Here is a 55,685-nt window from a genome sequence, read left to right on the forward strand (position 1 = left end):
GAAGTAAATAGACGTCAACCGACATCTTTTTTTATGCCTGAAATTCAGCAAGTTGGCTGTTTTTAGCGCGTCGAAATTCTCTCTAAGTCTACCTACATCAACCAGCATCTGTTGGTATATGTGATGGTACATCCCCGTTCAATAAAATCTTGTACCAACAGCCAGCAACGGAGGGCCTCAAATGGCATTAACCGATGTGAAGGTAAGAAGTGCAAAGCCTACGGACAAGCCTTACAAGCTCACCGATGGCGAAGGGATGCATTTAATGGTTCATCCCAATGGATCTAAATACTGGCGTTTACAGTACCGCTTCGACGGCAAGCAAAAGATGTTGGCTTTAGGTATCTATCCAGAGATTTCTTTATCTGAAGCCAGGCAACGGAGAGATGAAGCTAAACGGCAAGTCGCTAACGCCATTGATCCTAGTGAACAGAAAAAGGTCGAGAAACAAGCCCGTAAGGCTATGGTAGAAAATACCTTCAAAGCTATCGCGCTGGAATGGCATGAGTACAAACGCCCTAACTGGTCGAAGGGCTACGCTGAAGACATTATGGAAGCGTTTGAAAACGATATCTTCCCTGATATTGGTAAGCGCCCGATTGCAGAAATAAAGCCTCTGGAGATTCTCAGCTCACTTCGTAAACTCGAAAAGCGTGGTGTCCTCGACAAGCTGCGCAAAATCCGCCAGGCATGCAACCAGGTATTTCGTTACGTCATTGTCACGGGTCGCGCTGAAACTAACCCCGCCTCAGAACTAGCAAGTGCGTTAACCCCACCAAAGTCTGTCCATTACCCTTACCTCTTAGCAGATGAGCTTCCGGTTTTCTTGCAAGCTCTAGCAACTTATTCAGGTAGTCCAATTGTTTTATGTGAATAAAATTGCGTTCGATAAAATTTATACCAACAGATAAAGTTGTTTGGAAATACAGACCATTACCGCTGGGCTAGCATGTTCGGATAATGTCTGGCAATGATATCATTCATTTGCTCAATCAGCTCCAGACGCTTGAACGTCAGATGGGCTGTTCCCTTTTGAAAGTAACGAATGCTGAAGAACTCATCTTCGTATCTTTCTTTAGACGGGTTATCCCGAATATGCTCCATCAACCGGGTAGTGATGTCGCCACGGTTGTCAGGAATGGCCTTACCATCTAACAGAAACAGCATTCGCTCCAGGTCTGCCAACTGATCCCGCCGCCAGCCCCAGTTCAGACTGAATCCCCAGCGGTCATGGCTCACCAGATTGTTGATAATGATCTTCTTACCAAAGCTGCAGGGACTATTGGTTTTGTAATCCCATGACAATCCTTTGAAGACATTGATGATCCCGCGCTCAAATACATCTATTTTGTTCAGATGTAACTGCTCAAAGGTACTGAGGATATTCGCCTCGCTGATTGCAGGAAGATCACCATCTTCCAGGTTCTTATGCCACTGATCTCTGGCCTGCGCATCCATCAATGCCATCATGCCAGACTTCAACATCAGGTCTTGCCAGATACTGCGGTCAATATTGCGAGTGACAACAGGCATCGCTTTATCCACCTTTTCTGTCAGCCAGCTATCGTAGCGGTGTCCGGACTTCATTGCCCAGTCTTGCGCTATACCACCGCCGATTTCCGAGGTTAGCCGGGAAACTGCATCAAGCTGCTGGATGAGTTGCTCAATCTGCACCAGTGCTGCATTATGCCCTGTGACAACACGTTCGATACTGGTCGAACAGATGAGTTCATTGTGTTCCGTTAACACGTCGGGTTCTGTTTGCATCGTTAATCGTCCATAAAAGCAAACACGCCTGCTGGGAGTGGCAAGCGCATTATGCGATGAATAAAAAGAGAGGGGAGTTCAGAGGTAAAAATCAGGAATGAGGCTCGAAGAATTTAAGTATTCATTAGCCCAGTAGCTCGTCTGGCTCTGAGAATATCGGTAGCAGTCAAAAATGGTGTCTGCTCCTGCCATGTGAATCCCTTGCGGTCAGTGCGTACCAGTTCATAGCGTTCCACCAGGAAATTCACTGCATCGGCAAGCGTTATTCCCGCTTCGATATGCTCCTGGATGGCCGCGTCGTCATGGAATGGTGTGTCGTTGAGCGTGAGACCGTTAATGGTGCTCTAAAAGATGTTAACAGTTGCTGCCACACCTGAACGGGTGGCAGCCGTGACGAAACCGGCACCATAGCCGGTACAGTTGAAATTTGCATGAGTTAAGTCTTGATAAAAGAAGAAGAGAGAAGGTGTTACTGCGCTACAGATACCTGAGGATAAATAGCGATGTAAACGTAGCCGCAACTGGCCCGGGTGTCGGCTATACAGGTTAATCCGGCAAGGTGGATGGTCATCTGATGTTGCTGACGTGGATTTAGCTCGCTTGAACGCAGTTGTTCTATAAACAGCGGGAAAGCCTGATCCAGTCTCTGTAGTTGTTTTGGCGTAAAGCTTCTATTCAGACCTGCCCTGTCAGCCAGGTAATGCAGCCGGTTACCTTCCTGAACCAGCCTTGCGCCAAAGCGTGGAGTGATATCGCTTTGTAGTCCCCACTCATGGGGTGTATTTAATGGCATGAAAGCCTCTCTGGTTGGTCGTTAGCCCAGTTCACAGCAAACCTCGCTCGGCAAAAGAAACAACATCTCTTCCCCCGACAACAAGATGATCCAACACTCGTACTTCTACCAGTGCCAGCGCGGTTACTATCCGCTGGGTAATGTGTTTATCCTGCTGGCTGATTCCTGTCGTACCGGACGGATGGTTATGGGCAAGAATTACCGCAGCGGCGTTGTGCCTCAGGGCCGATTTCACCAGCTCACGGGGATGTACTTCGGTATGGCTTATGGAGCCCGCAAACAATGCTTCGTGCTCAAGCAGGCAATGCTGGTTATCAAGGTACATCACCAGAAAGACCTCCCGCTCCTGGCGAGCCAACTGTAATTGCACCCAGTTTTTAGCAAAGCTGGTGGCGGTAAACTGCTCACCCGGATGACGCTGGTAAGTGGTCCACAGATCGTTGCTCTCATCCTGCCAGCGGCGTGGGGAAAGGATTTGCGATTCCGTCACCGGCTGATGCTTTTCACCAAAGCGATAGGTTAATGCAGCTTTCGCCATCGCCTGTTGAGCGGGTATCGGTAACATCAGCGACTGCATGGCATCGCGCTTCTCTTCCACTCGATCAAATACCCCCAGTACTTCGTAAGCCCCTTCAATGACTTTCTCCACTACATTGCCTTTATGCGGCACACGCACCTCACCAAATACTCTCACCACAAATCAGTCCATTTTGGCAAACCGATCTGAATAGCCCCGGCAGCATCTGGTATGAACTGGAGCCGTCGTGGCTGTTAAGCAGGATGATTTCTGGCACCTGCTTGCCGGTAATCTGTCCTTCGCGGCGCAGGCACAGCATGTGTTTGGTATGCTCTCTCTTGCTCTGGTCACGCACACGGGTCTGGCAGGTAAAGAAAGGCTGGAAACCTTCCCGCTGGAGGTTATCAAGCAGAGTGATGGTCGGGATGTAGATGTATCGTTCACTGCGGGATTCATGCTTTTCCTCACTGAACACACTTGGCACATAATGCGCCAGTTCATCACGGGTTAAGGGGCAGTCGCGGCGTACAAGATTGACCGCACCAAAGCGGCTGGCTAAACGGGTCATCGATATTTCCTTAGATATAAATGAAAAGACCATGCCTCCTTAGGGGCTGTTGACGTTTTGTGTTCATCATTTATTCAGTCCACATTGGCAACCAGACAATAATAAATGCCAGTGCCAACATGCTGGCGTAATTCCGTTCAAGTTTGTCGTATCTTGTGGCTATCGCACGAAAATGTTTGATTCTGGCAAAAGCATTTTCCACCCAATGTCGGTAACGATATAAACATTTGTCAATTTCTTGACCTAATTTTCGGCTATTTTTGCGATAAGGGAGCACCGGAACTGACTTTTGTTCTTCGATTACACTTCTCAAACGCTGACTGTCATATCCCTTATTTGCAACGACAAAATCGGATAAAGGTGACTGAGATATAAGACTTTCCGCATGAACAATGTCATTGACCTGACCACCAGACAGTTCGAAATGTACAGGTAAACCGTAACTGTCTACAGCCAAATGGATTTTGGTTGAACGTCCTCCACGACTTTGACCCATGGCTTCATCCGCTTCAGAAGTTGCTCCGGCACTATGTTGATGGGCTCGAACAATACTCCCGTCAATAAACAACCACTCTGTATCAGAGTATCCAGATAACCAATTGAAAATTAAATCCAAAACACCCTTTTTTGACCAAGTATTAAAACGTTGAAAGACGCTATTCCATTTTCCGAATTCGGCAGGCAGGTCGCGCCACGGAATGCCTGTTCTCATACGATAAAGAATGCCTTCAAGTGCCTGACGATGTTTTGTTTTGTGGTAAATAAATCCGGTATGGTACATGAATGCAGATAGCTTATTCCATTGTGTATCTGTTAACATAGTTCGCAGCATGATGGTGAGGTCTGGTTATTTTTTGGCGAAAACGATTATACCAAATCATCATGCTGTTCAATAATCCCTCACAAAACGTCAACAGCCCCTAGGCGACAATACTGGCAAGCGCTTTGCAGCTTAGCTTTTTCCCAATACATAAGGGCATAATGGTAGTAATCCACTACGGCTTATCCTATCTTTTATTGCCTTTTTTGGGATTGAACAACCCAAAAGTGTAGTGCCGATATAGTGCAGCCATTTTATTGGGACTCAACGTACATTTTCATAAAACGGTGCTCTTCTTGGCATAACGCTGTCCAATGTGCTTATGCAGAGGCGAAATGGCGCTCTCGGTATTACCGATGATATGTACCATAGCTTGGGTCACCACTTTAGTATTGAGCTCTGCGACAGTGGCCTCATCAACCTTATTCTTGCCTGGTATAAACCGTTCGGAATCGCAGATGATGTAGGCGATGCGCGGTGAAATTGGGTAGTAGAAATCAGCGAGTTCAGGTGCGGTGAACTCTGTCTCTGAGACACACGAGTGCACATTGACAACCGGCTGGTCGGACGCGATGAAAGGGAACTCCGTATCATTTACCAGCAATGCATGCCTGGCGTCGTGACGACTTGAGTATAGGCTGAACCCGATATTCATCCCGAATATGTAGCTTAAGAACCACCATGCGTGAGCCATTGCGTCGGCTACTTCAATTTCTACGATATTGCGGCGGGGTTGATTCCGGAGCACACCATCCCGGAAAGGCTTCGTACGGACCAAAGAACATCATGAACTCTATCATGTGCTGCTTATCTTGCAGTAGATCAAGCTGCTCATCAGCGAGCGCAGATAACACCGGTAGTGCCATTTTTTCGTGAGAGGCATGGAGATTTTCCATTAGGTTGCACTTCGTTGCATGTAAAGAGCCTCGGTTTTCTGATCTTGAATGCCAGACTCACTGTAGATGACCTCCAGGCGCTGCATCTTAAGAAAGTCGTTAAGATAAGACATGTGCTGCTGTTGAAGATGGGCGGGGCTTTGTCGGGAAGAAGCCTTCTATCACTTCGACATGCTTACGTGTTAGCACTGTGGTCTTGTAGAAATAGTTGTCAGCAGCTATGGCACGCACGCTGTCATGGGCAATCTTACCGGTCTTCGTAGTGTAGAAAACATTGTTCGTCCCGTTACCCCAGCGGGTGAGGTACTTCGCCCATACGTAATGGTGTCGCTTCTTAGCCTTGAGATCTTTGTGTGTCATGAGAATCTGTTCCGTAGAGTCTTAGGCTGAAAACTTCTCAGTTCACTGGCCTGCTGTCAACCTAGAGAGTTGTTTTCCATTGAGTAACATAACATTTCTGCGATGTTAGCAGTTTCCGCTCTTGGTACATAAACGCCCGTAGCGATAGCGGCATTCTAATCTGTCAAGGTTGTCAGGTCATAACGAAGGCATTAGTAAGTTCATAAGGGTAACATCATGGCTAAAAATCACGTCCAGTTTCAAAAAGGCATTTCTATTCATCAATTTATGAAAATGTATGGAACTGAAGAGCAATGCCAAAAACGATTGTTCGAGATGCGTTGGCCAACGGGTTACCGCTGCCCTAACTGCCTCCATGATAAATATTGTCAGTTGCAATCCCGCGCTTTATTTCAGTGTAATCGGTGTCACCATCAAGCTTCATTGATATCAGGTACGCTATTTGCCCACGCTAAACTGCCTTTAACAATGTTGGTGGCAGTACTTCCATCCAGTGGGTTACATGAGTGCTGTTTTCTTCGAAATCCTAAACCAATCACAGGTAACAAATCTCTGAGCATCAGTTATTAGGAGGATATATGTTCTCAATTCTTTCACTTGGTCGTTCATCCTCAACCGATATCCACTCGGGGGTAACTCTATCACCCACTGAAATAATTACCGGTATTTAAGCTAAATGAGTTAGCGTGTATTGCGTTAACAACATTACCATCCTGAAGGTAAGTGTGGTCAGCGGTGTGGTAAGGTCTAGTCGATCAAGGGGATAACCGCTGACAAAACCAGTCAGTATGTTGTCAATATGACCAATCATCCTCTATTTTTCTGCATTGGAACGGACATGACTTTGAGATCGTGTGCGACGCTGAATTTTGCTTCGGTTTTTTCCTGTAGAGTTTCTAGTGTGATACCTGGCGCATGTTCTTTCAGGATTAACTGCCCCTGTTCAAAGTAGAAGACGGCCAGTTCGGTGACGATCATCTTGACTTTGTTGACGGCGGTTAGCGGCAGGGTACATTGCTTGAGGATCTTTGCGGATCCGTCTTTGGTGCAGTGTTCCATTGCAATAATCACTTTGCGGGCACCCGTAACGAGATCCATCGCCCCACCCATACCGAGCACCATTTTTCCCGGTATCATCCAACTGGCTAAGTTGGCATGTTGGTCAACTTGCAGAGCTCCTAGCACACAAGCATCTATGTGACCACCGCGAATTAAAGCAAAAGAGAATGCACTGTCAAACATGGCGGCACCAGGCAGGATGCCACAGGGTTTTCCACCGGCATTGACCAGATTCGGATGAGGTTCTGTAACGGGGCCAAGGCCCAGAAAACCATTTTCTGACTGTAGGGTAATATGAATGTTATCGGGCAGATAGTTCGCGACTAGCGTGGGAATACCGATGCCGAGGTTAACAACGTCGCCATCTTGTAGTTCAAGCGCGATACGATGGGCAATAAGTTGTTTGGCGTTCATTATGAATTTCCTCTCGGGTAAACGATGTAGTCGATCAGTGCGCCAGGTGTCATAACGCAGTCCGGTGCAATCTCACCCACTTCAACCAATGCATCCGGCTCGGCAATCGTGCTATCCGCAGCCAGAGCGATCACAGGGTTAAAATTACGGGCGCTTAACTGATAAGTCAGGTTGCCCTGATGATCGGAAAGATGGGCCTGAATCAACGCCAGATCAGCACGTAGTGGGAGTTCCAGCAGGTAGTCTGTTCCGTTGAGGGTTATTTTTTGTTTTCCGGCTTCTACAAAAGTACCCACGCCAGTAGGAGTCAGGAATCCGCCCAAACCTGCTCCGCCGCAGCGAATGCGTTCAATCAACGTGCCTAGAGGAACCAGTTCCACCTCTATTTCTCCAGCAATCATTTGGCGTCCAGTTTCCAGATTAGTGCCAATATGCGAGGTGATAACTTTTTTCACTCTGTTATTAACGATAAGAGGGCCGATGCCAAAGTCGACACGGCTGGTATCGTTGGCAATCAGGGTCAGATCTTTTACACCCGCCTTTAGTAATGCCGTGATTAAATTAGGGGGAGTACCTACTCCCATAAAACCACCTACCATGATGGTCATTCCATCATAAAAATGCTCGGCGGTTTGTTGTATGCTAATGAGTTTATTTTTCATCAGTTAGCCTCTGGAAAATCCTGTCTTTTAGGGTGAGGAGAAGACGGCTTTCCTACTAAAACGATTAATTTTTTCATTTTTACATTTTCCTATGTAGTGTGTGATGTTGAGCAACGAGCATACTAATATCGGTTTTACTCAACTTAACACTGATGTTCAGTGATATCTTCGGTGGTGAGGTTAATATCGTGACGCCACTATGGATATCGACGGAAATGGTTCCATCGTCGGCGTTTTCTACCATAGATTCATTAAACGTTTTAACTTCGCACAATGCTCTGGATAGTGTGTTTACGCTGTCAGCGATCTTGCTAGTTTCCCGTTTAGGGCATCCCTTCCTTCGATCTCGAACAGATAGATAATGATAAGTATATCTAAAGATATTATTAATATGATCACTTTTCCGTACAGAGTGCGTAGCGAAAATGTTGTTAATATATTGTGAAAAATAGGTAAGACTGAGAGCATGGAAACCAGAATATTAGTGATAACAGGTTCTATGTGACAGAAATACCGTAATTGGGAGTATAAATTGTTACAGAGTGAGAACAAGAGGAAAAATAGAAAAATGTGAATAAATTCTAATGTGTGTAACTTACTTTAGTCTTATAGGTGTATAGCGTAAGAATGATTTGTTAATACCGACAGGTATGGCATCGTATTTAATGTCGTACCTTAATTTGGCGAGAATCCATTTAGACTTTTATACATCTATTTCTTGAGATAATTGCAGATTAAAGTTTATTGAGAGATATAGTTATAGTTTCAGTGCCATAACTAAAATTGAAATATTTCATCTGGTCTCTGGTATTCAGTCGTTCTCCATTGCGGGTGATAAGATTTTGATGAAGTATTAAGGCCATATGTATTAGCGTCTTGTGGTGCAACTCCAATCGCAACCTTATCCTGTATTCTTAGCTTCTTTGGTCATCAAATTGATATTTCAGCAATTTTGGAAAAGGAAAATTCAAATAGAAAAAATAAATGAAATTAAAATTTGCTAAATGTCAGTAAATGTGATTTAATAGCATCACTGGTTTGGAAGTACAGACCTACTTTATGAAAAGCAAGTTAAAGCAGTTCACCATTTAGCGTTATCCCCGATACCACTTCATTGCGAATTCCTTCTAATTAGTACCCATAAGTAAAACTGAAAAACAGACCTAAACATGCCTTATGGCAACTTAAATAAATTTAAAGGAAAATTCTATGTCTAATGCAATGACTGGTTCAGTAAAATGGTTCAATAACGATAAAGGTTTTGGATTTATTTCTCCGAAAGATGGTAGCAAAGACGTTTTTGTTCATTATTCTGCAATTCAGAGCAATAATTTCAAAACGCTGGAAGAAGGACAGGAAGTTTCATTCTCTATTGAGAATGGTGCTAAAGGTCCATCAGCGGTAAATGTTATCGTATTATCTTGATTTAACTTAACTGCTTAAATCCATTAACGACTTTACGATAGCGATGAAGGTGAAAGCCTGAGCAGTTAAAGTTGTTAATAGTAAAAACCCGCTTAATTGCGGGTTTTTTGCATGTGTATTCACCAAAATGTTACATACTATTCCTTGCCTATATAGAAAAAATCCGGCACAAGAAATGTATACCGGATTATCCTATAAAGGGCTAAAGGGCGCTAAATCTTGAGGCCTCCATTGAGCTTATAGCTCGATAGTCGTCTCTTTTTTTCAGACCCGCATCAGGGAAGGAGGAGGAAGATCTTTGGGCTGGTGAGTAGCAGGTGCAAGGCGTTGTTCAATGTCGTCAATGAAACGCTCTAACCAAGCCTGTAGTTCGACCACATCCACCTCGGGTAAAGGGCGTTGTGACCACAGGATTGTTTGTCCATCCAGATCACCCTGGACATGGGCGGGCCAGTGTTGTCCAAAAAGGTTGTTAGAGCGGCTAACTTCGGAGCCTAATTCGCAGAACAGCTGTAACCAATTATCGTGATGGCAGCCAATCAGTACCTGAAAACGTCCGTTGACCTCCAAAGTGTAGATGCCATCGTCGGTAGGGGACGCAGGGAGGCTGAGTTTGGAGAACAGGGTTTCTACTAGTTGGTGGTAGTCGTGTGTCATTGTGTTTTAGGCTCGTAGTTAAGAACTTGGAAATGTTGTCCCAGACCGATTTCCTTGTTATACATGGACTTGGACCAGAAATCCTGAGTAAACCAGTTGGAGAATGAAGTTTTATCCGGGAAATTGAACTCGCCGAAGTTAGGATCGAAGAAGGTGACCCCTTTTTGGTCATCGACATAGGCTGCTACTGTGTGACCAGACATCTGCCCTGAAAAACCGATCTTCTTGTAGCTAGAACCCTGATCGCCTGTATCCAGGATGGCGTTTAGCAGGTCTTTTGTGCCATTGCTGCCGGTCTGACCATTGACTTCGATTGGACGCTTGTAATCAATTGGCCCGTTGGCGCTTTGATAGGTTATCGTCTTCATGCGCGGTTGGATGCCGTTTTCACTGAGCCAGGATTCGGTCATGGTATCTTGATCGGCATCCTGGGCTATGCCATCCATCTGTAATTGTTTGATGGAAACCAGAGAGTCGATATGGAACTGACCTTTCTGACCCCCAACATAGAGTTGGTCAAAGACGCTCTCACCTTTGGCATGGGCGCTTATCCAGTGGGCGGATATGGATTCACAGACGCCGCCAGCGGTGTCTTGGTGTTTCATGATTTGGTCTAGAAAGGCACCTTTGGTTTGGGCAAATTTGAAGGTGACTTCGCCGCCATGCTTATCCGCAGAATCCCGAACGCTCCCCAGTTTAGTGCTGACCGCAAAGTGAATGATTCGGTCCATTATCATGCTGAAAGAGAAGCGGCTCTCCTGGTTTTTCTTGCCGTCGGTTGTCAGCTGGTGATCGAGCATAGAGTGGCCCGGCAGGTTGCGTTGGATCGTGGCCGAGAGACGTTCCAGCAATCCAGGTCTGGGGGAAGAGACTTTCAGTGATCGGCCAGAGAGTTCCCCCTGAGGCTGGTTAACGGCTGTGGTGTCGAGTTGTTGGGTAGGAAATATTCTTTGGTGATTAATACTTGAGATAGGAGATAATGGTCACTCCTTGAACGTTTTTTGTGGGATTATTCCAGGGAATATGAGCCTGGATATCAGATAGAGTGAATCATAATGTTTTGTCGAAATAGAGAATATTAATAATGGCAGAAGAAATTTTCATTTTCCGTCGAAAACAAGTTGTGTCTCTGGAATGTTGTAAAACTCTCATTCCAGAAAGATCCCAACTCTCTTTTTTTATGGATGTTTCAGAAATAACGAATTCCTTAGTTATTACGCCAAGAATGTCTTTTTTTTCATCCGTTTAGGTGGCGAAATAGTCAACTCTGCCATTGATTATTAATAGCGGACATGAGTGCGTCGAGTTGGCTATCTAAGCTGGCATCAATGATCCCGACTTCTGTTTCCAGAATGCAGCCGCCCTGATCGAGGCGATCATCCGCCGTGACTTCTAAGTAGCCGATCTCAGGAAAGTCTTTATGTACCCGGGATATTTGTTCCCGTACTGTTGTGGCCTGTTCAGGATTAACCCGCAGGATGACCTGTTTTTGGTTGCTGACTAATGAAAGAGCTTCACGAACCACCTGTAAGGTAAGGGAGACCTGGTCATAATTCTTTAGGATTTTACGAACTGCTTGCAATACTACATTGCTCATTTGCTGCTCGACCTGTCGGTAATATTGCTGACACTGGAGCTGAGTCTGGTGAATCAAATTGGCTTGTTCTGCACGGGCGGCATCAATACCGGCCTGCCAGCCTAACTCTTTTTGTTGCTCATAAACGGTCTGGGCTTCTCGTTCAATTTCTTGAGCCTGGACTCGGGCTTCATCAAGCAGAGACTGGGCGCTGAGACAGGTTTGATAGTCTGTTTTACGTAGTATCAGAAGTTCAGGAGAAAGTTGAAGATGCTCTTTTGTTATTTTAATAAAAGGTAACATTCTGTATTCACTTGTTTAGCCAATTTGAGACACAATGCTTGTGCCAGTGGTCGTTCTGCCTGGCTGATAGGCCAAGCCGGGGGATTGTCATGAGGGGGAAGCCGCAAGCTAAGGCGTTTGGCGAAATCGGTAGGAAGTGGCTCCATAGCCATTAGCCAGAACTGTAAGGCACTGATACGAAAATAGTTCGCATTGATTGTGGTTGGCAACGAACGTTGCCAACCAGCCGGCCAGTTGCCGATGATGATGTCGAGATACTTTAAGCAAAAGTGATGCCCCTCTCTCCCAAGCGCGTCATGTAAATGGCGAAGCTCTGCTGCCAGCAGGCAATGGCGAATAGCTTGCCCGTGCAGTAAGGCTCCCAGCCAAGTCAGAAGCTGTTCTAAGTATGATTGCTCTAGCAGAGCAATGTTTCCCAAGCCGGCTGGCAACTCATAATCTACATTCAGGTCAAATTGAGTCAACAGTAGGCCATTGATCTTGGGAGAGCTACGCCATTCAGGAAGGGAGGACAAGACTGAAAGCCAATCTGGTGATAGATGGTCCGCATGAATATAACTGGCAGGGCAAAACCGAAATTGGTAGGGTGTTAATGCTGTTACCATTATTGCATCCTGCTTCGGTGCCACAGGAACTGAGCCAGATTGCTGATGAATAACAAGGCTAACAATAAAACCAGAATTCCGATCAGGCGGCCTTGTGATTCTTCAGTAACCTGGATAGAAAATAGTGTGGAATAGCGCGGTGCTAACGGTACCTGCCGCACGCCCGCCGCAGGAACTAATACGACGCTGATGCGGTCATAACTCAGTCCTTCGATGCTGTTATTGACCAGTTGCTTTATCTGAGGAATATAAGTATCGAGTTGAACGTCAGCTGCGTGTTTGATAAACACAGAAGAAGAGGCCGGCGATAACTTTTTCCCCAGTCTATCTTGTTCCTCCGGTAAGACCACATGTACCCGTGCGACGAGTACACCGTCGATCTCCGAAAGCGTTCGGGCAATCTCCTGCGCTTTGGCGAAGTTGAGCCGTGCCCGTTCTTCTACCGGCGAGGAGATAAGGCCGTCTTTAGGGAAGACATCTTGTAAAGAGGAGAAGTTCTCCCGTGGATATCCTTTACGCTTGAGTACCTCGACAGCTTGTGCAACATCGGATTCTTCCACTAATAGCTTGATATTGTCATCTTTATCTGGCTGCTTATCAGAGGAAATTCCTGCTTCCCTGAGTAAGGCCAGCATTTCGTTGCCTTCTTTTTGGCTAACTCCAGTATAGAGTTCGATTTTACATCCTGTTAGCATGAAGACAGCTAACAGGATGCAGATTATAGGATGTTTCTTCACGGCTCCTCACTGGGCTTTCATTAGGGTTTCAACGTTTTGATTCAATCGTCCTACTGTTTTGGCAATCAGCTCTTCTTGTAGGGTGATCCGCATTAGAGACCACTGCATTTGCATCAGGCTGTTGGGATCACTGCCGGGGACGGCTAACTGAGCTTCCAGTTCTTGTTTAGCCTGAGTAAATTGTTGTCTGAGCTGGCCCAATTCGCTGATCAGACTGTTTCCAAGCCCCTGATCTTGATTGGACATAGCCAGTTCAAAATGTGCAACATTTTCGGCACTGGCCTGAGGTGTGTTGAGTTCATCCAGGCTGGTTATCAGTGTCTCGCTTATTTGTGGCAGGTCCATTATTCCTCCAAATCGAGTTTATGTGAGTTTCGGATCAGGTTATCCACCATACCGTTACGGGGGATAAGTGTTTGCAACTCACGTCGGATTAGGTCACTCAGGTACTCATTACCGTCTAGAGATTTAATCTCGCCGAGTACCTTGAGAAGGACAGTTTCCTGTTGTCGACCTGTGGGTGCGAATTCACGAACAATCGCTCTGAATTCTGGTAAATCCAGTTGTGGTTTGACGGGCAAGGTCAGGCCACCAAACTGCGACCACAGATGTTTTTGTACCGGGGCAATAAGTTTGCCCTCTAACTGAGCACGTTGAGAGGGCTGGCTATCAGTTGATAAGGTCTGATGCCATTGCCAGACGATTTTTCGCTGGGTCGCTGGATTGAAATCACCTAAAACTTCTTCCAGAGACGCTCCTTGCATCCAGCGTTGTTGTCGTTCTTTCAGCGTCTGTTGATCAGGCATGAGTTCCAGTGCTTGATCAAAGTCTTGCTTGTTCTTGGCAGTGATTGAAGGCTGTACTGTTGGTTGTGACAGCACATTATAAGATGGCCTTTCGATCCTATTCATGAGTCAGTTGCTCTCGCATACCATCAACAAAAGACAACAATTGTGGATCGTCACTATCAGCCATTCGCGTTAGTCTCTGCTCTAGGGCTGAGGCCAGCCCCAGACGCCATTCACATAAAGCCAGCCAAGGTTCCAGACTGGGCCAGGGAAGATCCCGTCCAAGATCCAGAGCCTGTTGATATTTGCCTTGGTTCGTCAGAGAAGAGAGCCGAATCAGGTTTGCGGCTTCTTGCCCTTCCTCATTGAACATTAGCCAGTCGGCAATAGCATTGGCTTCGTCATGGCAGTGGTGGCCGCTTCCAACCAGAGCGATATCTGCCAGTAGTCCTTTGAATGAACGTGTCATGATTAGATCTTCTGTAATATGCCTTGCATCAGGTCTTTCATGGACCGGGTGACAGTGGAGTTAATGTTGTAGATTACCGACCATTTGTTGATTTTGTGTTGTAAATCAGCCAACAAAGCAGGGTTATCAGCACCTCCCGTCGTACTTCCACTCGTACTCTTAGACTTTAGCGCGGTGATTGCATCATTGACGTCTGTGTTGGCTTGGTTAGCTTGTTCACTCAACTGTTCAGCAACCTTATCAAGTGTATTAGTTGTTGCTGCGGAACTAAAAATCTGAGCCATGATGGCCTCCTTCTGTTGTGTTAAGTATTGTGATTGCAGCTTGGATGGCGTCAGCCTCTTGCTGCCATTGTTGGTATTCTTGTACCGAACCTCCACGTCTCAGGCGTTGTTTGATATCGTTCAGCGCCTGAGAGAGGCGGTGTTGAATTTCGTTGACATAAGCGGAATCAGCACCGAACAGTCGTGCTTCCAGGGATGTCATCATAAAGTTGGGCTCCTGTTAAGTTTGACGATAAATTGCCGTTCACCTTTGGTAATAACAATGGCATCTCGACGGATAGCTTCGATCCTCAAACCATTTTCTGTTGTTGCTCCGACGGGATAACGCAGGTTATTTTTGAGTACCACATAAGGCACACGTCCCAGAGAAACCGCCCGGACATCGAAATTGAGCTCATCATTGAGGGAGAGTCGGTTATTATTTAGTAGTACCAGGGTTGGTCGGTTGCCAAATTCTTGTTTAAATACCTGCTGTAAGCGGTAGAAATTGTGAGTCTGGAGCTCATCCAGTTGACCTGTGAACTCAATACGATCGCTTTTGTCCTTGTAGGTCAGCGTGTTGGGTAAATCATGTTTAGCCAATAGCATATCCAGACGCTTGAGATGACCACCGGTTAGCATTGTCTGGTTTTCTATACCAAGTAGGCCCGGAACGTCGCGTTTGAGCAATGATTCAATGTCGTTCCACTGTTGGTCAGGGTCAGTTAATTCTCCTGCAAGGCGGATCCAGCCGGGTTGTTTGCCATTGCTGCTTTTGAGCTGGGTATAACCTAATTTTTGTAAAATGAAATCTACCCCCTGACGTAATTCCTCCATAGTACGTAACTCCAGTCGATAACTGAGAGAATGAGTATCAAGATATTCTTGCAATGCTAGACGTTGGTAGTTGTGGTCCACATAACCTTTTAGCAGCAGAGGCCCGTTATCAGGCATCATTTGCGCACTAACCTGACGATAGGCTGAATCGTCATGGAGAAAACGGCGTAGTTCTTGATCAGCCATGCCATTAGACATGTTGTTTCTTTGCCATCCTTCACGTCCAAGCAGTGCCAGAAAACCGAGAGCCAGTACCAGACAGAATATCAGCATCCAACCAGCGATCCGGCTGCGATTTTTCTGAATGGGACGCTGGTGTTGTGTGATCGCAGGCTCGGCAAGTTGCTTCGGGAATGCCTGTTGTTGATCGCAGAAAGCCCACAATAACGGCCCTACCTCTTGACGAGCCAGCGCTTGCAGGGAAGCCCCCGGTGATAGGGGTTCGCCATTCTGACTTGGTGCTGTTTCACCGGCCCATTCCAACAGGCGGATTGAATCTGATTCTACTTCTAAAATGAGATGCATAGGGGCAACATCTTCATCCACCAGAACGATATCTGCCTGTAAGGGGTCCGAGCCGATGGCTAAACGCCCTTCAGCTAAATTGACCTCAATACTTTTATTCAGTCCGCGGTAGAAGCGAATTTTCCAACTCATCTGCTCGCCTTATTTTGCGCACGAACACACCAAGTTTCCTTAAGTGAACATTGTTGTTCAATGACTCGCCATCCGTAAGTTTTGCCCATTCGGCATGAGGCTAAAAATGAGCTTTTACCTGCTTGCCGTAGCGTTTCTTGTACTTGGCGTGCCGGGGATAAAGATTGGCATTGTGCACTGCTCAGTACTTTACTCAGAGAAACGCTCTGATTAGAGATATCTTGCGTTGCCAGTAACCGATGGCGTAGATCTTGCCCATTACCCAATGCCAGATAATGAGCTATCCCACTATCAATGAGCCGTGGTTCAATAATGAACAATCGTACTGAACGCCGTACCTGCTCAGTGGTACTGCGGAACAAAACACCCAGGTAGGGGATATCGCCTAAAAATGGCACTTTGCGTAGGCTTTCATACATTTCGTCACGGTAAATGCCGCCGATCAGTAGGCTTTGCCCATGTCCAACTCTGGCAACGGTATCGACAATGGTTCGGCTGATGGTAGGAATGCCATCTGGGCCTGAACTGTTGGGCTTCTGGTTACCGTCTTCAATGTGCAGACTCAGACTGATTTCAGGAGAATCCCCGATTTGGATAACTCTGGGGGTCATACGTAGCATAGTGCCATAGGTGAGGCTCTTAAGTTCGGCGACCCGTTCACCATTAACTTTTACGTAATAGGTTTCATTATGGTCAATAACCGCTTGGGTGTTCTCCTGAGTCAGAAGCGTCGGGCGGGAAACCACCTGAGCGCTGCCTTTGCTCTCTAACAGGGTTATTTTTGCCAGCAGGTAATCCAGGCCACGGCGATCAACTAAGCTACCCAATGCTGCTGAACCGATGCTTTCCCCTTTTTCCTTTTTCTCATTTTTTTCCCTAGTGGTGGTGATATCGATAAGATGGCGCGGTCCGGTGTTGATGCCTACTTGCCAGTCGACACCCAGCTCTGAAAGGTTGTCAGCGTTGATGTCGACGATGGAAAGTGCGACTTCAATGCGGGCAGAGGGTTTGTCCAGTGCGTTGATTAAATGTGCGTACATGGACATCCTTTCCGGGTTGTCTCGTACAATGATTGCGTTTAGAGACGGTTCCGCCTGTACAACAGCCCGGCTTGAATGGTTTCCTCCCATAGATGATGTTGTTTCACCAGTGACAGCCGCCACATTGGCATCACTCAGCAAGCGGGAGAGAATAGTGGCGATACCAGGTGCCTCAATATTGCTATCACGATACTGGATCTGGCGATCTGTGACTGAGGCGTATTTGAGTGGGAAAATCTCCACAGTTAACGCCCCGGTTTTTTCGCTACGCAGCAGTGATTGCTGTTCCAGTGCAGATGCAGTCTGATCGACCAGTTCAAGATAACGGGGAGGGCCTGATACGTAAACCAGTTGGTTGCCTGGATCAGGACGCCAGCCAAAGCGGGGTTCCCAAATACCGGAACGTTTTAGGGCTTGCTGTAGCTCTGTTGCGTTGGTTTGCTCAAGTTTAAGGAGACGTGATTGTATTTCGCTGTTTTTAAATACGTAAAGTACACTCCCATCGTAGTACCAGACCAGGTTATAGAGAGAGGATAAATGTTGCAGGAATTCCTGAGGGCCATCTTGTTCAAAATGACCGTTAACCTGATCGGTCACCTTATCACTGACAATCACTGATGCGTCATAGTTAGCACCGAAATTAACCAGCACATCCCGCAAGCTTTCTCCTTTTGCCAGATAGTCATAAGGCATGGGCAGCCAATCCAGATCTTGGCTAAAAGCCGAAGAGAGCATCACACTACTGATGCTCAACGATAACAGTAAGGAACGGCACAGCCGTTGGAACTGTTTCATGGCTGCCATATAACTTGTTTCCATTGAGGGAAAGATTGCGTTTCCGATAATAAACCCATGATTTGCTCCAGTAAATCGACATGCATAGCTAGCATTTGTTCCAGGATTTGAACATCCAGACTGTTAGGATCAAGGCGAGCCTCCAGAATAAGATTTTCTGATTCATCCAAGGTCAGTGCGTGGGGAGCATGACGTCCCCAGCGAGTGACCTGTTGCAACAGTGTCTTCAATAGTTCAGTGACTGATGGATCTTTTGGGTTATGGCGCCAGTTTAGAGGGCTGGATAACACAAGTGCAGTTCCTTGTTGGCGAAGAAACAGGTTGTAGTTATCAATGTGCAAATGGTAATGCCCTTGTCCATCGGAAACAAAAGGCTTCTGGCCCAAGCGACTGGCCAGATGATTGAGTAGAGTTTGCATATTTCCTCTAATGATTTAGGCCGTCGTCGATTGCCAATAAAAACTGTCCTGTGGCAGGCACAGGGCACGAGCGCAGAGCCATTGTTGCAAGTGGATAGCAGCTTCTGTGTCGTACTTTAAGGTGGTCAACCATGTCCAGCAGGGAGACAGAATTTCAGGAACTGGGGTGAAAACTGTCAGATTGTCGTCGGTCTGGAGTGTATCCAGACAGGTAAACCAGTTAGGCCATGCTTCATAGGCCTGGTTTTCCGCTGTCAACAGCAGTTTTTCTAATAGTTGCTTGCGTTGGTTGAGCGCTGTTTGCAAGGATATAACCTCTTGATAGTGTTGTTCCCGGCATTGAGATGATAGGTTTTCAACCTGTTGCCAAAAATGCGCCTTAGCACGCAGTTGCCGTTCTTGAATCTGCAACTGATCAAGTTCGATGAACCAGAGTTCTATCTCTGGTTCTAGCAGGCGGAGCCACCAATCAAATAGTGGCTGTAGTACCCAATACTGTAAAAGATGTCTGTCGGCCAGGTTAATGTGGTTACCCAGTACCGTGTCCCAGTCACATTCTGACTTTGCCGCCGCTCTGATTAGCTGCTGCAAGTCATTACGCTTCAACGCTTGCCCACAATTTAGCCGTCTGCGAAACCAAACAGATTTCATTAAGCTTTCCAGAAGATGTCTGGGCAAAAGACGTTGTAACAGAACAAACTGTTGGTTATTGATAATGTCTCTATTCTGGTACTGAATAGACGATGATTTTCCGAGCAATTGTTCTCGGCGCGGGATCCCAGACTGCATGACAGAGATCTTGCGGCCGAGAAACATGCTGGTTCGAGTCTGATTATGGTCTTGCTGGCTCATGCTATGCTCATCTTGCTGCTAGTCACTCTTGTCGATTAGATTAGGAATGGCCTTATTTTATCTGTCAGGCCAATGGTTAACTTGTAAAAAACGTCAGATTATTTTAGCCAATCGTTACTCTTTGCCATACCTGGCACGACTGGGGGTGCAATCAAAGCGTCTCCGATAACTTTGAGTAAAGTAGGATTGGCTAGAGAATCCGGCTTCCATTGAGATATCAACAATACTCATCTCACTATTGAGTAGTAGCTGATGTGCATAAAGAATACGGCGCTCGCTGATCCAGGCTCGTGGTGATATGCCGTATACGGAACGGAATAGCTCCTTGAAAGTGGTTAATCCCATGCCGAATTCTTTAGCAAATTCGCTGAGTTTCCATTCTTTGAGGTAGTGATTTTCCATAAAGCTCTGTAAACGTTCTACTTGGCGGTTGCTCAGTTGTCGTAATACTGACATGAGCAAAATCCCTTGCTCCCCAAAAGACATCAGCAATAGCAATTCTTCTGCCCTTAATTGACCCAAGGCTGGGGGGTAATCATGAGCCAATAGATCGACCAGCCCATTAACACTTTGAGATAACAGAGGAGATGAGGTAAATGCAATCAATTCGGGTGCTGGCACATTGTGTCGCTCGACTTCACTGAGCAGAGTACCAAAGCGTTGCAGAAAACTATGAAGGAAAGTTGTACTCAACGGTAACCAGAGTAGCTTGCAGGTATCACTACGCGTTTTTGCTGCGTAACTGCCACGACGAACAAAAAGCAGTTCGTTATGAGAGAGATCGTAGGTATTGGTACTGTCCTGCCATGTCATCTCACCTTCGAGCAGGATATATATCCCTTCCTGATGATGCTCTATAACGTTGAAGGCAGGCATGCTTCGCTGGAATAGAGTGATATCCATTCCCTTCCCTGATGTTGTGATGCCATTCATTTTATTGTCCTGGATCTATTGGTGTTGTCTTAAAAAAATATAAATTACGTTATTTTTATTGATATTAAATATATGTTTTCTTTGGTTTTTACTACCTGCAATAGACAGGAAGAATAGTTTTATGTGTTTAACGGGATAGCGAGTTATAAGGCCTTTTAATTAAAACGGTTTTTCTTCTGGTGGCATATTAATGTTCTCGATCTGAATAATAGTATTATTCTCACATTTTATAAACGACAGATGAAAAGTGATCAATTTTTTTACATAGTCAAGATTGCCTGTAGATTCCTCATTCTGAATCATAAGTTGGGCTTTTTATTCTGTCTTAATTATTAGTTTTCTCCTTTTTATTCAGATAATGTATAGATGATTCAGGATACGTCAATTATTGTCATGGTCATCTGGGTATTAATTGATTAAAAGGCGCAGAAGTCAGTGTATTGAAATCTAATAGCTCAAATGACCTACGCATACACGCATAATAGTAGATCACTTGATAAGAAATTCAAATCTGGTTTGAACGATTTTATCAATCGATAACAAGAAAGAATCAACCAAACTGAATTGGATTGTTTATTATAATATCGTTTAAGGAATGATTAGCTATTAGCAGTCATCTTTATTTATCTTAAATTTGTTACAATTATGTGATTTGGTCGTAATGAAATTAAGAAACGAAGCCATCGACAATAATCGAAATATAGCAAACATTGGCTTATGGTATTGCCAACAAATCGCATTTTACACCTGAGAAACGTCTATTTGTTGAGAGCAGGTTACGATTCAGGAGAGCGATCTTGCCACTGTTCTAGCCAGCGTAAAACTTCTGCGGTGGCTTGAATGAGATCAGCAGGGATATAGTTATCGATGAGGCCATCCTGATAAAGTGCCCGTGCAAGAGGTATTCGCTGTAATACTGGAATACCTTCCTCTTCGGCAATACGCCGGACTTGCAGGGCCTGCGCATTAGTGAACTTGAGCGTAATAAGAGGTAAAGGTGTCTCTCCTTTCTTGTAGCGGATACCGACGGCAATATGAGTTGGATTGGCGACAATCACTGATGAATTCTTGACGCTGGCGCGCATATTGCTTGATTGTAATTCTTGGTGAAATTGGCGTCGCTTGCTTTTGATCTCCGGGCTGCCTTCACTCTCTTTATATTCGCGCTTGATCTCGTCTTTGCTCATTCTGAGCTGCTTGATATGTTGGTAGTGTTCGAAGGCATAATCGGCAATAGAAATGACAATAAACCCGATGCCACATACGGTCATTAGCTGGGTTAACATCATACCGAGCACAGGGGTAATACATCTTGTCCCACACTCCGGCAGGTACAGCAACGCCTGTAGATTACCTTCCAAGGTAACCCAGACCAGGATGCAGAGCAGCGTCACTTTGAGTATTGATTTGATGAATTCCACCAAACTCTTGATAGAGAAGATTCTTTTGGCCCCTTCAACAGGATTGATCTTTTTGATATCAGGCTTGATAGAATTCCCACTCAACAAGAAGCCGTATTGGACAAGGTGTGATGCTAACGATAGCAAAGCGGAAACGCTCAGAATTGGCAGACAGAGATAGACCAGCTCCTGCATCAGGTTTTCAACGACATGATTGAAGGCTTGGGGAAAGGGTTTCTCCAGCAGACTAGCCGGGATCAGCATCAATTTACTCAGATGTTCCAAATAGTATTCGGACATGACCATGATCATACCGATCAGCCCCAGGATTAAGGAGGTCGATACTACTTCATTGCTTTTGGTTACCTGGCCCTTTTTTCGAGCATCTCTGAGTTTCTTGGGTGTAGGCTGTTCCGTCTTTTCTCCACTCATGGTGCCTCCAGGACAGGAATTAACATGCGTACAGGAGAAAGCGTTAACAACACCTTATCATAAGCATGATGCATCAGTAATCGGATATAGATAACCAGTAACAGGCTGGCAATTGCGCTCTTGATCGGCATCGCCAATACGAAAACGTTGAGAGATGGAGCGAAACGGCTAATCAGTGCCAGCCCGAACTCGGCCAGGAACATAGCGATTAATAAAGGGGCTGCCATCAGGATACAAAGTTGCAGTAGATAGCTGAACTGACCATAGAAAAAACTGATCCACTGGCTGGTAATATGGGGGAAAAATTGCGCTACCGGCCAACTGTTATAACTCTGGTATAGGGCACCAAGCAGACTAAGAAAAGCGCCGCCGGAGAAAAAAAGCGTGATCAGAGTTTGAGTCAATAGCAGACCTGTGGGTGAAGTTTGGCTTCCCAGAGAGGGGTTAAGTACCGAAGCCATTGTTGCTCCCCGTTGGTTATCGATAATAAAGCCGGTGGCTTCCATTGCCCAAAATGGAATAGAAGCGATAAAGCCGATTAGCAGACCAAGCAAGACTTCCTTACCAAGCAACAGCGTCAATTCCAGGCTACCAAATGTTGGCAGCGGGTTACCTGCTACTGTTGGATAAACGTAGAGGGCCAGTGAGCAAGCCACACCGTTACGGATCAGTCCACCGCCCAGCATCTGTTTGCTGAGTACAGGAAATATCACAAAACAGCTCATAATGCGGGGTAACAGCAGGGTATAAGCAAGGATTTGTTGCTGGAGCTCTGGTAGGGTCATTTGATCAGTGGCACCTTGAGAAAGGCCATGTTGGCGAAGCTGTAGAGCTCGTTGCCAAGCCAGGTAGCCGTAGCGAACAGGGTGATAATGACAGCAATTAATTTAATGACAAAACCCAGCGTTTGTTCTTGTATTTGGGTAAGTGCCTGGATCAATGAGACCAATGTTCCCACTGCGGCGGCCATCAATACCGGTGGCAGGGAAAGAATTAACACTAGCCAGAGCGATTGGCTGGTAAAATGCAGAATATCAGCATTACTCATATTCAGGCTCCATAACTGATGACAAGGCCGTGTGTCAGGCGTGTCCAGCCATCAAGCAGGACAAATAGCAGTAACTTGAAAGGAAGAGAGATGGTCATAGGGGAAACCATCATCATCCCCATTGCGAGCAGGATGTTAGAAATAATGAGATCGATCGCAATAAACGGCAGATAAAGAAGAAACCCAATTTCAAAAGCTCGGGTTAATTCACTGACTGTAAAGGCTGGCAGCAGGATCAGCAGGCTATCTGGTTCCAGCCGGTCCGCATATTGGCTTGGCCAAATCTGTCGGGTGCTATCGATAAAGAAAGTGCGCTCACTGGGCTTAATATGTTGTTTGAGAAAGTTCCGGTAAGGTGCTACACCTTCTTCCATAAATTTTTCTACCGATTCAGCGTTACTGAATGAAACTTCATTCTGGCGCAGATAATCTTGAGTAGCGAAACCCACTGGGGCCATGACATAGATAGTGAGGATAATCGCCAATCCATACATAGCCATGTTGGGTGGGATTTGTTGTACTCCCAAGGCGTTACGCAGCAAAGAAAATACCACTGCCAATTTGAGGAAAGAGGTGGCCATCACCGCAATAAAGGGGAGCAGAGCCAGTAAGGCCAGCCCGATGATAAGATCCAACTCGTTTGGTAGTTGGATCATGATTGTTTCTCCGTAAAGAGATGTTCAACTTTTACACCCAGACGCCCCTGAATATCTACCAGCCGCCCTGAACCAAGGCATTTCTGATTGACGAGAATACGTACTTCACCGTCTGGTGGAACACCAAGATCGAGTAATGAACCGGGTTGCAGACTGGTAAGCATATGTAAATCCAAGGTCTGACGACCAACCTCGAAACTGACATGAACCTCCAGGCTGTTTAAGTCCGTTACCGGTGTACTGTCAGGAGTGTCAGGAGAGAGTGTGTGCATAGTGATTAACTCCAGTTTCTGTTCATGGTATTTAAAGTAGGCCCAAGGTCGCCCTTCCAGATGTGCTAACAGAGAAGCATCTGGCTGTTGCTGTGGGGACAGTAGCAGTACGTCCCCTGGTTCCAGGGTATGAAACTCGTCTAAAGTCAGGTTTATTGCTCCCCATTGCAGAGACAGTTGTAATGGAATGGGCAAGTACTCGTTTGGTTGACGTTTTGGCAATATGGCAAATAAGGGCGAGGATTCTGGTAACCAGAGTGGTAATGTGGCACCTGGCCGCTCAAGGCGTAGTAATAAGCAGGCCGATAAAGAGAGTTCTGATATGGTTCTCAGCGCAGACCATGACAGATTTGGTAGTGTTTTGCTTTGGTATTCCATCAGTGCCAGCAACAGATCCTGAGGGAGTGAGGCCAGATCTGCTTGTTGTAGATCAGGGGCGAGCCACAGAGCCAGCTCGGTTGCATGGCAGTAAAAAGAGAAAGTATGTCCCTTCCAGTGGGCGATCAGCACCTTGTCCAGCGTTTGGGGAGGAGAAACGATATCCAGAGTGAGATGACCATTAGCCCAGCTAAATTGTTGCTGATGACGGCTCAGGGTTTGACGCAGAGTCAATTCTTCCAATGAGACTTTGGGTAGGGACAGGCTATTCATGCATCATTTTTCCATTCTTCATATACGCTGCGACGCTGGCGTGATCCGTGCTCGCTATCCGTTTGAGATGGGAGAGAGAGTTCGACAGTTTGTGTTGGATAAAGAAGCTGTAGACGTTCAAGCAGCTCAAAGCGTGCCTGCTTCAGTTGTTGTTGAGCTGCCGGGTTCGCCAAAATCTCTATTTGAAGTTTGCCATTCTCATTGGTTAGTTGAATCTCAAGAGCACCCAGGTTAGGGAGTGTCAGATGTAATGTTGGCGGACGTTGCTGCCGTGTTAGTTCGATACTGATCTCCACGCTCAATTTATCGATTAGCGCCTCCAAAAGTGGGGAAATGGTTGAAGTTGCTTGCATTGTAGCGAGTATGCGCTCGCCTGGGAGGAGCTGTGTTTGTGGAAAGAAGGGCATTTTCCCGTCTAATTCACCAGGATAGGAGGGCTGAATGTCAGACTCTTTTGGCTTTGATGCCAATAAATGGTATGTCTCGATTTCAGTAAGGATCTTTTTTTCCGTGATGCTGATTTCATTAACATGGGGAACAGGGAAAACCAGACCTGCCTGCTGGCGGGGAAGGATGTCTTGTTCTTGTGTATTTTGCTGAGATCTGGATATGCCGGGCGTTGTTTGCGCCACTGCATAATATACTGGTTCATCGTTTGCGTCTTTCTGTGCAGGAATAGCTGTTGTGTCAGGATAGACCGCAACAGAGGGCATGATATCAACCGATTTTAGGTTAGAGGCAAGGGTGTTCAGGTCTGGCTGGCGCGCAAGGATAGCGGGTGCTGACAGAGACTTTTTTATCTCGATAGCGATCTCATTGAGACGATCAACAGAGGGCAATAAGCTTTTCTTCTGATTTTGAGGTAGTACGGGTACATATTGGCTTGGTAATGGATGAGGCACAACCGCAGGTGTCATGTTGGCCGGCTCAAGATTGGGAGTGTGTACTGGGAGGTCAGGCGTCGCCAGAGAGTTTGTCCTTATATCATGTTCCTGGGACTCTTTTTTTTGCTCTAGGTTAGCTTGGTTCTCTTTTCTCTTATGTGAAAAAGAACAGGTGCTATGGTATGTCTGGGGTAAGGCGTGTCTGCGCGGGTCATCAGTTGCCTTGTGTGTGGGGTCGAATAGCGAAAGTTCCTCATTTACGTCATTTGCGTCATGTGTGGAATGTAGATCCGCTGTTTTGCTATTTCTGGTCGTGTCGGTTAATGGTTGATCCATCCGCCGTGTTGTTGACTGGCGCGTATTGGTGGCGTGAGAGGCGATAGCCTGCTCGAAACGGCGCTGCAAATCTGTGTCTGCCGCTGTGGGGGACGTTGGGAGTGAGGGGACACCTTTGCCGATAGCTGTCAGTGGGTTCATGCTTTTCTGTTTTACACTCTTTCTTGTTGGCGATGGAACTCTTCTTGTTCCCGCTCTTCCTGGTATTCGTTTTGGACACGGATCGCCTCTTGTTCCTGGCGGCCCAATTCGTTAAATTTTTCCTGCTGCTGACGTGCGTGGTGCAGTACACGTTGGCATTCTTTTAGTTGACGCAGTTCCAGTTCCACTTTTTCGGCCATTTCAGCGACTTCCTTTTCTAGCTGCGCTTCATTTTCGCGTAACAGGGCAACTTGTTGTTGCCAGCGTTCAAGACCTTTGCAGTCAATGGGTTGGCCTTGACACAGTTTAAAAAGCCGTTGCTCTTCTTCTATTCGCCATTGACAGTAATCTTGCGAGGCTTGCAAAGCTTGTTGATGGTGTTGACGCGTCGTTTGAAGTTTCATTTGTTGCAGGGAAAAATGTCGTTCAGCGCGTTCAACACGTAGTGCTTTTATACGTTGTAAACGGTTAATCATTGTTTCGTTATCTGCTGCAAGAGCGCTAAAGTTTGCGGCAAATCACTTGTTTCATGAGTGCCTTGGCGTAACCAGCTACGTATTGCTTCAATGTGTGCAATGGCATTGTCAGCAACGGGATCTTGCCCCTTCTTGTATTCTCCGATCTGCAACAAAAGCTCAACTTCTTCATACTTAGCCAGCCAATGACGTAACAAACCAGCCTGAGCCAAGTGTTCAGGAGTGATAATCTGGTTCATCACCCTACTGGCGGAACGTAACACATCAATAGCTGGATAATGGTTAGCCGCAGCCAGCTTGCGTGACAAAATAATGTGACCATCAAGGATCGAACGGGTCTCATCCGCTACGGGTTCTGTCATGTCATCTCCTTCCACTAATACAGTGTAAAGGGCGGTAATTGATCCTTTGTCAGATTGACCGGCACGTTCCATTAACCGTGGTAACGCCGCGAAGACTGACGGTGGGTAACCTCGTCGGGTTGGCGGTTCGCCGGCAGCCAGACCTATTTCTCGTTGTGCGCGGGCGAAACGGGTCACGGAGTCCATCAGCAGGAGAACACGTTTGCCTTGATCACGGAAGTATTCAGCGATTGAGGTCGCCACAAATCCAGCCTTAGCCCTCTCCATCGCTGGACGATCTGAGGTAGCGACTACCAACACTGAACGTTTCAGCCCTTCTTCGCCCAGATCCGATTCGATAAATTCCCGCACTTCGCGGCCACGTTCACCAATGAGTGCCAGCACAGTAACATCAACTTCAGCGTTACGAATCAACGTAGATAACAGCGTACTTTTACCACCGCCCGCCGCGGCAAAAATTCCCATACGCTGACCTTCACCACAGGTTAGCAAGCCGTCAATAGCCCGCACGCCGAGTGAGAGTGGGTGCTCAATCCGTTTGCGACTCATGGGTGCCGGAGCATCCCGATAAACCGGATACAAAGCTTGTGGTTCCGGCAACTGTCCGCCGGAAAAAGGATTACCCAGTCCGTCAAGGATTTGTCCTAACAGGTAATCACCTACGCCAACCTGATGCATGGCTCCGGTTGGGCTCACTTCAGTATTTGAAGAGATACCAAACATTTCGCCAAGAGGTGTCAACAGGGCTTGATGTTGTTGGAACCCAATCACCTCTGCCAGGAGGGATAGTGTATTGTCAGGATTGCGTAAATGACAAAGTTCACCTATCCGCACACCGGGGATGACAGCCTTAAGTAATGTACCCGTGACTTGAGTAACCCTGCCGCGAATCTGAATGAGTCGACATTCATTAATAGCATGGCGCATTTGGCCGGGAATATGGTCAAGGGAAAGCTTCATGATCGTTTATATAACCTCTGCTGCGAGTACTATAAAGAAGGGAAAGGGGAAGGGATTGCAATCTGAGTCGGGAGTTTTTAGAAAATGGTTGGAGTTTGCGTAGCTGTTCCCAGCTTTGATCAGTGAAGCTTCCCGGTTCATGGGTTGCTGCTTATGCTTGATGCCTCTTATATCAGCCTCAGTGAGGAAATAACGATGAATCCTATCCTTGGCGATAGGTTATGGCGGATTTTGCTAAAAATTCACGGCTGATTTTGGCATAGGCACCGGGACGGTATCTTTATAATTTGTCCATTATTAACTCTGATATGACAGGATAGGCTATGGATATTATCCAGAATCATCTTCATTCGATGACTTTGTCAGAACCTGATGCCGGGATTACAGCACAACAGGAGCAGGCCAGGGTCGGTCAGTTTCAGGGAGAGAAAGTGGTATTGGTTACTGCATCCCAGTCTTTTGCTGACGCGGCCGAAGAGCTTACTTTTGCATTTTCGGAACGCAAGGATATGCCGCTCTCCAGACGTAAAGTTAGCGATGGACATGCCAGGGTGCGGGAAATTGAGGCATTGGTGGGTGAATACTTGCAGAAAGTGCCGGATCTGGAGCGTCAACAAAAGGTTAAAGCGTTGATCTCTCATTTAAATAGTAGCCAATTGACTAATATTGCTCAGTTACAGGCTTATTTGGAAAGTTTCTCTGGCGAGGTGAGTGAACAATTCTATGCACTGAGTCAGGCCCGTGATGCGTTGGCAGGCAGGCCAGAAGCTCGTGCCATATTGACATTGGTTGAGCAGGAGTTGTCACGTTTAGCGCAAGAGCAAGGTATTGCTATCGAGTTAGGAGCTCGCATTACTCCTGATGCCACGGCAGCAGCCAGAGATGGAGTTGGTAATTTGCAGGCATTGCGTAACATCTATCGTGATGCCGTTATGGATTATCAAGGGCTGTCAGCGGCCTGGCGAGATATCCAGGCCAATTTCAAGAGCAGCTCCCTGATGGAAGTGACCGGATTCATCATGAAAGCCCTGAGCGCTGATCTGGACAGCCAACCGCGACAACTTGATCCCATTAAGCTGGAACGTGTGATGAGTGACATGCACAAGCTCCGTTTGCTTAACAGTTTGTCGGTTCAGGTTGAACAGTTATGGAAAAGCGTGGTAGAGGGGGAAAATCATGGCATACGGGCCTTCTGACCTTATGGGTGATGTCGTTTCTCTGATTGAGAAACGCTGGGCCAATGTGCGGGATGTTGAAATGCTCGGTCAGGCTTTGGGATTGCAGAATAGCCAAACTCAAATTCATTTCTACCGGGAGTTGAAGCGATTGATTCGATTGATTCCGGTGGAGGTGTTCAGTGATGAAGAACAGCGGCAAAATTTGCTTAATTCTTGTCAACTGGCGCTTGATACAGCAATTGAGAGAGAAGAAGACGAATTGTGGTCAGGAGAGGGAGCATCATGAACTGGATAGAGCCACAATTGCTCCAGTTTTGTCAGGATTTGGGGATGGAGATGTCTGATGCTGCCAGTCCCTTGATCCAAATCGATTTTGAATATTCTGGTACGTTACAGATTGAACGTTATGGTGGATCATTAACGCTTTGGCTAGCCCATGAAATTCCCTGGCATCAGGGGAGAGACGCAATGGTTAAGGCAATGTTACTCACCTTTAGCGGTCAGGGGCCAGAACTGCCCTTGCGTTGTGGTTGGTTGGGAGAAGATCGCTTGTTGTTGTTTGTGACATTGGATGAACGGCATATAACGCTGCCTTTGCTGCATCAGGCATTTCGCTCTTTGCTAAGAGTACAACGTGAGGTGCTCGCTTCGTGAGCAGAATCGCCTCCGCCCATATAGGCATTGAGCAACTGACGGCGATCAGCCGGGAAGAAATAGGGGTTGGCTTGCCTGATCGCTATACGTTATTGCCCGATGGTCAATCCGTTGAGACTCACTCTGCGTGTCTTTATCCAGCCAATAAAGCTGATCAGGCTTTGTTGGCCTTTGCCTGTCCACAAGATGGGTTTCACTCTCTGTTACGTCCCCATGACTTCCGTCAGGCTGTCAGTAGCTTGCGTGCAACTTTGCAACAAGGTGATGACATCAAGGTACAGCAAGCTGTTTCCCTGCTGGAAAAGATGAATCAAGATGAACAGTTGCTGCAAATGGCCCTGCACCTGTTGCACAAGGTATAACCATGACTTTAAGTTCTAAACAGCAAAGTGCTTTGCTGTTACTCGGCTGGCTTCAACTCCAGTACGGTCACCCTGACCGAGCCCGTATTTTATTGGATGCACTACTGGCTTTGCATCCTGAACATCAGGAAGGACGCCGTGCTTTGGTGGTTTCATTACTTAAACTGCAAGAAGGGAGCATGGCGAAAGAACATTGTGCTCTCTTACGGGATCAGGGAGAACAAAGTGAGGCTCTTTGGCTTTGTGTCAGCCGGGCCTGCCAACAGGAAGGGAACCTGGAAGAAGCACGCAGTGCTTATCAGCGTTATCTCTCTCAAGGGACTGTACGATGAATCGCGGGCTTGAGTTATTAAGCCGGATCGGCGAGCGCAAAGATATTATGCTGGCAATACTGTTGTTAGCAGTTGTCTTCATGATGATTCTGCCACTTCCTCCTTTTCTGCTGGACATTTTGATCGCCATTAATATAACCATCTCTGTCGTACTAATGATGATGGCGGTTTATATAAACTCCCCCTTGCAGTTTTCTGCCTTCCCCGCGGTATTGCTGGTGACAACCCTGTTTCGTCTGGCGCTTTCAATCAGTACCACCCGGATGATCCTCTTGCAGGCTGACGCCGGGAAGATTGTCTATACCTTTGGTAATTTCGTAGTTGGTGGAAACCTGATCGTGGGGATAGTGATCTTTTTGATCATCACCATCGTACAATTTATCGTCATCACCAAAGGTTCAGAACGTGTGGCTGAGGTTAGCGCGCGTTTTTCTCTTGATGCTATGCCCGGCAAACAGATGAGCATTGATGGAGATATGCGTGCTGGCGTTATCGACGTCAATGAAGCCAGGGAGAGACGCAGCACTATCGAGAAAGAGAGCCAGATGTTTGGTTCGATGGATGGTGCGATGAAATTTGTTAAAGGTGATGCTATTGCCAGTCTCCTCATCATCTTTGTCAACATCTTGGGTGGGATAACCATAGGCGTCACTCAGAAAGGGATGTCTGCTTCTGATGCATTGCAGCTTTACGCCATTTTGACCGTGGGTGATGGCATGGTTTCCCAGGTACCGGCACTACTGATTGCCATCACGGCGGGTATCATTGTTACCCGTGTTTCGTCAGAAGACTCTTCGGATCTGGGTAATGAGATTGGTGAACAGATCATTGCTCAACCAAAAGCGTTGTTGATTGGTGGTGTTTTATTGGCGTTGTTTGGCCTTATTCCTGGATTCCCGACATTAATCTTTTTTATGCTTGCGCTGGTGGTGACCGGTGGCGGTTATTTTTTGTTCCAGCGTCAGCGGCAAGTCAACGTGAGTCAGCAAGCTGATCTTCCCAGCCTGTTAGCCCAAGGGGCAGGTGCCCCGGCAGCCAAATCTAAGCCTAAGATGGGCAGTAAAGCCAAAGGCGGGAAGCTCAGTGAGAAAGAGGAATTCGCGATGACGGTTCCTTTACTTATTGATGTGGATACCGGATTACAGGCTGAATTGGAAGCCATTTCGCTTAACGATGAATTAATACGGGTACGGCGCGCTCTCTATCTGGATTTGGGAGTACCTTTTCCAGGTATCCACTTACGCTTTAATGAGGGTATGAAGCAGGGGGAGTACTTGATCCAACTACAAGAGGTACCTGTCGCCCGTGGTCGGCTGCGTTCAGAACATCTGTTGGTACAGGAACCAGTCAGTCAGTTGGAATTGTTGGCTATCCCTTATGAGGAAGGAGAACCACTGTTACCTAATCAACCTACGTTGTGGGTAGCCGAAGCACATCAGGAACGTTTAGCTAAGTCTGGGATGGCTGTTTTGTCGATGTCTCAGGTGATCACCTGGCATTTGTCACATGTGTTACGGGAGTACGCTGAAGATTTTATTGGTGTGCAGGAGACCCGTTATCTTCTGGAGCAGATGGAGGGCAGTTATGGTGAGTTGGTTAAGGAGGCCATGCGCATCATCCCATTGCAACGGATGACTGAGATACTGCAACGGCTGGTGGGAGAAGATATCTCTATTCGCAATACACGTGCGATCCTCGAAGCTATGGTGGTATGGGGACAAAAGGAGAAAGATGTAGTTCAGTTGACGGAATATATTCGTAGCAGCCTCAAGCGTTACATCTGTTACAAGTATGCTAATGGTAACAACATCCTGCCCGCTTATTTATTAGATCAGCAGGTAGAAGAGCAGATCCGGGGAGGTATTCGTCAGACGAGTGCTGGGAGTTATTTGGCGCTGGACCCGGCGGTGACGCAAAGTTTCCTTGAACAGATGAAAAAAACGGTAGGTGATTTAACGCAGATGCAGAATAAGCCGGTGTTGATCGTATCAATGGATATTCGTCGCTATGTACGCAAGTTAATTGAAGGTGATCACCACGGCTTGCCGGTGCTTTCATATCAGGAGTTAACTCAACAGATCAATATTCAGCCTCTTGGTAGGGTTTGTCTATGAATCATGATCCACTGACTCCTTGGTTTGAGGCGCGCGGTTATTCGGTGCAGCCTCATTGTATGGGGAGTAGCCCGATTCCTCTTGGCTGGCGCGTGTGGTGTGAAGATTGTGAAATCGCTTGGCGCTATGATGCACCGAGAGTTTGGATCGTCATGTTACGTCGTTCCCGGCAGCGCCGGGGACTTGCTAATCCATTTGCTCCCCTTTATCTGTTGGCAACAGCAACGATGGAAGTGCTTGGACCAGGTAGCAGGCTTTATGGTCAAGTCAACACTTTGGCTGATTCACCCCTTAATGATCAACGTCTGGCACGTTTTTATCTCCGTTGGACAGGAGCGAGTGAGTTAACCCCGGGCTGGTTCGAGTTAGAGGCCAATCGCGTTATATCGTTACATCAAATGAGAAAACGACAAAAAAAAGTCTAACTCTGACAGGAAGAATCAATATCTGTCTTTATTATAGGAGTCACTGATGCAAGAGGAACCCAATGCCAAAGTACTGCAAGCTGCTGAAACAGCTATTAGGGACAGTGATCACAGGCTGAAACTATTGCAAGAGATGTGGCAGTCTCTGGACATCAATCCCAATGTGGGAGCAGAGCTGTTTGGTCATGCTGATACTTCTTTGGTTCAGCATGCCGAGCAGGAGCTGTTAACAGAAGTTAATCGCTTACGAAGCAGCCATCCTCACTCTCTGGAAGAGGGAAAGCGTCTCCGCCGCCCACCTCGTATGCGTGGCATTATTGTATAAGGATTTAAAGATGGAAATTAGGCCATATCAAAATGACCCACAGCTTTTCTTAGCAGATCTGGATAAGGTTTCGCTGGATAGACTACAAGGTTCTGGATCTTCTGAGCTTGATAGTTTGGTTAAGCTTATTCTCGATAAGGGGATTAAGATTGAAGCGAAATATGATTCGGGTGGGAGCAAGGTTATTACTGGCGATGAAGAGCTGTTGAAAAAATTGATTGCCTATTTCCTGCCAGCGGATGCGGTTGTTAAGGGTGGTCACTTCGATAGCCAAATAAAAAATGGGATCGAAAATCTTAAATCCTTCTTGAATAATCCGACATTAAAAACTGACTGGACATTAAGGGATTTCTTGGCTGCTGTTCATTTTAATTTAACGCCGGATCGTCTTGATGATGACGTCATTGAAGTATTTACCTCTGTCATGTTAGGTCATGATAAAAAACGACTTGAATTGCGTGATGAGTTGGCTGCATTGACTGCGGAGCTAAAGGTTTACAGTGTTATTCAGTCGGAGATTAATGCGAAATTAGCAGCTAATAGGAAGCTTGAGATTAATAAGACTAGTTCCTTCGACTTGCTGGATTATAAGAAATATGGTTTTAGTGATGAGGCCACTTTTGAGAAGAGTGCTGAATATAAGTTGCTAATCAAGATATCTAATGGATCACGGAACCTCTCCATTAAGGACTTTTTAGAAAGCCCCAACAAGCAAAGTGGAGCTATGAGTGGTCTGGCGACCTCGTATGAATATGACAAGGATAATAATAAACTGGCCAACTTTTCTACTTCGGTCAACGATCGCGTAAATCCACTAAACAATACTGTCCAGGAAAAAACCACGCGTTTAAATGATGTTAGTTCCCGTTACAACGCGGCTATTGAAGCGTTGAACCGTTTTATCCAGAAATACGACAGCATTATGCGCAATATTCTCGGCGCAATTTAAGGAATGATTATGGAGCACCAGGAAACACCTACGACTTCTGACCAGTATGAACAAGAATTGGAAGCCTTTTTCAATGATGGTGGCACACTTGCCATGCTGAAGGATGTCTCCAGTGGTACGCTTGAGCAGCTTTATTCGCTAGCGTTCAACCAGTATCAGTCAGGCAAATGGCAGGATGCGCATAAGATATTCCAGGCTTTATGCATGTTGGATCACTATGACTCCCGGTTCTTCCTTGGATTGGGTGCATGCCGCCAGGCTATGGGGCAATTAGAACAGGCAATTCAAAGTTATAGCTACGGAGCAATGCTTGATATTAATGAACCCCGTTTTCCATTTCATGCTGCCGAATGTCTCCTGCAATTAGGAGAGCTTGATGGAGCTGAGAGTGGCTTCTACTCAGCCCAACAGCTTGCGGCAGCTTTGCCGGAACAGGCTGCTTTAGCTGCCAGTTCTAGTGCAATGTTAGAAGCTATCACAATAAAAAGGACTCAGGAAAATGGATCCGATAGTAAATAAACCTCAGATTCCTCAATTAGGGGAAATTTTTCAGGTTGGTGGGAGCTCCATTACTACACCCCCTAAAGGAGAGGATCGCGTTACGTTTAGCCAGGCTGGTAATGGGCCGCCTGATGTAGCTAAATCACAAAGGATAGTATTACCAGCATTATCGGTGCCATCGACAGGGAGTAGTGCTCGCCTTAGTGTTCAGCAACAAGGGGAAGTGGCTAGTTTGCTTTCATCGGTTATGCAAAATACTAAGCAGACAACAGGGCTGATAGCAGAACTGACAACAAAGTTTACAGAAACTTCGCGGTTGTCCTCCCTGGCGCTATCCTCATTTGAGGAAATAGAAATTGAGCTAGGTAAACTGACCAGCGAGATCGAACGTAATCAAACGAAGCTTAAGATTCAGGATATCCAGCGGGCGCGCCACGAAAGCTTGCAGAAAATGGATGAGAATCAGCAGAAGATCAAAGAAGCCGAAAACGCTGCCAAAGAGGCGCAGAAATCCGGGTTATTCTCCAAAATCTTCGGCTGGATCAGTGCGATTGCTTCAATTGTGGTCGGAGCCATCATGGTTGCTACCGGGGTCGGTGCGGTAGCAGGCGCTATGCTGATCGCCGGAGGAGTAATGGGCGTGGTGTCTCAGGCACTGCAACAAGCGGCTCAAGACGGTTTAATCAGCAAGGAAACTATGAAGTGGCTGGGGCCAGTGATGACTGCGCTTGAGGTTATAATAGCTGTGGCAGCAGCAGCGGTTAGTTTCGGTGGTTCAGCAGTAGGAGCGATAGCCAAGATGGGCGCTAAGATGGGCAAAATAGTGGCTGAAGTGGCACCTAAGGTTGGCAGTAAAGTGGCTGAGGTAGCGGCTAAAGTTGCGGTTGAGGTCGCGTCTAAGGTGGCAGTAAAGGCGGCAGAGTTTTCTGCGAAATTCGCCGGTACAGCAACTAATGCCATGGCTCGTAGCGTGAAAGTGGGTATGCAGGTGGGTGACGTGGCTGTTGATCTAGCGAATGGTGTTGCTAAAACTGCCAATTCTGCGTTCCAGGCTAAATCGGCTAATCGACAAGCAGATGTGCAACTTTCACGTAGTGAGTTGACGGCATTCCAGGCTGTTATGGATAAGCTTAAAGAAGAGCTATCCCAGATGGTGGAATCTTTCCAGCATGTAATGGAAATGGTTTTCAAGATGCTCAATGCCAGGGGTGACATGATGAACAATCTTGCCAGCCGACCGCATGAAATTTAGGGAGTAAAAAGATGGAAACTATTAATAGTATCAATAGTCATCAGGTGATCAATAACAGTGTTTATATTGTGACTGATAAAAGTTCGGTGACAACAGCACATGAAGCAGCTATCCAACAGCAGGAAAAAGCTGGGCGTATGGATAAAGTTGACTTGATTGCACCGAAGCAGGGCCTTGATCTTAGCCGGTTAGGTAATGTCAAGCAAGAATTGAGTAATACACTGGATATGCTGTCGCTACTTTTTGAGATTGCCAAGAAGATGCGTGAATTGGGTATTTTGCAGCGTGATACTGAAAATAAAGCAACTATTGATGCTCAGAAGTCACAAGTGGATGAGATGCGTCATGGTGCTAAGTTAATGATTGCTATGGCTGTTGTTTCAGGTGTGATGTCGCTTGGATCAGCACTGGTAGGTGGTTTCTCTGCTTTTAAGAATAGCCAGGCGGTTAAGCAGCAGAAAACGTTGGAAAATAATATTGCCGCCCGTAACGAATTTATCGACATTAAGATGCAGCAGTTAGGTAAAAGTAGTGATATGGATCGGGCAGCAATTGGTAAGGTATGGGATAAAGCACAACTCAATGATGCGAATATTCTGAAATCTCTCACTTTGATTTTTGAGAATCGCAATAGTAAACAGCAGCTCTTCAGCACAGTGATGAACTCTTTAGGAAAGATGTCTGATAGTTCAGTGCAGGTAGAGCAGGGGCTTTCTCAGGCCAAAGCCAAGGAACATGAAGTCGATGCGTCTATTGCCCAGAGTGAAAAACAAAAGATTCAAGATCAGATATCATCGAATATCGAATTCATGAAAGATGTCTTGCAACTTTTGCAACAACTCTCTCAGGGCTATAATCAGGCATGGCGTGCGGCGGCTGGTGTGGTGTAATTCTGGTAGCCGATAAACGTTGATATTGTAAGCATGAGCGCCCAGAAAAGGGCGCTCAACTTGTTAATAACGCTTTGGTTTTTTGGTCAGGGCTTTGATTTACCAAGACTAGTATAAAACTAAGATGACCAAGAGAACTTATCTCACGATAGTATCTCCTTGAAATAGTCATCTTCGCAGGACATTTATAGAGCAGAATGCGTTACAGAAAAAGCACTTCACTGATGATTTGTCACTTGGTTTACACTCACTGGAGTGACCTTTTTATTAAAAGAACTGCCTTTGAGTGACAGAGGCATAAAAGATGATGGTAGTAAACTAACTCCCTTTTCTACGGGAGTAACCCGCTTGCTTAACCGCACGGTAGCTTCAAGTTTGCCTGATTTCCTTCTCTGCGGGAGTAATCCATGGATGTGATAGTTATCATCAACCAAGTTTTGGCTGAATTTGCTGCCAAATTTGCCTTGCCACATTTAGCGTTAAATCATGAAGGTGTAGCTGCTCTCTGTTTTGACGAGCATCTTAACCTCTCTTTAATCTTAATTCCTGAACGTGACCAACTCGTTTTACAGGTAGATGTTGCTGATATCACTGCTGTCGGGGAAGGCATTTTCCGTCAATTAGCCAGTTTTAATCGTCATTGGTATCAGTTTGATCTTCACTTTGGTTTTGATGAGTCAACTCTGATGGTGCAGCTTTATCGGCAAATGTCAGCCAGTCGGCTGAATCTGGCTGCTTTTGAGGAGAGCCTCTCAAGTATGTTGGATCATGCCGAGTTTTGGCTGGAGTTATTGCAGGCTCAACTTCCAACTGACTCTCAACTGAGTACATCTCTGGGAATGCGAGTATGAAAATTGATAATTCATTGCCTATTCGTTTAACAAACGTATCTGATGAGAATGATAATCTTTGTTGTGGTCGCCGGGTTATACCTGGGCATGTACCGCAAAACGTTCATGAGCCGCTTTCTGCTGTGCTGAGTAGAGGCCTTGTAATAGAGCCTGAACATGAGACAGTGTTACAGCGCTTACTGGATGGGCAGTACACCCCGTTATCACAACGTAGAATTAGTCTGTTATGACCAAAATAGGACTAGTATTGCTGTGTTTGCTGATTACTGGGTGTGTCAGTGAGGTAATCAAGAATGAAGCATCACCACTGATTGAAGGGGATGTAACCATGCCAATTTCTCTGTCCAGAACAGCAAACGTCGAGCTGTCATTGCTTACTGCTGTTGAAGGAAAAGTATTGACAGTGGGTGAGATGAATTATCGTTTAGATATGTTACCTCTCACTTTTTCTATGCGTTTAAATCCACAATTTTCCCATGATGAGTTGTTTTTAAGAACCCGTCTGCGCTGGGATGGGAAACGAGCGGTACAGGCAAAGAGTCAACAACGAATCGTGACAGGAAAAAGAATTGTAATGCAATTGTCTCCTTTACCTTGTTATCCAGAATGTTTATAAGCCTGAATAGTCAATATCTTGGGCTATTTAATTTACATTATCTAATATGTGATTTAATTGATTTTAAATATTAAATATCTATGCAATAATACATTGCATGAATCACTATTCTTATATTAAAGATTGGATAATCTTTCTGATAATGTATTCCGCTGTTGTTTCCTGATTATTCCTATCGCTTTGCTATACTTGACTTTTTTACCTTCAAATTAATGTGTTTTTTATCCAGTCACGGCTAAATAAAATATATCATAGTTGGCATTGCAATATCTGTAAAATCGATTAAGGAACGATATTGTTTACCGACTAGCATGACAGATTTCTTATATTCTTATCCCAATATTTATATTACAAACGATGAGGGTGATTTTTTATTTTTTTGTGTCAGAGTATTTATGCATATTAAAGTGATGGCTGGAAATAAGATATTCTTACCTAAAACCGATATGCTGAAAGACCAGGATAATAACGTTAATAGTGGATAACGATGTGATCCGTAGAGTCCATCAGATAGAGGTATGACTGTTTAATCATTCCAGATTTACTCTATCTTATTTACGGATTTATCTATCTTGGATTAATAAAATTGAATTGCTATGGCTATTATTACATGAAACAGTAACATGTAAATTCTCTATTTTTTCTTTTCATTTTTATACTTCACTATTAACTATTTCAGTGAAATTGTTTAATCTGATCTACCAATAGCCCTTAAAATATTGTATGGTTTTCGAATAGTAACGAGGAAAAGGGACATTTTCATCATGAAAATAAAAGTAATTAACTCATTAGAAGGATTAAATATGTTTCAGTTTGATATTACTATTATTATACCTATTTTTAATGATGAAAATAATATAGTCTATTTGCTAGACTCAATATCTTCGCAAGAAAATATTAATTTTGAAGTCATCATTATTAATGATGGTTCAACTGATAATAGCTTGACGGCAATCAAAGAATATAAAAAAAGAGATAATAGAATAAGAATCTTCAATCAAGAGAATAGTGGTGTTTCAATAGCCAGGAATTATGGCATAAAGTATGCGCTAGGAGAGTGGATCTTATTTATTGATAGTGATGATTGGCTAAAACCACAAATATTAAGGAAATGGCTTGATCAAGCTGTTGAACAAAGATTAGATGTGTTAATTGGTAATGGCGTGAGTTTTACAGAAGAGCCATTCTCACAGGAAAATAAAAGAATAACACGTAGACAGCCTTATGGCCGTGTGTTAACGGGTGAAGAGTGGATAGAATATTGCGTTAAATGTAGAGAATGGCCACATTTTGTTTGGTTACAACTTATTAAAAAAGAACTGATTATAAACAACCAATTAAAATTTAAAGAAAATACCCTTCATGAGGATATTTTATGGACAATTAATTTGTCACTTATAGCGAATAGAATCGGTTTTTGTGAGGAGTTATTGTATTGTTATCGACATAATCTGAAATCAATAACTCGATCAAGAGAAATTCAAAAATTGTATCATAGAGCTGATAGTTATATTACTGTAGTTGATTCAATTATTAAAATATCAAAAGAAATTAAAGGTAAATATTCGTTAAGAAGAGCACTTAATCGTCATGCAATAAGAGAGGTTGGAAGTTTTTTTATTTTGTACAGAAAAAAGATACAAGATCCTGCTTTAAAAATATTGTTAGCGAAACGTTTTGTCAGTCAAATTGCTTTGAGAGATTTATTATCTGGTGTGCATAATTATCATGAGTTATGGTTTGTTATACGTTGTAAATTAATATTATTTTTAAATAAATTCATTAATTGGTGACTACGATGTTCTGAATGTAAATTGCGTACAACACTGAAAAGAAACCCAGCGTGGTATTTATAATCTCTTATTAAAAGACCTTATATTAAAGGAACAGTAATGAGCCTTGACTTTTAATTTAAGGATACGATGCTAAAAAATTAAAAAAATGAATTTTAAATTTTATTTTTATAGAAAAATTAATAGTAGTTATCAAGGATGATATTATTTTTTGAATAGTTAATACACTAATAAGTTATATATCTATTAATTGTTATCACTCCATGATACATAATGATACACAACCGGTGTTTGTTGATGAGCACGGAATTATACTAAATGTAAGTAATCACCTTACAAAATTTAAGGCTGCGCTATGTGTGGCCTTTTCTTATTCTACTGATTTCGCAGTATTCCTATTAACTCAAATTTAAGGCTACACGGCAGCCTGTGGACTCCCATTGTATCAATGGGAGAAAGGATGAAATACATGGATAAACAGCCTGACATTTGGATGCAGCTATGGTTATGGCTGCTGTCAGTCAAAGAGCAAGGTATAGGTGCGGCACTGGCTGCTGCAATGGCTTATCTCAGAGGTCGATATAACGGAGGTAAGTTCTGGACGACAATTATGGATGCCATCATGTGCGCCATGATTGCCTGGTTTATTCGTGATGTGTTGGATTTCTTTGGTATGAGCACGGATTTGGCTTACATCAGCAGTGTCATTATTGGTTATCTGGGCACTGACTATTTTGGTCAGATCTTAAGAAAAGTGGTTAATAACAAAACAGGCAATAAGTAGAAGGAGTAAATGATGAGCAGAGGCATTCGAAACAATAACCCCGGCAATATCCGTTGGGGTGATGACTGGCAAGGTTTGGTTCCTGGAACACAGCGTACCGATAACGCTTTTTGTCAGTTTGTCGGCCCTGAATATGGTATTCGGGCAATGATTAAAATTTTACATAATTACAATCGGAAATATGGTCTAAAAACAGTGAAGGGGATTATTTCACGCTGGGCACCTCCCAATGAGAATAATACCGAGGGTTATGTTAATCGTGTGTGTAAAGACACCGATGTTACCTGCGACCAGGTTGTTGATGTGTTTAATCAGGCATTTATGACAAAACTGATTAAGGCCATTATTACCGTAGAGAATGGTAGTCAGCCCTATAACAACGAGGTCATTAATAAAGCCTTTTCACTTTTGTAGGGCGATATGATGAAGTTTAACTCACATGGTTACACCTTTGTTGCACTGGTTCTTGTCTCGTTGGTGGCTCATCACTATTACGGTAAGTACACTAAACAGCTTGATACGACAGTCCAGCTACAGAGCGAGTTGCTAGAGCAACAGAATGAAATCGCCAGTCAGCAAGAGAGGATAAAGCTCCTGTCTGAACTGGATAATCAATATACAAAGGAACTTGCCAATGCCAAATCTGAAATTGATGCTCTTCGTGGTGATGTTGCCGCTGGCCGCCTCCGGTTGCGTATCGCGGCAACCTGTAATCAAAGCGAAACCGGTTCCTCTGGCAGCATGGGCCATGCAGGAACCCCACGATTTAACCCGGCAGCTGAACAAGATTATTTCGATCTCCGAAGAATGATTGTTGAGAATGAAAAGCAAACTAAATACTTGCAGGAGTATATCAAAACTCAGTGTCAATAGCTGAGTTTTGATTATGTTATTTCACAATGTAAAACAAGGTAGATGCGGGTTGGTTATCAGGCAAGTATGCTTAAAGTTAAACAGGGGATACTGTGTTTTGTAACACAACCCGATAACCATCAATATCTTCAAATGTTTTACCATTAACATCCCAGTATGGATTGTAAGAAGGAACAGCGATAAAACCAGCGGTTTCCATTAACGATATTTGATGTAACCACGCTGAATGGTCTGATATATAGAAGGCCAGTAAATTATCTTGTGTGGGGGCTCTGCCTGCTGTTGTACCATGATGATGTGTAAATTCGAGATGCCAGGGATGATCTGGATGTCCTAATATGATGCCATCAAAGTTTTCATGATTTTCGAATTGAGCTAAAATAATAAACCCTAAACCTTGGCAGTACATGTCGGCAATCTGATTTAAGTTGTCGGTTGGTCTGGCTATTCTTAGGATGGTTGATTTTTGCATGATAGCCCCAGTTGATAAAATTTTTAGGTAATATATTCAATTTTCAGGTTTTCTGTCTCTAATATAAAACTATCAATGATAGTAGTAGATAATCGTGAAAAGTACAAAGTGGTGCTATTGAAAATTAGAACAATCTGAAAGTGTGAATAATTGAATTATTAGTCCGGAAATATTCAATATCACCGAGATATTGTTTATGATGGAGCCAATTTTAGTGTTTTATAATTTATCTTGTTTGATAAATCTATTTGCTGCTTTTTTAGTCTTTCATCATCATATAAAATCACAAGGTCACTTATGTGAGCACTGATTTGACGCAAGCAGGTGTGTATTTTTTCCTCTAATGTAATCTCAATCATGCATTCAATTTCGATAAATTCTGATGAATGTTCTTGTTATCTTGCATCAGAGGGATGTAGTTCTTACTTTTTATTTGCAATAATACCTTATCAAATACATTCTATAATTAAATAGTTAATAAAAATATTATTTGCCCGGTTTATATTTTATTTAATAGTTTTAGTTTATCTCAAGTATTAAGTTGATTTCTATTGATTTTTATAAAGTGATATGACCAGTAACATAGAGACTTGCGATACTTAAGCAAAATTTTTATATTATATTATATCTTATTATATTATAATCTGGTTTTCTTAGGGAGATTATAATTAATACTAATTGATGTATTTTTTTATTTATTATTTTTTAAGGATAAATTTCTGATGAATATTAAGGAATTAATTATAGTTCTGGCATCATCCGGCTCTATGTTATTAGGTGGTTGTACTGTTACTCCTGGGAGTAGTCTTCCTGTTTATAATAAAGAAATAATCAATGATAATGATAGTAACTATGATATTAATAATTTGGTAAATGTTTATCCGGTAACACCAGGGTTAATTGAAAAATTACGAGTAAATTCAGCTATTGCACGCCCTAATCCTGAATTAGATAAAGAATTACAGCAATATGAGTACCGTATTGGTGTGGGTGATGTCATTATGGTTACTGTCTGGGATCATCCTGAATTGACAATACCAGCGGGGCAGTATCGTAGTGCCAGTGATACGGGTAACTGGGTGCATTCTGACGGAACGATTTTTTATCCATATATTGGCAAACTTCATGTGAAAGGGAAAACGGTCACTCAAGTGCGTACTTTGATTACAGAGAAGTTATCAAAATATATCGAATCTCCTCAGATTGATGTCAATATTGCTGCTTTTCGTTCACAAAAAGCCTATATAACAGGCGAAGTTGCCAAGTCTGATCAACAGCCTATCACCAATGTTCCTTTAACTATTATTGATGCGATTAACCATGCTGGTGGCTTGACTGAAAATGCTGACTGGAAAAGAGTCATTTTGACCCATAAAGGGAAAGAGACGATTATCTCTCTCCAGGATTTAATGCAAAATGGTGATCTGAAGCAAAATCGTCTGCTCTATTCTGGCGATATCTTATATATTCCTCGCAATGATGATTTGAAAGTATTTGTTATGGGGGAAGTTAGAAAACAGAGCACGTTGCGTATGGATCGCAGTGGTATGACCTTGACAGAAGCATTGGGTAACGCTGAAGGTATGGATCAATTATCAAGCGATGCGAGTGGAATTTTTGTTATCCGTTCATTGCGCAATGTGCCTGATAATAATGGAAAAATAGCTAATGTTTATCAGCTCAATGCCAAGGATGCAACGGCGTTAATTCTGGGAACTGAGTTTAATTTGCAACCTTATGATATTGTTTATGTTACCAGTGCTCCCATTGTTCGCTGGAACCGGGTTATCAGTCAACTGGTGCCAACGATATCAAGCATTAATAACCTGACTGAAACAACCCGATGGATTCGTACGTGGCCTAATTAATGTTTAATTCTATTTTGATTGTGTGTGTGGGTAATCTTTGTCGATCTCCAACAGGGGAGCGTTTATTGCGGCAGCTATTTCCCCAGAAAGAGATTTATTCTGCGGGAATATCGGCTTTGACAGGAAAATCTGCTCATGAGCTTTCAAGTAAGGTTGCGTCCAGACATGGATTGTCTTTGGAAGGGCATACCGCACGTCAGCTAACCAGTGAATTATGTCAGCAATCAAGTCTGATTTTGGTTATGGAAAAAAAACATATTGAGGCGGTAAACCGGATAAACCTAGGGGTAAGAGGGAAAACAATGCTTTTTGGTCATTGGTTAAGTGAAATGGAGATTCCTGACCCTTATAAATCCGATATTGAGGTTTATGAATATGTATATCAATTGTTATTTAAGAGTGCTAATGGTTGGTTAGGTAAATTATAACTTATAAGTATTTTTTGATTCTGGGTTTTTTATTTTTCATTACTTCTTAAGAAAGTAATTATAGGCTTTTTATGACTACATCAGATAAATCAAATCACACACATACGGATAGTGATGAAATTGATTTAGGCCGTCTTCTTAGTGCCTTATTCGATTATCGCTGGGCTATTGGCGGAATCACTCTCTTATTCATGGTTATTGGTCTTGGTTATTCCTTGATTGCTACACCTGTATACAAAGCGAATGCTTTATTGCAGGTTGAAAAGAAAAGTGGTGCATTATCTTTAGTCGGAGACATGACGGATATGCTGTCTGGAAGACAGTCAGATACATCAGCAGAATTGGAGCTATTATCTTCCAGAATGATAATAGGGAAGACAGTAAAGGAATTGAGTCTGGATATTCTGGTTACAGCCGACTATTTTCCTGTGATAGGCAAGGGGATTGCCCGTCTTCGAGGTATGCCGAAGCTTGACATTGTTATTAAAAATTTTACGGTATCATCAGAGTATATTGGCAAAGCGATAAAAATATATGTTGATGATTCAGAAAATTATCGGTTGGAGTTTAACGATCAGGTTTTTCATGGGCAAGTAAACAAGGTACTTGATGCTGATGGTATAAATTTGCTTATCTCAAATATCTTGGCTTCTCCAGGGCAAAGTTTTACATTGGTTAAACGGCCCCGGTTGGATGCCATTCGCTCGCTACAACAAGCTTTACGGGTGACGGAGAAAGGAAATAATACCGGGATTATCTCGCTTGAAATAGAAGGTAATGACCGTAAAAGAATCAAATTGATACTTGATAGTGTCAGTAAAAATTATTTGCAACAGAATGTGACAAGAAAGACAGAAGAGGCTGAGAGTAGTCTTGGTTTCTTAAAGAATCATTTACCTAAAGTTAAAATGGCGCTCAATCGTTCTGAGGAGGAACTTAATCAGTATCGTCAGGCTAATGAATCTGTCGATTTATCACTTGAAGCAAAATCAGCTCTGGAGACATTGGTCCAGGTTGAGAAACAGCTCAATGAATTGACTTTCAAAGAAGCTGAGTTGCAGCAATTGTATACCAAACAACATCCTGCTTATGTTGCGTTGCTTGATAAGCGCAAGACGTTGGTTGACACCAAAAAGGAGCTGAATCAGTCAATCAAACGGTTACCCAAAACACAGCAAGAAATTTTACGTTTAACCCGGGATGTTCAGGTTGGACAAGAAATTTATGTTCAGTTACTCAATAAACAGCAGGAATTGAACATCCTGAAAGCGGGGACGGTTGGTAATGTACGTATTATTGATGAAGCTGTTGTAGAAAGTTCAGCTGTAAAACCGAAAAAGTCATTGATCATTGCCGCTATGACAATGTTAGGGCTTATATTATCAGTCGGAGTCGTTTTATTAAGGGTAATGTTCCGTAAAGGGATTGAAAGCCCTGAGCAATTGGAAGAAATAGGGATTTCCGTTTATGCAACTATCCCACTATCTGATACCCAGGCTAAACTTGAACAGCAACAGAAAAAGAGAATTCATCGTCAGAAATTGCGGTTATTAGCTATTCATGATCCTACTGATTTGGCTATTGAAGCATTGCGGAGTCTTAGAACAACCCTGCATTTTTCAATGATGGAATCCGCAAATAAAGTTATTCTTCTTTCTGGTTCAGCTCCTGAATTGGGAAAATCTTTTATTTCGGTGAACCTTGCGGCAGTATTGGCATTAGGTAATAAACGCGTTCTTTTAATAGACGCAGATATGAGAAGAGGCCATTTGCATAAGGTGCTGGAAAGCCCTCAATCTTTGGGGCTTTCTGAATATCTGGCTGGTCAGAATCAGTTAAAAGAGGTTATTACCAGAACTTATCTTACTGAGCTTGATTTTGTTAGTCGGGGCGATACTCCGCCTAATCCGTCAGAATTGCTTATGCATAATAGATTCAAGGAGTTGTTATCTTGGGCAGAAGAGCATTATGATTATGTATTGATAGATACCCCGCCTATTTTAGCCGTAACCGATGCTGCGATTATTGGGAGATATGCAGGAACTTCATTGTTAGTTGCCCGTTATTATAAAACGCGAGTTAAAGAAGTTGACGTTGCTATTCGCCGATTTGAGCAAAACGGCATTCATATTAAGGGCGTATTGCTAAACGCGGTAGAGAAAAACTCCGGTCTCTATTATGGCGGACATTATCAATACAGTTATAAAGATTGACCTTTTTCTCCGGCTTTAGGCCGGAGAAGTTTTATCAATGAAATCTTACTATATTCTGTTTTCTGACAATCAATGAGTTTGCTTAAATAAAAAGAAGATTAATCATTTTTTCTTTTGTTTCGTAAGGATAGCTACGGCGAACCTGCCGAAATTTTACTCCCGTTACTTTATGCCTTTACAGTGACAGAATGTAACTATAAGATGCATTTAAAATGAATCTTATTATCAGGGAATTCCTATGAGCGATTTTGTTTGCTATAAGCGAATGCCAATCTGGCAAAAAAACACCATTCCTGACATGTTTACTGAAAGACATAACACCAAAGAGGGGACGTATGCTTGTCTTGAGATCCTTGAAGGTGAACTGGAGTTTGTAATTTTTGATGGTGATCAGGAAAAAACGGCATACTTTAATGTGCAAAAGCAACCTCCCATTATTCAGCCAGAGGTCTGGCATAAAATAAAATGGGCGAGTGATGATATTAAATGCCAGCTCTCTTTCCTATGCGAACCACAATATCTGTTTTATAAGCAAAATAACTTGTCATTGCCTCACTCAGAGATCAGATATTTGGCAGATATTATTTCTCCTTGTAAAACATTGGATTTGGGATCCGGCCGTGGCCGAAATGCTTTCTATCTGGCAGAAAGAGGTTATGACGTTACAGCAGTGGATATCAGTCTGCAACATATTGATGCAATTAATGCTATTAAAGAGAAACAACAGATTAAAAATATCTATACAGCTGTTTATGATATTAACTTGCACAATATTGTAGAAAAATACGATTTAATTATTTCAACTGTAGTGCTGATGTTCCTGCAACGGGAAAAAATCGCTGATATTATTCACAATATGCAGAAACAGACAAATGAAGGTGGGATTAATTTGATTGTTTGCCCGATTGAAACAGATTCTGCACCATATTCATTACTACCATTTAAATGTTTCTTAAAACCAAGAGAATTGGAGAGTTATTATGCTGATTGGGAAATGATTAAGTATAATGAAAATCCTGGGCATCTTCATAAAACAGATGAAAATGGTAATAGAATAAAATTAAACTTCGCAACGCTTATCGCCAGAAAACGATAAAATATTTAAATGAATATATTAATATCAACGGTCGGTTTAACCGACTGTTAATTTATTTTATAAGTTGCAATTACGAATATGTGTTCTATTCTGCTATATTCCGGTTTTTATTATTAAAGATTAACCGCAGGTTTGCATAATTTTGTTATATTGTTGTTGGTCACGGTACATTTGCAGATAGACTTGATATTTAGCCTGATGAAATAAAAAGGTCTCTTTTTCCGGTTTGATAACGCTGCCGTCACGTACCATCGATTTTGCTGCCTGAGTGAAGTCTTCAAAAAAACCGCAGGCAACAGCACCAAGCAAAGCAGAACCAAGATTGACTGCATCCTCTTCCTGAGGCAGATGAATTTCACGTCCGGTGGCGTTGGCGTATTCACGTAGCCATAATGGGTTTTTGGTTGCGCCCCCACATATAGCCAGCCTGTTTATCTGGTGTCCGGCTTCTACTAATGCATCAATAATGTGACGAGTGCCATAAGCGATAGATTGCAGTGTTGCCAGGTAATGACGGGCCAAGGCGTCACGATCATTTTCCAGCGTGAGCCCACTTACCATTCCCTTGGCGTTAGGGTTTACCCTTGGTGAACGGTTACCGTGATGGTCAGCTAAAATATGTAAATAAACAGTTGGGTATTTTTCTTGTTTTTCTAACCGAGCAACGGCTTCATTCAGTAGCTGGTAGTATTGATGACCGGATGCCTTAGCTTCTGCTTCCAGCTCCTGCCAGCTGTTATGCTGGCGAATTGACCATTCAACCAATGCACCGGCGGCGCTTTGCCCACCTTCGTTGAGCCAGTAACCGGGTAGCATTGCGCCGAAATAAGGTCCCCAGACACCTGGAACCATGACAGGATGGGGACTGACAATCATGTGGCAGTTTGAAGTTCCACTGATAATGACCAGACTGCCTTCTGGATATGCACTGGCCAGTGCTAACCCACCCGCATGTGCATCGATAATACCACCAGCGACAACAACTCCTGTGTGTAGCCCAAAATCCTTAGCCACTTTAGCGGTCAGATAACCGGCTTTCTCGCCAATCTCAAGAATGGTAGATGGAACTTTATCGGTTAAATCTTCTAAACCCACCACATGAAGTAGATCTTCGCTGAACTGTTTTTGATGAGCCAGATAGTTCCATTTACAGGTAAGAGTACAGATACTGGCTACATCAGCGGCAGTGGCCTTCCACACTAAAAAATCGGCTAAATCAAAGAAACGCCATACATCCTGATAACGCTGAGGAAAATGGTTTTTTAGCCATAATATCTTCGGTAGTTCCATTTCAGGGCTGACTTCACCACCCACATAGCATAGTGCCGGATCATTAGTCTGATTTATCGTGATGGTTTCTTTGGTTGCCCGATGATCCATCCACATGATGATGTCGTGTTCAGGATCCCCATTTTCAGCTACAGAAAGCGGCAGACCTTCATTCGCTACAGCGACTAGTGAACAGGTAGCATCGAAACCGATTGACTTAACATCAAGGGGATTAATATTCGCCAATGCGACAGCTTCTTTTACTGTTGTACACACTTGGGCCCAAATATTCTCAGAAGATTGTTCGATAAAATCGGTTTTTGGATGAAATTGTTGAATAGGGAGGACAGAGAATGCATGTCGTTTGCCGTGCTGGTCAAAAACCGCAGTACGGACACTGGCTGAACCAACATCAATACCAATGAAATATTGTTGTTCCATCATGTGATCCTCCTCTTATTCGTTAACTTAAGCCGACAAAATGAGTTGAATGGAACAATAACACAATAAGGTTATTCAATTATTGTGAAGTGGCTCGAGAAAGATTTAGTAATTTTATGATGATAAAAAATACTGCACATATTTTTCTATTGTTTTGTTGGCTGTTGTAATAAACCTATTCCAGATAATGGTTTGTTTAAGAGGGAAAATACGATAGATGGAGAAAGGATTTTTCTTAAAAATTTTTGATAATTTATGCTGAGATGTTATTTGTTTAACTCATTATTTTTTAAAAATAATACAAAGAAACTCATTAATTAACAGAAAAATTAAGTATGTAAATTGATATTTATTTTAGTTAGTTAAAAGAGTTAGGTGTATCAGTAAGTTATTAATATTCAAGAGAGAGGGGCAGATGTGAAAATTTCGTGATGGATTTGGTATAACAAATTTGGGGTATCCTATCTTAAAATTCTATCGAGTGATATCACTCACAAGTATCAAATCTTTTTCCTTTTTTACGGAATTTTTCCTCGCTTATTTTCTGTAAATATTCTTTTATTTAGATTGCTGCGCATATGTTGTTATTTTGTTATGGAATATCTGAGGGCATCTAATCTATGGGGCTAATCACAGAATGGCTAAGTGCTATTAACGGGGTCGTGTTGGGAATACCGATGATGGTCGGTCTTTTCGGGGTTGGGATCTTCATGCAGATCCGTCTCTCTTTTCTGCCTATACGTAAACTGGGCACGGGCTTTAAATTACTGTTTGAGCGTAATCATCAGCGGGGAGAAGGGCAAATATCGCCGTTTAACGCACTGATGACTGCACTTTCTGCCACCATTGGTACAGGTAATATTGCCGGTGTGGCTACTGCGGTTGTATTAGGTGGGCCGGGTGCCCTGTTTTGGATGTGGATAACCGCATTAGTCGGCATGGCGACTAAATATTCAGAGGCTGTATTGGCGGTCCGTTTCCGTGAGGTTGATAAAAATGGTCACTATGTTGGTGGCCCTATGTATTACATAAAAAATGGCCTGGGTAAAAAGTGGGCCTGGTTGGGAACGCTGTTCGCGGTATTTGGCAGTATTGCCTGTTTTGGGATCGGTAATACCGTACAGGCAAATTCTGTTGCTGATGTAATGCAAAGTAACTTCGGTGTTTCTACCATGGTAACCGCCATAGTACTGGCGATTCTAGTTGGTGCAGTACTTATCGGTGGTATTAAACGTATTGCTGATGTTGCAGGTAAATTAGTACCATTTATGACGGTTGCCTACTTAGCTGCTGGGATCATTGTTCTGGGCGTGAATTTCAGTGAAATTCCTGCTGCGTTTGCTCTGATTGTTAAATCTGCATTTACACCTGTTGCCGCGCAAGGTGGCTTTGCTGGTGCGGCAGTATGGGCAGCAATTCGTTTTGGTGTGGCCCGGGGAATTTTCTCTAACGAAGCGGGGTTGGGAAGTGCGCCGATTGCTCATGCAACAGCGAAAACCCAAAACCCGGTTCGTCAAGGGTTGATTGCCATGCTTGGGACTTTCATTGACACTATTATTGTTTGTTCTATCACTGGCTTTACTATCGTCATTACGGGTGGTTGGTTAACCGGTCAGACTGGTGCGACACTAACAGCGGCCTCTTTCTCTGCGACGATTCCTGGTGGAAACTATATTGTAGCAGGCGCTTTGATAATATTTGCCTTTACTACGATTCTTGGCTGGAGTTTCTACGGTGAAAAATGCATTCAGTATCTATTTGGACAAAAAGCAATCACACCTTTCCGTGTGGTATGGATTATTGCTTTAATGGTTGGTGCTACTCAATCGTTGGATTTCGTTTGGTTACTGGCCGATACATTAAATGCAATGATGGCAATCCCGAATCTGATTGCAATAGCATTGTTAAGTCCGGTTGTTTACCGGCTGACAAAAGAACATATTAAAGATGTGAATGCCGATAGCGTTGATATTAAAGCAAAATTTTGAATAAAAGCCTTCCAGTCTGGAAGGCTCAGATAACTGACAAAGTGCTGGTTTTTCATCCGGCATTTTGTTTCAATTAAGCTCCGTTCACCAAACGGAGCTGGCCGTCATGTTAAGAACGCTCCCTCAGACAGATCTTTCCGCCTGAAACTCTCCCTCAAAGCGCTCATACCTAAAAACCATCTCAACAAAGTTTTTCAATGTAATTTATGTTGTATAGAAATATAAGAAGTGTGTAATATCAAGGAATAAAAACTATCAATAACACACTGATTTAAAACAAAGAATAAGTTAATTTATTAAAATGTCGTTATTAATTAAAAAGAGCTGTATCAATTGTGATATGTGCGAACCAGAATGTCCCAATCAGGCTATATCAATGGGAGATGAAATTTATGAAATCAATTCTGACCGTTGCACTGAATGCATCGGCCATTATGATGCTCCTACTTGCCAGTCAGTCTGTCCGATAAACAATACGATTATTACCGATCCCGGCCGCCAGGAAACAGAAGAACAATTGTGGGATAAATTTGTGCTATTGCATCATACCGATAAAATCTGAAATTAACTTTCCAGAATAACTGTCGCGCAAGCGTAACGACGCTCATCAGCCAATGTGACATGCAAAGAGGTTACCCCCAGTTTATGTGCCAATTCTGCGGCTGCACCATAGAGCCGCAGAATAGGTTTTCCCAGAGAATCATTAAGCACTTCAAACTGGTTAAATGCCAGCCCATTACGGATACCAGTTCCCAACGCTTTTGCCGCGGCTTCTTTTACTGCAAAACGTTTAGCCAGAAAACGAACCGGTTTTTCATGTTGCTGATATTGCTGCCATTCTGATTCACTGAGAATGCGTTTTGCCAGACGCTCACCCGAGCGTCCGACAACACCCTCAATACGGGCAATTTCAACAATATCTGTACCTAACCCAATAATAGTCATTAACGGTGAGCTTTCCGTATCTCAGTTTTCATATCTGCCACCGCAGCAGCCAAGCCACTGAATACCGCCCGCCCAATTATTGCATGACCAATATTCAGTTCATAAATTTCCGGCAGAGCAGCAATACGTTGTACGTTATTATACGTTAGTCCATGGCCCGCATTAACTTTCAGCCCCTTGCCAGCAGCATAGGTAACAGCTTCTTTAATACGCTGGAACTCTTTTTCCTGTTCTATTTCATCTTCTGCATCAGCATAAGCACCTGTGTGAATCTCAATAAACGGTGCACCAACCTCACTAGCAGCATCAATCTGCTGGTGATCCGCATCGATAAATAACGAAACAAGAATACCCGCGTCAGATAAACGCTTAATCGCTTCAACCACTTTATCTTTCTGACCAATAACATCTAAACCCCCTTCTGTTGTTACTTCCCGACGTTTCTCAGGCACCAGACAGCAAAATTTAGGCTTGATATGACAGGCGATATCTATCATTTCATCTGTCACGGCCATTTCAAGATTCATCCGGGTCTGGATAGTTTCATTCAACAGTTCAACATCCCGATCAGTAATATGACGGCGATCTTCACGTAAATGAATAGTAATACCATCCGCACCCGCCTGCTCTGCAATAAAAGCAGCCTGAATAGGGTCAGGATAAACTGTGCCACGGGCATTGCGCACTGTCGCAATGTGATCGATGTTAATACCTAACAATACCTCAGCCATATTTATCTCCTGTAGTCATATTGAATAGTAACAAGTTTACACTTTCCATTATGAAGAGAAACAAATTCATTAGTTTTCTTTCTCTTCAGGCTTTTTACATACAAACTGCCGAAATAACTCACGACTTTTTAGAGGCTTGCCACCTAGATAAGGTTTTAAAGCCATACGGGTGAAACGCTTTGCTGCTTTTAATGTTACTGAATCAGGGAATTCACGGGCGGCCAGTGATTTTAATTCACGCCCGGTAAAACTGTAGTGATCAACAACCAGACTGGCGATAAATCCTTTTTCTTCTCTATAACGGTAAGTCATTGTATCGTCCACAGGTTCGCCACTTCCTGCACAATGAAGATAATCAACGCCATAACCAAGATTTGCCAACAACGCCAGCTCAAACCGGCGTAATGCATGTTCCGGTGTATATTCGCTGGCAGCAAGAATCTGCAAACACTGGAGATAATCAAAGAATAAAGCGGGATAAGCTGTTCCCTGTTCAAGCACTCTTGACAACAATTCATTGATATATAAACCGCTGTACAACACGCTGCCGGTAAGAGGAAGGGCGAGAGAGATAGGATCGGCATCACGCAGCGTTTTAATTGCCCCCCGACCACTCCAACGAACCAGTAACGGAGTAAATGGCTGCAAGCAGCCTTTAAGATTGGAACGACGGCTGCGTGCACCTTTTGCCAATACACTGATCCGTCCTTCATTTTCAGTAAACAGATCCAGTAACAGACTGGTTTCACTGTAAGGACGCCCATGAAGAACAAAAACACGCTGCCAACCGTCCACAGGTGAGCCCTTATTTCAAATCATCGACGTAACCCAGGCTACGCAGTGCCCGCTCGTCATCAGCCCAGCCCGCTTTAACTTTAACCCATAGTTCCAAATGGACTTTAACATCAAACAGTCTTTCCATGTCCTGACGGGCTTCAATACCAATAGTTTTAATTTTACTGCCTTTATTACCGATAACCATTTTCTTCTGGCCTTCACGCTCAACCAGAATTAAACCGTGGATCTTGTAATCACCGCGCTCATTCACCACGAACTGCTCAATTTCAACCGTGACAGAATAGGGTAATTCATCACCGAGAAAACGCATGAGTTTTTCTCGGATAATTTCAGACGCCATAAAACGCTGGGAGCGATCAGTAATATAATCTTCCGGAAAATGGTGAGTTGCTTTCGGCATATGTCCGCGCACAATTTTTGCGATCGTATCTACGTTCATGCCTTTTTCAGCACTCATCGGTACAACATCAAGGAAGTTCATCTGTTTGCTGAGGAAACCAATATGTGGCAACAGGGTGGCTTTATCTGTCACATTATCCACTTTATTGATAGCCAGTAAAACCGGACAATGCAAGCTACGCAGTTTATTCACAACCATTTCGTCATCGGAGGTCCAGTGAGTCCCTTCAACAACAAAAATGACCAGCTCCACATCACCGATAGAGCTACTGGCCGCACGGTTCATCAACCGGTTAATCGCCCGTTTCTCTTCAATATGCAATCCGGGAGTATCCACATAAATGATCTGATAAGCACCCTCAGTGTGAATACCGATAATACGGTGACGGGTAGTCTGTGGTTTGCGGGAAGTGATAGATACTTTCTGACCTAAAAGCTGATTCAGCAATGTGGATTTACCCACATTAGGTCGTCCGACTATTGCAACAAATCCACAATAGGTTTCTTGTTCGCTCATTCAAGCTCCAGTTGTTTTAATGCTTGCTCCGCCGCCGCCTGCTCCGCTTTGCGGCGGCTGGAGCCTGTTCCTTTAACCGGCTGTTCAATACCACTCACTTGACAGTGAATAGTAAATTCCTGGTCATGGGCTTCACCACGAACCATAACAACCAGATATGATGGCAGAGGCAGGTGATGCCCTTGCAGGTATTCCTGTAAACGGGTTTTCGGATCTTTTTGTTTGTCGCCAGGGCTGATTTCATTCAGGCGGGTTTCGTACCAGCTCAAAATAATTCTTTCAATGGCCTGAATATCGCTATCAAGGAAAATAGCACCAATCAGTGCTTCAACCGTATCAGCCAGTATAGATTCACGACGGAAGCCGCCGCTTTTCAATTCACCTGGCCCCAAACGCAGACATTCACCTAATTCAAATTCCCTTGCCAATTCAGCCAAAGTATTACCACGCACCAATGTGGCGCGCATCCGGCTCATATCCCCCTCATCTACACGAGGAAAGCGATGATACAGTGCATTGGCAATGACAAAGCTCAGAATTGAGTCACCAAGAAATTCCAGCCGCTCGTTATGTTTACTGCTGGCACTACGATGAGTTAACGCTTGTACCAGCAGATCATGCTGATCAAAAGTGTACCCCAGCTTACGCTGCAATCTGTTAATTACGATGGGATTCATGTGCTACCAAATATAGGTCAGAATTCGTCAAATAAAAACGCACACGCAACAGACCTGTTACAGGAAATTCTGACAAAACTGTTGCGTTTGCACTGGCTCCTTAGGGGAGCCAGT

Annotated in this window: 65 protein-coding genes and 4 pseudogenes; 28 read left to right on the plus strand and 41 right to left on the minus strand. The window is 44.0% G+C overall.

Going from position 1 to position 55,685, the window contains the following annotated elements; translation table 11 throughout:
* Nucleotides 1-181: 181 nt before the first annotated feature.
* Nucleotides 182-862 (plus strand): annotated as a pseudogene (locus ACGF7G_RS11820) (tyrosine-type recombinase/integrase); the annotation flags it as partial.
* Nucleotides 863-933: 71 nt separating this feature from the next.
* Here ACGF7G_RS11820 and ACGF7G_RS11825 read toward each other — a convergent pair.
* The 9 genes and pseudogenes from ACGF7G_RS11825 to ACGF7G_RS11865 form a co-directional block, all read right to left on the minus strand.
* On the minus strand, nt 934-1,767 hold the full coding sequence (locus ACGF7G_RS11825; protein WP_387465695.1) for a DUF4942 domain-containing protein: 834 nt from the start codon (nt 1,765-1,767) through the stop codon (nt 934-936).
* A gap of 113 nt (nt 1,768-1,880) precedes the next feature.
* Nucleotides 1,881-2,200 (minus strand): annotated as a pseudogene (locus tag ACGF7G_RS11830) (TA system toxin CbtA family protein).
* A 36-nt stretch (nt 2,201-2,236) separates the two neighbouring features.
* On the minus strand, nt 2,237-2,560 hold the full coding sequence (locus ACGF7G_RS11835; protein ID WP_387465697.1) for a type IV toxin-antitoxin system YeeU family antitoxin: 324 nt from the start codon (nt 2,558-2,560) through the stop codon (nt 2,237-2,239).
* A gap of 31 nt (nt 2,561-2,591) precedes the next feature.
* Complete coding sequence (gene radC / locus ACGF7G_RS11840) at nt 2,592-2,930, minus strand: DNA repair protein RadC (protein ID WP_387465794.1); 339 nt, start codon at nt 2,928-2,930, stop codon at nt 2,592-2,594.
* Nucleotides 2,931-2,975: 45 nt separating this feature from the next.
* A pseudogene (locus ACGF7G_RS11845) lies at nt 2,976-3,645 on the minus strand (DUF932 domain-containing protein); the annotation flags it as partial.
* Nucleotides 3,646-3,715: 70 nt separating this feature from the next.
* Nucleotides 3,716-4,477, minus strand: a complete 762-nt coding sequence (locus tag ACGF7G_RS11850; protein ID WP_387465699.1) for an IS5 family transposase — start codon at nt 4,475-4,477, stop codon at nt 3,716-3,718.
* A gap of 265 nt (nt 4,478-4,742) precedes the next feature.
* Complete coding sequence (locus tag ACGF7G_RS11855; RefSeq protein WP_387465700.1) at nt 4,743-5,159, minus strand: DUF4238 domain-containing protein; 417 nt, start codon at nt 5,157-5,159, stop codon at nt 4,743-4,745.
* Between the two features lie 13 nt (nt 5,160-5,172).
* A complete protein-coding gene (locus ACGF7G_RS11860; RefSeq protein ID WP_387465701.1) occupies nt 5,173-5,319 on the minus strand; it encodes a hypothetical protein in 147 nt (48 codons plus the stop codon).
* Nucleotides 5,320-5,460: 141 nt separating this feature from the next.
* Nucleotides 5,461-5,721, minus strand: coding sequence for a hypothetical protein (locus tag ACGF7G_RS11865; RefSeq protein WP_387465702.1), 261 nt, complete (start codon nt 5,719-5,721; stop codon nt 5,461-5,463).
* A gap of 216 nt (nt 5,722-5,937) precedes the next feature.
* Here ACGF7G_RS11865 and ACGF7G_RS11870 point away from each other — a divergent pair.
* Nucleotides 5,938-6,192, plus strand: a pseudogene (locus ACGF7G_RS11870) (transposase); the annotation flags it as partial.
* A 336-nt stretch (nt 6,193-6,528) separates the two neighbouring features.
* Here ACGF7G_RS11870 and ACGF7G_RS11875 read toward each other — a convergent pair.
* Both ACGF7G_RS11875 and atoD read right to left on the minus strand, forming a co-directional pair.
* On the minus strand, nt 6,529-7,194 hold the full coding sequence (locus ACGF7G_RS11875; RefSeq protein ID WP_387465704.1) for a CoA transferase subunit B: 666 nt from the start codon (nt 7,192-7,194) through the stop codon (nt 6,529-6,531).
* Complete coding sequence (gene atoD, locus ACGF7G_RS11880) at nt 7,194-7,856, minus strand: acetate CoA-transferase subunit alpha (protein ID WP_387465706.1); 663 nt, start codon at nt 7,854-7,856, stop codon at nt 7,194-7,196. Before atoD ends, ACGF7G_RS11875 begins: the two co-directional genes overlap by 1 nt.
* 1,209 nt (nt 7,857-9,065) lie before the next feature.
* Between atoD and ACGF7G_RS11885 the strand changes: the two genes are divergently transcribed.
* Nucleotides 9,066-9,281, plus strand: a complete 216-nt coding sequence (locus tag ACGF7G_RS11885; protein WP_021323801.1) for a cold shock domain-containing protein — start codon at nt 9,066-9,068, stop codon at nt 9,279-9,281.
* 264 nt (nt 9,282-9,545) lie between these two features.
* Here ACGF7G_RS11885 and ACGF7G_RS11890 read toward each other — a convergent pair whose 3' ends face one another.
* The 23 genes from ACGF7G_RS11890 to sctN all read right to left on the minus strand — a co-directional run bounded on the left by ACGF7G_RS11890 (nt 9,546) and on the right by sctN (nt 27,830).
* Nucleotides 9,546-9,938, minus strand: coding sequence for a CesT family type III secretion system chaperone (locus ACGF7G_RS11890; protein WP_387465708.1), 393 nt, complete (start codon nt 9,936-9,938; stop codon nt 9,546-9,548).
* Nucleotides 9,935-10,789: a YopT-type cysteine protease domain-containing protein gene (locus tag ACGF7G_RS11895; RefSeq protein WP_387465710.1), complete on the minus strand. Its 855-nt coding sequence runs from the start codon at nt 10,787-10,789 to the stop codon at nt 9,935-9,937. The genes ACGF7G_RS11890 and ACGF7G_RS11895 overlap by 4 nt, the downstream gene beginning before the upstream one ends.
* Nucleotides 10,790-11,199: 410 nt before the next feature.
* Nucleotides 11,200-11,817, minus strand: coding sequence for an HrpE/YscL family type III secretion apparatus protein (locus ACGF7G_RS11900; RefSeq protein ID WP_133815298.1), 618 nt, complete (start codon nt 11,815-11,817; stop codon nt 11,200-11,202).
* Nucleotides 11,796-12,422 (minus strand): Yop proteins translocation protein K, encoded by a 627-nt coding sequence (locus ACGF7G_RS11905; RefSeq protein WP_387465712.1) that lies wholly within the window; start codon nt 12,420-12,422, stop codon nt 11,796-11,798. The genes ACGF7G_RS11900 and ACGF7G_RS11905 overlap by 22 nt, the downstream gene beginning before the upstream one ends.
* Entirely contained in the window at nt 12,422-13,159 is a 738-nt protein-coding gene (gene sctJ, locus ACGF7G_RS11910; protein ID WP_071880956.1) for a type III secretion system inner membrane ring lipoprotein SctJ, read from the minus strand. Before sctJ ends, ACGF7G_RS11905 begins: the two co-directional genes overlap by 1 nt.
* Nucleotides 13,160-13,165: 6 nt before the next feature.
* Complete coding sequence (gene sctI / locus ACGF7G_RS11915; protein WP_387465715.1) at nt 13,166-13,504, minus strand: type III secretion system inner rod subunit SctI; 339 nt, start codon at nt 13,502-13,504, stop codon at nt 13,166-13,168.
* Nucleotides 13,504-14,070 (minus strand): YopR family T3SS polymerization control protein, encoded by a 567-nt coding sequence (locus ACGF7G_RS11920; RefSeq protein WP_387465717.1) that lies wholly within the window; start codon nt 14,068-14,070, stop codon nt 13,504-13,506. The genes sctI and ACGF7G_RS11920 overlap by 1 nt, the downstream gene beginning before the upstream one ends.
* Nucleotides 14,063-14,416 (minus strand): YscG family type III secretion system chaperone, encoded by a 354-nt coding sequence (locus tag ACGF7G_RS11925; RefSeq protein WP_387465719.1) that lies wholly within the window; start codon nt 14,414-14,416, stop codon nt 14,063-14,065. The genes ACGF7G_RS11920 and ACGF7G_RS11925 overlap by 8 nt, the downstream gene beginning before the upstream one ends.
* Before the next feature lie 2 nt (nt 14,417-14,418).
* Entirely contained in the window at nt 14,419-14,700 is a 282-nt protein-coding gene (gene sctF / locus ACGF7G_RS11930; protein ID WP_387465721.1) for a type III secretion system needle filament subunit SctF, read from the minus strand.
* Nucleotides 14,684-14,905, minus strand: a complete 222-nt coding sequence (locus ACGF7G_RS11935; protein ID WP_387465723.1) for an EscE/YscE/SsaE family type III secretion system needle protein co-chaperone — start codon at nt 14,903-14,905, stop codon at nt 14,684-14,686. Before ACGF7G_RS11935 ends, sctF begins: the two co-directional genes overlap by 17 nt.
* Complete coding sequence (gene sctD, locus ACGF7G_RS11940; protein ID WP_387465724.1) at nt 14,902-16,173, minus strand: type III secretion system inner membrane ring subunit SctD; 1,272 nt, start codon at nt 16,171-16,173, stop codon at nt 14,902-14,904. The genes ACGF7G_RS11935 and sctD overlap by 4 nt, the downstream gene beginning before the upstream one ends.
* Complete coding sequence (gene sctC / locus ACGF7G_RS11945) at nt 16,170-18,017, minus strand: type III secretion system outer membrane ring subunit SctC (RefSeq protein ID WP_387465725.1); 1,848 nt, start codon at nt 18,015-18,017, stop codon at nt 16,170-16,172. Before sctC ends, sctD begins: the two co-directional genes overlap by 4 nt.
* Entirely contained in the window at nt 18,005-18,427 is a 423-nt protein-coding gene (locus ACGF7G_RS11950; protein ID WP_387465727.1) for a YscB family type III secretion system chaperone, read from the minus strand. The genes sctC and ACGF7G_RS11950 overlap by 13 nt, the downstream gene beginning before the upstream one ends.
* Before the next feature lie 15 nt (nt 18,428-18,442).
* Complete coding sequence (locus tag ACGF7G_RS11955) at nt 18,443-19,279, minus strand: T3SS regulon anti-activator ExsD domain-containing protein (protein ID WP_387465729.1); 837 nt, start codon at nt 19,277-19,279, stop codon at nt 18,443-18,445.
* 114 nt (nt 19,280-19,393) lie between these two features.
* A complete protein-coding gene (locus ACGF7G_RS11960) occupies nt 19,394-20,212 on the minus strand; it encodes a helix-turn-helix transcriptional regulator (RefSeq protein ID WP_387465731.1) in 819 nt (272 codons plus the stop codon).
* Nucleotides 20,213-20,988: 776 nt separating this feature from the next.
* Nucleotides 20,989-22,044, minus strand: a complete 1,056-nt coding sequence (sctU, locus tag ACGF7G_RS11965; protein ID WP_387465733.1) for a type III secretion system export apparatus subunit SctU — start codon at nt 22,042-22,044, stop codon at nt 20,989-20,991.
* Nucleotides 22,041-22,829 (minus strand): type III secretion system export apparatus subunit SctT, encoded by a 789-nt coding sequence (gene sctT, locus ACGF7G_RS11970; RefSeq protein WP_387465735.1) that lies wholly within the window; start codon nt 22,827-22,829, stop codon nt 22,041-22,043. Before sctT ends, sctU begins: the two co-directional genes overlap by 4 nt.
* Entirely contained in the window at nt 22,826-23,092 is a 267-nt protein-coding gene (sctS, locus tag ACGF7G_RS11975) for a type III secretion system export apparatus subunit SctS (protein ID WP_021323784.1), read from the minus strand. The genes sctT and sctS overlap by 4 nt, the downstream gene beginning before the upstream one ends.
* Before the next feature lie 2 nt (nt 23,093-23,094).
* On the minus strand, nt 23,095-23,748 hold the full coding sequence (gene sctR, locus ACGF7G_RS11980) for a type III secretion system export apparatus subunit SctR (RefSeq protein WP_387465737.1): 654 nt from the start codon (nt 23,746-23,748) through the stop codon (nt 23,095-23,097).
* Nucleotides 23,745-24,671 carry a type III secretion system cytoplasmic ring protein SctQ gene (gene sctQ / locus ACGF7G_RS11985; protein WP_387465739.1) on the minus strand — a complete coding sequence of 309 codons (927 nt, stop codon included), beginning with the start codon at nt 24,669-24,671 and terminating at the stop codon, nt 23,745-23,747. The genes sctR and sctQ overlap by 4 nt, the downstream gene beginning before the upstream one ends.
* Complete coding sequence (locus tag ACGF7G_RS11990) at nt 24,668-26,032, minus strand: type III secretion system needle length determinant (protein WP_387465741.1); 1,365 nt, start codon at nt 26,030-26,032, stop codon at nt 24,668-24,670. The genes sctQ and ACGF7G_RS11990 overlap by 4 nt, the downstream gene beginning before the upstream one ends.
* Before the next feature lie 11 nt (nt 26,033-26,043).
* Nucleotides 26,044-26,508, minus strand: a complete 465-nt coding sequence (locus ACGF7G_RS11995) for a type III secretion protein (protein ID WP_387465743.1) — start codon at nt 26,506-26,508, stop codon at nt 26,044-26,046.
* Nucleotides 26,505-27,830 (minus strand): type III secretion system ATPase SctN, encoded by a 1,326-nt coding sequence (gene sctN, locus ACGF7G_RS12000; RefSeq protein WP_133815315.1) that lies wholly within the window; start codon nt 27,828-27,830, stop codon nt 26,505-26,507. Before sctN ends, ACGF7G_RS11995 begins: the two co-directional genes overlap by 4 nt.
* A gap of 323 nt (nt 27,831-28,153) precedes the next feature.
* Between sctN and sctW the strand changes: the two genes are divergently transcribed.
* The 19 genes from sctW (at nt 28,154) to ACGF7G_RS12095 (ending at nt 41,729) form a co-directional block, all read left to right on the plus strand.
* Complete coding sequence (sctW, locus tag ACGF7G_RS12005; protein WP_133815316.1) at nt 28,154-29,026, plus strand: type III secretion system gatekeeper subunit SctW; 873 nt, start codon at nt 28,154-28,156, stop codon at nt 29,024-29,026.
* Nucleotides 29,007-29,294 (plus strand): TyeA family type III secretion system gatekeeper subunit, encoded by a 288-nt coding sequence (locus tag ACGF7G_RS12010; RefSeq protein WP_133815317.1) that lies wholly within the window; start codon nt 29,007-29,009, stop codon nt 29,292-29,294. Before sctW ends, ACGF7G_RS12010 begins: the two co-directional genes overlap by 20 nt.
* Entirely contained in the window at nt 29,291-29,662 is a 372-nt protein-coding gene (gene sycN, locus ACGF7G_RS12015; protein ID WP_133815318.1) for a type III secretion chaperone SycN, read from the plus strand. Before ACGF7G_RS12010 ends, sycN begins: the two co-directional genes overlap by 4 nt.
* Nucleotides 29,659-30,024, plus strand: coding sequence for a YscX family type III secretion system protein SctX (gene sctX, locus ACGF7G_RS12020; RefSeq protein ID WP_387465746.1), 366 nt, complete (start codon nt 29,659-29,661; stop codon nt 30,022-30,024). Before sycN ends, sctX begins: the two co-directional genes overlap by 4 nt.
* A gap of 2 nt (nt 30,025-30,026) precedes the next feature.
* A complete protein-coding gene (gene sctY, locus ACGF7G_RS12025; RefSeq protein ID WP_387465747.1) occupies nt 30,027-30,356 on the plus strand; it encodes a type III secretion system chaperone SctY in 330 nt (109 codons plus the stop codon).
* Entirely contained in the window at nt 30,353-32,470 is a 2,118-nt protein-coding gene (sctV, locus tag ACGF7G_RS12030) for a type III secretion system export apparatus subunit SctV (RefSeq protein ID WP_387465749.1), read from the plus strand. The genes sctY and sctV overlap by 4 nt, the downstream gene beginning before the upstream one ends.
* Nucleotides 32,467-32,895 (plus strand): LcrR family type III secretion system chaperone, encoded by a 429-nt coding sequence (locus tag ACGF7G_RS12035; RefSeq protein WP_133815322.1) that lies wholly within the window; start codon nt 32,467-32,469, stop codon nt 32,893-32,895. The genes sctV and ACGF7G_RS12035 overlap by 4 nt, the downstream gene beginning before the upstream one ends.
* A gap of 46 nt (nt 32,896-32,941) precedes the next feature.
* A complete protein-coding gene (locus ACGF7G_RS12040; protein WP_387465752.1) occupies nt 32,942-33,220 on the plus strand; it encodes an LcrG family type III secretion system chaperone in 279 nt (92 codons plus the stop codon).
* 10 nt (nt 33,221-33,230) lie between these two features.
* Nucleotides 33,231-34,169 (plus strand): virulence-associated V antigen, encoded by a 939-nt coding sequence (locus ACGF7G_RS12045; RefSeq protein WP_387465753.1) that lies wholly within the window; start codon nt 33,231-33,233, stop codon nt 34,167-34,169.
* 9 nt (nt 34,170-34,178) lie between these two features.
* Nucleotides 34,179-34,688: a SycD/LcrH family type III secretion system chaperone gene (locus ACGF7G_RS12050; protein WP_387465755.1), complete on the plus strand. Its 510-nt coding sequence runs from the start codon at nt 34,179-34,181 to the stop codon at nt 34,686-34,688.
* Nucleotides 34,669-35,922, plus strand: coding sequence for a type III secretion system translocon subunit SctE (gene sctE / locus ACGF7G_RS12055; RefSeq protein WP_387465757.1), 1,254 nt, complete (start codon nt 34,669-34,671; stop codon nt 35,920-35,922). The genes ACGF7G_RS12050 and sctE overlap by 20 nt, the downstream gene beginning before the upstream one ends.
* An 11-nt stretch (nt 35,923-35,933) precedes the next feature.
* A complete protein-coding gene (locus ACGF7G_RS12060; protein WP_387465759.1) occupies nt 35,934-36,812 on the plus strand; it encodes a YopD family type III secretion system translocon subunit in 879 nt (292 codons plus the stop codon).
* 407 nt (nt 36,813-37,219) lie between these two features.
* Nucleotides 37,220-37,663, plus strand: coding sequence for a type III secretion system chaperone (locus tag ACGF7G_RS12065; RefSeq protein ID WP_387465761.1), 444 nt, complete (start codon nt 37,220-37,222; stop codon nt 37,661-37,663).
* Nucleotides 37,660-37,893, plus strand: a complete 234-nt coding sequence (locus tag ACGF7G_RS12070; RefSeq protein WP_133815329.1) for a T3SS regulon translocated regulator ExsE family protein — start codon at nt 37,660-37,662, stop codon at nt 37,891-37,893. Before ACGF7G_RS12065 ends, ACGF7G_RS12070 begins: the two co-directional genes overlap by 4 nt.
* The gene (locus tag ACGF7G_RS12075; RefSeq protein WP_387465763.1) at nt 37,890-38,279 is read left to right on the plus strand and encodes a YscW family type III secretion system pilotin; all 390 of its coding nucleotides are present in this window, start codon (nt 37,890-37,892) and stop codon (nt 38,277-38,279) included. The genes ACGF7G_RS12070 and ACGF7G_RS12075 overlap by 4 nt, the downstream gene beginning before the upstream one ends.
* Nucleotides 38,280-39,043: 764 nt before the next feature.
* The gene (locus tag ACGF7G_RS12080) at nt 39,044-40,072 is read left to right on the plus strand and encodes a glycosyltransferase (RefSeq protein WP_387465765.1); all 1,029 of its coding nucleotides are present in this window, start codon (nt 39,044-39,046) and stop codon (nt 40,070-40,072) included.
* Nucleotides 40,073-40,532: 460 nt separating this feature from the next.
* The gene (locus ACGF7G_RS12085) at nt 40,533-40,856 is read left to right on the plus strand and encodes a phage holin, lambda family (RefSeq protein WP_387465767.1); all 324 of its coding nucleotides are present in this window, start codon (nt 40,533-40,535) and stop codon (nt 40,854-40,856) included.
* A gap of 12 nt (nt 40,857-40,868) precedes the next feature.
* Nucleotides 40,869-41,270, plus strand: a complete 402-nt coding sequence (locus ACGF7G_RS12090; protein ID WP_387465769.1) for a structural protein — start codon at nt 40,869-40,871, stop codon at nt 41,268-41,270.
* Between the two features lie 9 nt (nt 41,271-41,279).
* The gene (locus ACGF7G_RS12095; RefSeq protein ID WP_387465770.1) at nt 41,280-41,729 is read left to right on the plus strand and encodes a lysis protein; all 450 of its coding nucleotides are present in this window, start codon (nt 41,280-41,282) and stop codon (nt 41,727-41,729) included.
* Nucleotides 41,730-41,805: 76 nt separating this feature from the next.
* On the opposite strand, the gene ACGF7G_RS12100 is transcribed toward ACGF7G_RS12095, so the two are convergent.
* Nucleotides 41,806-42,201, minus strand: a complete 396-nt coding sequence (locus tag ACGF7G_RS12100) for a VOC family protein (RefSeq protein WP_387465772.1) — start codon at nt 42,199-42,201, stop codon at nt 41,806-41,808.
* Nucleotides 42,202-42,923: 722 nt separating this feature from the next.
* Here ACGF7G_RS12100 and ACGF7G_RS12105 point away from each other — a divergent pair.
* The 4 genes from ACGF7G_RS12105 to tehB all read left to right on the plus strand — a co-directional run bounded on the left by ACGF7G_RS12105 (nt 42,924) and on the right by tehB (nt 47,806).
* Nucleotides 42,924-44,069, plus strand: a complete 1,146-nt coding sequence (locus ACGF7G_RS12105) for a polysaccharide export protein (protein ID WP_133815334.1) — start codon at nt 42,924-42,926, stop codon at nt 44,067-44,069.
* Nucleotides 44,069-44,497, plus strand: coding sequence for a protein tyrosine phosphatase (locus ACGF7G_RS12110; protein ID WP_133815335.1), 429 nt, complete (start codon nt 44,069-44,071; stop codon nt 44,495-44,497). Before ACGF7G_RS12105 ends, ACGF7G_RS12110 begins: the two co-directional genes overlap by 1 nt.
* 71 nt (nt 44,498-44,568) lie before the next feature.
* Nucleotides 44,569-46,710 carry a polysaccharide biosynthesis tyrosine autokinase gene (locus ACGF7G_RS12115; protein WP_387465774.1) on the plus strand — a complete coding sequence of 714 codons (2,142 nt, stop codon included), beginning with the start codon at nt 44,569-44,571 and terminating at the stop codon, nt 46,708-46,710.
* A 238-nt stretch (nt 46,711-46,948) separates the two neighbouring features.
* On the plus strand, nt 46,949-47,806 hold the full coding sequence (gene tehB / locus ACGF7G_RS12120) for an SAM-dependent methyltransferase TehB (protein WP_387465775.1): 858 nt from the start codon (nt 46,949-46,951) through the stop codon (nt 47,804-47,806).
* Between the two features lie 120 nt (nt 47,807-47,926).
* On the opposite strand, the gene ACGF7G_RS12125 is transcribed toward tehB, so the two are convergent.
* A complete protein-coding gene (locus tag ACGF7G_RS12125) occupies nt 47,927-49,516 on the minus strand; it encodes an FGGY-family carbohydrate kinase (protein WP_387465796.1) in 1,590 nt (529 codons plus the stop codon).
* A gap of 620 nt (nt 49,517-50,136) precedes the next feature.
* On the opposite strand from ACGF7G_RS12125, the gene ACGF7G_RS12130 reads away from it, so the two are divergent.
* A complete protein-coding gene (locus ACGF7G_RS12130) occupies nt 50,137-51,504 on the plus strand; it encodes an alanine/glycine:cation symporter family protein (RefSeq protein WP_387465777.1) in 1,368 nt (455 codons plus the stop codon).
* Nucleotides 51,505-51,805: 301 nt separating this feature from the next.
* Nucleotides 51,806-52,066, plus strand: coding sequence for a YfhL family 4Fe-4S dicluster ferredoxin (locus ACGF7G_RS12135; RefSeq protein WP_133815339.1), 261 nt, complete (start codon nt 51,806-51,808; stop codon nt 52,064-52,066).
* 2 nt (nt 52,067-52,068) lie between these two features.
* Here the strand turns inward: ACGF7G_RS12135 and acpS are convergent, their stop codons facing one another.
* The 5 genes from acpS to rnc all read right to left on the minus strand — a co-directional run bounded on the left by acpS (nt 52,069) and on the right by rnc (nt 55,571).
* On the minus strand, nt 52,069-52,449 hold the full coding sequence (acpS, locus tag ACGF7G_RS12140; RefSeq protein ID WP_387465778.1) for a holo-ACP synthase: 381 nt from the start codon (nt 52,447-52,449) through the stop codon (nt 52,069-52,071).
* Entirely contained in the window at nt 52,449-53,180 is a 732-nt protein-coding gene (gene pdxJ / locus ACGF7G_RS12145; RefSeq protein ID WP_133815341.1) for a pyridoxine 5'-phosphate synthase, read from the minus strand. Before pdxJ ends, acpS begins: the two co-directional genes overlap by 1 nt.
* A 69-nt stretch (nt 53,181-53,249) precedes the next feature.
* On the minus strand, nt 53,250-53,975 hold the full coding sequence (gene recO / locus ACGF7G_RS12150) for a DNA repair protein RecO (RefSeq protein WP_133815342.1): 726 nt from the start codon (nt 53,973-53,975) through the stop codon (nt 53,250-53,252).
* A gap of 10 nt (nt 53,976-53,985) precedes the next feature.
* A complete protein-coding gene (gene era / locus ACGF7G_RS12155; protein WP_133815343.1) occupies nt 53,986-54,894 on the minus strand; it encodes a GTPase Era in 909 nt (302 codons plus the stop codon).
* Nucleotides 54,891-55,571 carry a ribonuclease III gene (gene rnc / locus ACGF7G_RS12160; RefSeq protein WP_387465781.1) on the minus strand — a complete coding sequence of 227 codons (681 nt, stop codon included), beginning with the start codon at nt 55,569-55,571 and terminating at the stop codon, nt 54,891-54,893. Before rnc ends, era begins: the two co-directional genes overlap by 4 nt.
* Nucleotides 55,572-55,685 lie beyond the last annotated feature (114 nt).

This window comes from Photorhabdus sp. RM323S, assembly GCF_042879375.1.
GTDB lineage: Bacteria > Pseudomonadota > Gammaproteobacteria > Enterobacterales > Enterobacteriaceae > Photorhabdus > Photorhabdus tasmaniensis.

Bases quoted from the DNA above. Each gene is read 5' to 3' on its own strand.
- sctT (WP_387465735.1), bottom strand. From the start codon at position 22,829: ATGACCCTACCAGAGCTCCAGCAACAAATCCTTGCTTATACCCTGCTG.
- ACGF7G_RS11825 (WP_387465695.1), bottom strand. From the start codon at position 1,767: ATGCAAACAGAACCCGACGTGTTAACGGAACACAATGAACTCATCTGT.
- ACGF7G_RS12105 (WP_133815334.1), top strand. From the start codon at position 42,924: ATGAATATTAAGGAATTAATTATAGTTCTGGCATCATCCGGCTCTATG.
- atoD (WP_387465706.1), bottom strand. From the start codon at position 7,856: ATGAAAAATAAACTCATTAGCATACAACAAACCGCCGAGCATTTTTAT.
- ACGF7G_RS11950 (WP_387465727.1), bottom strand. From the start codon at position 18,427: ATGCAAACTCTACTCAATCATCTGGCCAGTCGCTTGGGCCAGAAGCCT.
- sctY (WP_387465747.1), top strand. From the start codon at position 30,027: ATGACTTTAAGTTCTAAACAGCAAAGTGCTTTGCTGTTACTCGGCTGG.
- sctI (WP_387465715.1), bottom strand. From the start codon at position 13,504: ATGGACCTGCCACAAATAAGCGAGACACTGATAACCAGCCTGGATGAA.
- ACGF7G_RS11955 (WP_387465729.1), bottom strand. From the start codon at position 19,279: ATGAGCCAGCAAGACCATAATCAGACTCGAACCAGCATGTTTCTCGGC.
- ACGF7G_RS11900 (WP_133815298.1), bottom strand. From the start codon at position 11,817: ATGTTACCTTTTATTAAAATAACAAAAGAGCATCTTCAACTTTCTCCT.
- ACGF7G_RS11990 (WP_387465741.1), bottom strand. From the start codon at position 26,032: ATGAACCCACTGACAGCTATCGGCAAAGGTGTCCCCTCACTCCCAACG.
- ACGF7G_RS12115 (WP_387465774.1), top strand. From the start codon at position 44,569: ATGACTACATCAGATAAATCAAATCACACACATACGGATAGTGATGAA.
- sctE (WP_387465757.1), top strand. From the start codon at position 34,669: ATGGATCCGATAGTAAATAAACCTCAGATTCCTCAATTAGGGGAAATT.
- era (WP_133815343.1), bottom strand. From the start codon at position 54,894: ATGAGCGAACAAGAAACCTATTGTGGATTTGTTGCAATAGTCGGACGA.
- ACGF7G_RS12060 (WP_387465759.1), top strand. From the start codon at position 35,934: ATGGAAACTATTAATAGTATCAATAGTCATCAGGTGATCAATAACAGT.
- ACGF7G_RS12130 (WP_387465777.1), top strand. From the start codon at position 50,137: ATGGGGCTAATCACAGAATGGCTAAGTGCTATTAACGGGGTCGTGTTG.
- ACGF7G_RS11925 (WP_387465719.1), bottom strand. From the start codon at position 14,416: ATGACACGTTCATTCAAAGGACTACTGGCAGATATCGCTCTGGTTGGA.
- ACGF7G_RS11995 (WP_387465743.1), bottom strand. From the start codon at position 26,508: ATGATTAACCGTTTACAACGTATAAAAGCACTACGTGTTGAACGCGCT.
- ACGF7G_RS12080 (WP_387465765.1), top strand. From the start codon at position 39,044: ATGAAAATAAAAGTAATTAACTCATTAGAAGGATTAAATATGTTTCAG.
- ACGF7G_RS11850 (WP_387465699.1), bottom strand. From the start codon at position 4,477: ATGCTGCGAACTATGTTAACAGATACACAATGGAATAAGCTATCTGCA.
- ACGF7G_RS11935 (WP_387465723.1), bottom strand. From the start codon at position 14,905: ATGATGACATCCCTGGAAGCACGACTGTTCGGTGCTGATTCCGCTTAT.
- pdxJ (WP_133815341.1), bottom strand. From the start codon at position 53,180: ATGGCTGAGGTATTGTTAGGTATTAACATCGATCACATTGCGACAGTG.
- sctW (WP_133815316.1), top strand. From the start codon at position 28,154: ATGGATATTATCCAGAATCATCTTCATTCGATGACTTTGTCAGAACCT.
- sctD (WP_387465724.1), bottom strand. From the start codon at position 16,173: ATGAGTTGGAAAATTCGCTTCTACCGCGGACTGAATAAAAGTATTGAG.
- ACGF7G_RS12070 (WP_133815329.1), top strand. From the start codon at position 37,660: ATGAAAATTGATAATTCATTGCCTATTCGTTTAACAAACGTATCTGAT.
- ACGF7G_RS12135 (WP_133815339.1), top strand. From the start codon at position 51,806: ATGTCGTTATTAATTAAAAAGAGCTGTATCAATTGTGATATGTGCGAA.
- ACGF7G_RS11890 (WP_387465708.1), bottom strand. From the start codon at position 9,938: ATGACACACGACTACCACCAACTAGTAGAAACCCTGTTCTCCAAACTC.
- ACGF7G_RS12045 (WP_387465753.1), top strand. From the start codon at position 33,231: ATGGAAATTAGGCCATATCAAAATGACCCACAGCTTTTCTTAGCAGAT.
- tehB (WP_387465775.1), top strand. From the start codon at position 46,949: ATGAGCGATTTTGTTTGCTATAAGCGAATGCCAATCTGGCAAAAAAAC.
- ACGF7G_RS12095 (WP_387465770.1), top strand. From the start codon at position 41,280: ATGAAGTTTAACTCACATGGTTACACCTTTGTTGCACTGGTTCTTGTC.
- ACGF7G_RS11835 (WP_387465697.1), bottom strand. From the start codon at position 2,560: ATGCCATTAAATACACCCCATGAGTGGGGACTACAAAGCGATATCACT.
- sctN (WP_133815315.1), bottom strand. From the start codon at position 27,830: ATGAAGCTTTCCCTTGACCATATTCCCGGCCAAATGCGCCATGCTATT.
- ACGF7G_RS12065 (WP_387465761.1), top strand. From the start codon at position 37,220: ATGGATGTGATAGTTATCATCAACCAAGTTTTGGCTGAATTTGCTGCC.
- ACGF7G_RS11875 (WP_387465704.1), bottom strand. From the start codon at position 7,194: ATGAACGCCAAACAACTTATTGCCCATCGTATCGCGCTTGAACTACAA.
- rnc (WP_387465781.1), bottom strand. From the start codon at position 55,571: ATGAATCCCATCGTAATTAACAGATTGCAGCGTAAGCTGGGGTACACT.
- acpS (WP_387465778.1), bottom strand. From the start codon at position 52,449: ATGACTATTATTGGGTTAGGTACAGATATTGTTGAAATTGCCCGTATT.
- ACGF7G_RS11885 (WP_021323801.1), top strand. From the start codon at position 9,066: ATGTCTAATGCAATGACTGGTTCAGTAAAATGGTTCAATAACGATAAA.
- ACGF7G_RS12085 (WP_387465767.1), top strand. From the start codon at position 40,533: ATGAAATACATGGATAAACAGCCTGACATTTGGATGCAGCTATGGTTA.
- ACGF7G_RS12100 (WP_387465772.1), bottom strand. From the start codon at position 42,201: ATGCAAAAATCAACCATCCTAAGAATAGCCAGACCAACCGACAACTTA.
- ACGF7G_RS12110 (WP_133815335.1), top strand. From the start codon at position 44,069: ATGTTTAATTCTATTTTGATTGTGTGTGTGGGTAATCTTTGTCGATCT.
- ACGF7G_RS12075 (WP_387465763.1), top strand. From the start codon at position 37,890: ATGACCAAAATAGGACTAGTATTGCTGTGTTTGCTGATTACTGGGTGT.
- ACGF7G_RS11865 (WP_387465702.1), bottom strand. From the start codon at position 5,721: ATGACACACAAAGATCTCAAGGCTAAGAAGCGACACCATTACGTATGG.
- ACGF7G_RS11960 (WP_387465731.1), bottom strand. From the start codon at position 20,212: ATGAATGGCATCACAACATCAGGGAAGGGAATGGATATCACTCTATTC.
- ACGF7G_RS12090 (WP_387465769.1), top strand. From the start codon at position 40,869: ATGAGCAGAGGCATTCGAAACAATAACCCCGGCAATATCCGTTGGGGT.
- ACGF7G_RS11920 (WP_387465717.1), bottom strand. From the start codon at position 14,070: ATGAATAGGATCGAAAGGCCATCTTATAATGTGCTGTCACAACCAACA.
- sctC (WP_387465725.1), bottom strand. From the start codon at position 18,017: ATGGCAGCCATGAAACAGTTCCAACGGCTGTGCCGTTCCTTACTGTTA.
- sctF (WP_387465721.1), bottom strand. From the start codon at position 14,700: ATGGCTCAGATTTTTAGTTCCGCAGCAACAACTAATACACTTGATAAG.
- sctV (WP_387465749.1), top strand. From the start codon at position 30,353: ATGAATCGCGGGCTTGAGTTATTAAGCCGGATCGGCGAGCGCAAAGAT.
- ACGF7G_RS11905 (WP_387465712.1), bottom strand. From the start codon at position 12,422: ATGGTAACAGCATTAACACCCTACCAATTTCGGTTTTGCCCTGCCAGT.
- sctU (WP_387465733.1), bottom strand. From the start codon at position 22,044: ATGAGTGGAGAAAAGACGGAACAGCCTACACCCAAGAAACTCAGAGAT.
- sctS (WP_021323784.1), bottom strand. From the start codon at position 23,092: ATGAGTAATGCTGATATTCTGCATTTTACCAGCCAATCGCTCTGGCTA.
- sctR (WP_387465737.1), bottom strand. From the start codon at position 23,748: ATGATCCAACTACCAAACGAGTTGGATCTTATCATCGGGCTGGCCTTA.
- sctQ (WP_387465739.1), bottom strand. From the start codon at position 24,671: ATGAATAGCCTGTCCCTACCCAAAGTCTCATTGGAAGAATTGACTCTG.
- ACGF7G_RS12010 (WP_133815317.1), top strand. From the start codon at position 29,007: ATGGCATACGGGCCTTCTGACCTTATGGGTGATGTCGTTTCTCTGATT.
- ACGF7G_RS12035 (WP_133815322.1), top strand. From the start codon at position 32,467: ATGAATCATGATCCACTGACTCCTTGGTTTGAGGCGCGCGGTTATTCG.
- ACGF7G_RS12040 (WP_387465752.1), top strand. From the start codon at position 32,942: ATGCAAGAGGAACCCAATGCCAAAGTACTGCAAGCTGCTGAAACAGCT.
- sycN (WP_133815318.1), top strand. From the start codon at position 29,291: ATGAACTGGATAGAGCCACAATTGCTCCAGTTTTGTCAGGATTTGGGG.
- ACGF7G_RS12050 (WP_387465755.1), top strand. From the start codon at position 34,179: ATGGAGCACCAGGAAACACCTACGACTTCTGACCAGTATGAACAAGAA.
- ACGF7G_RS11855 (WP_387465700.1), bottom strand. From the start codon at position 5,159: ATGGCTCACGCATGGTGGTTCTTAAGCTACATATTCGGGATGAATATC.
- ACGF7G_RS12125 (WP_387465796.1), bottom strand. From the start codon at position 49,516: ATGGAACAACAATATTTCATTGGTATTGATGTTGGTTCAGCCAGTGTC.